Source organism: Metabacillus idriensis, assembly GCF_009674765.1.
In the GTDB taxonomy this organism is placed as follows: domain Bacteria; phylum Bacillota; class Bacilli; order Bacillales; family Bacillaceae; genus Bacillus_P; species Bacillus_P idriensis.
In genome coordinates, this window is the sequence record NZ_WKKF01000015.1 from 1 (window position 1) to 57671 (window position 57671).

At 39.3% G+C, this 57671-nt stretch carries 64 protein-coding genes, 4 pseudogenes and 1 other annotated feature (1 of these 69 running past the window's edge); of the genes and pseudogenes, 57 read left to right on the plus strand and 11 right to left on the minus strand.

Annotation, left to right across the window (positions count from 1 at the left end):
- Positions 1-368: pseudogene (locus tag GJU41_RS22070) on the minus strand (STAS domain-containing protein); the annotation flags it as partial.
- Between the two features lie 946 nt (positions 369-1314).
- Between GJU41_RS22070 and GJU41_RS22075 the strand changes: the two are divergent.
- The 4 genes and pseudogenes from GJU41_RS22075 (at position 1315) to GJU41_RS22090 (ending at position 7505) form a co-directional block, all read left to right on the plus strand.
- Positions 1315-2271: an alpha/beta fold hydrolase gene (locus GJU41_RS22075; protein ID WP_224771454.1), complete on the plus strand. Its 957-nt coding sequence runs from the start codon at positions 1315-1317 to the stop codon at positions 2269-2271.
- 206 nt (positions 2272-2477) lie between these two features.
- Positions 2478-5696 (plus strand): DEAD/DEAH box helicase, encoded by a 3219-nt coding sequence (locus tag GJU41_RS22080; protein ID WP_154319613.1) that lies wholly within the window; start codon positions 2478-2480, stop codon positions 5694-5696.
- 371 nt (positions 5697-6067) lie between these two features.
- Positions 6068-6835, plus strand: a complete 768-nt coding sequence (locus GJU41_RS22085; RefSeq protein ID WP_318185826.1) for a cupin domain-containing protein — start codon at positions 6068-6070, stop codon at positions 6833-6835.
- A 199-nt stretch (positions 6836-7034) separates the two neighbouring features.
- Positions 7035-7505 (plus strand): annotated as a pseudogene (locus GJU41_RS22090) (DinB family protein).
- 155 nt (positions 7506-7660) lie between these two features.
- On the opposite strand, the gene GJU41_RS22095 reads toward GJU41_RS22090, so the two are convergent.
- A complete protein-coding gene (locus GJU41_RS22095) occupies positions 7661-7942 on the minus strand; it encodes a hypothetical protein (RefSeq protein WP_070877691.1) in 282 nt (93 codons plus the stop codon).
- A gap of 161 nt (positions 7943-8103) precedes the next feature.
- Between GJU41_RS22095 and gvpO the strand changes: the two genes are divergently transcribed.
- The 10 genes from gvpO (at position 8104) to GJU41_RS22145 (ending at position 12119) form a co-directional block, all read left to right on the plus strand.
- Positions 8104-8361 carry a gas vesicle protein GvpO gene (gene gvpO, locus GJU41_RS22100; protein WP_070877690.1) on the plus strand — a complete coding sequence of 86 codons (258 nt, stop codon included), beginning with the start codon at positions 8104-8106 and terminating at the stop codon, positions 8359-8361.
- Positions 8352-9095: a GvpL/GvpF family gas vesicle protein gene (locus tag GJU41_RS22105; protein WP_070877689.1), complete on the plus strand. Its 744-nt coding sequence runs from the start codon at positions 8352-8354 to the stop codon at positions 9093-9095. Before gvpO ends, GJU41_RS22105 begins: the two co-directional genes overlap by 10 nt.
- Complete coding sequence (locus GJU41_RS22110) at positions 9092-9349, plus strand: gas vesicle protein GvpG (protein ID WP_070877688.1); 258 nt, start codon at positions 9092-9094, stop codon at positions 9347-9349. The genes GJU41_RS22105 and GJU41_RS22110 overlap by 4 nt, the downstream gene beginning before the upstream one ends.
- A 62-nt stretch (positions 9350-9411) precedes the next feature.
- A complete protein-coding gene (locus GJU41_RS22115; RefSeq protein ID WP_154319615.1) occupies positions 9412-10227 on the plus strand; it encodes a GvpL/GvpF family gas vesicle protein in 816 nt (271 codons plus the stop codon).
- A 12-nt stretch (positions 10228-10239) separates the two neighbouring features.
- The gene (locus GJU41_RS22120) at positions 10240-10527 is read left to right on the plus strand and encodes a gas vesicle protein (protein ID WP_154319616.1); all 288 of its coding nucleotides are present in this window, start codon (positions 10240-10242) and stop codon (positions 10525-10527) included.
- Positions 10481-10765 carry a gas vesicle protein K gene (locus GJU41_RS22125; RefSeq protein ID WP_070877686.1) on the plus strand — a complete coding sequence of 95 codons (285 nt, stop codon included), beginning with the start codon at positions 10481-10483 and terminating at the stop codon, positions 10763-10765. The genes GJU41_RS22120 and GJU41_RS22125 overlap by 47 nt, the downstream gene beginning before the upstream one ends.
- 33 nt (positions 10766-10798) lie before the next feature.
- Positions 10799-11089 carry a gas vesicle protein gene (locus tag GJU41_RS22130; RefSeq protein ID WP_070877685.1) on the plus strand — a complete coding sequence of 97 codons (291 nt, stop codon included), beginning with the start codon at positions 10799-10801 and terminating at the stop codon, positions 11087-11089.
- 18 nt (positions 11090-11107) lie between these two features.
- Complete coding sequence (gvpU, locus tag GJU41_RS22135; RefSeq protein WP_154319617.1) at positions 11108-11461, plus strand: gas vesicle accessory protein GvpU; 354 nt, start codon at positions 11108-11110, stop codon at positions 11459-11461.
- 26 nt (positions 11462-11487) lie between these two features.
- Positions 11488-11751 carry a gas vesicle structural protein GvpA gene (gene gvpA / locus GJU41_RS22140; protein ID WP_070877683.1) on the plus strand — a complete coding sequence of 88 codons (264 nt, stop codon included), beginning with the start codon at positions 11488-11490 and terminating at the stop codon, positions 11749-11751.
- A gap of 140 nt (positions 11752-11891) precedes the next feature.
- On the plus strand, positions 11892-12119 hold the full coding sequence (locus GJU41_RS22145) for a helix-turn-helix domain-containing protein (RefSeq protein ID WP_070877682.1): 228 nt from the start codon (positions 11892-11894) through the stop codon (positions 12117-12119).
- 47 nt (positions 12120-12166) lie between these two features.
- Here GJU41_RS22145 and GJU41_RS22150 read toward each other — a convergent pair whose 3' ends face one another.
- Complete coding sequence (locus GJU41_RS22150) at positions 12167-12448, minus strand: hypothetical protein (RefSeq protein WP_154319618.1); 282 nt, start codon at positions 12446-12448, stop codon at positions 12167-12169.
- A gap of 187 nt (positions 12449-12635) precedes the next feature.
- On the opposite strand from GJU41_RS22150, the gene GJU41_RS22155 reads away from it, so the two are divergent.
- Positions 12636-14069 carry a PstS family phosphate ABC transporter substrate-binding protein gene (locus GJU41_RS22155; RefSeq protein ID WP_154319619.1) on the plus strand — a complete coding sequence of 478 codons (1434 nt, stop codon included), beginning with the start codon at positions 12636-12638 and terminating at the stop codon, positions 14067-14069.
- Positions 14070-14150: 81 nt separating this feature from the next.
- Here GJU41_RS22155 and GJU41_RS25520 read toward each other — a convergent pair.
- Together GJU41_RS25520 and GJU41_RS25525 are read right to left on the minus strand one after the other, a co-directional pair.
- Positions 14151-14258: pseudogene (locus tag GJU41_RS25520) on the minus strand (KGG domain-containing protein); the annotation flags it as partial.
- Between the two features lie 279 nt (positions 14259-14537).
- A pseudogene (locus tag GJU41_RS25525) lies at positions 14538-14642 on the minus strand (hypothetical protein); the annotation flags it as partial.
- A gap of 519 nt (positions 14643-15161) precedes the next feature.
- Between GJU41_RS25525 and GJU41_RS22165 the strand changes: the two are divergent.
- The 7 genes from GJU41_RS22165 to GJU41_RS22195 all read left to right on the plus strand — a co-directional run bounded on the left by GJU41_RS22165 (position 15162) and on the right by GJU41_RS22195 (position 21192).
- Positions 15162-16199: a serine hydrolase domain-containing protein gene (locus GJU41_RS22165; protein WP_396653227.1), complete on the plus strand. Its 1038-nt coding sequence runs from the start codon at positions 15162-15164 to the stop codon at positions 16197-16199.
- A gap of 388 nt (positions 16200-16587) precedes the next feature.
- Positions 16588-16832: a binding site (T-box leader), on the plus strand.
- A 118-nt stretch (positions 16833-16950) separates the two neighbouring features.
- Complete coding sequence (locus tag GJU41_RS22170; RefSeq protein WP_154319622.1) at positions 16951-18204, plus strand: MFS transporter; 1254 nt, start codon at positions 16951-16953, stop codon at positions 18202-18204.
- Between the two features lie 266 nt (positions 18205-18470).
- Entirely contained in the window at positions 18471-18926 is a 456-nt protein-coding gene (locus GJU41_RS22175; RefSeq protein ID WP_154319623.1) for a hypothetical protein, read from the plus strand.
- A 41-nt stretch (positions 18927-18967) separates the two neighbouring features.
- Positions 18968-19369: a YciI family protein gene (locus GJU41_RS22180; protein WP_070875553.1), complete on the plus strand. Its 402-nt coding sequence runs from the start codon at positions 18968-18970 to the stop codon at positions 19367-19369.
- A 141-nt stretch (positions 19370-19510) separates the two neighbouring features.
- Positions 19511-19744: a hypothetical protein gene (locus GJU41_RS22185; protein WP_154319624.1), complete on the plus strand. Its 234-nt coding sequence runs from the start codon at positions 19511-19513 to the stop codon at positions 19742-19744.
- Between the two features lie 140 nt (positions 19745-19884).
- Positions 19885-20295 carry a GNAT family N-acetyltransferase gene (locus tag GJU41_RS22190; RefSeq protein ID WP_070875555.1) on the plus strand — a complete coding sequence of 137 codons (411 nt, stop codon included), beginning with the start codon at positions 19885-19887 and terminating at the stop codon, positions 20293-20295.
- 105 nt (positions 20296-20400) lie between these two features.
- Entirely contained in the window at positions 20401-21192 is a 792-nt protein-coding gene (locus GJU41_RS22195) for a phosphotransferase enzyme family protein (RefSeq protein ID WP_070875556.1), read from the plus strand.
- Positions 21193-21424: 232 nt separating this feature from the next.
- On the opposite strand, the gene GJU41_RS22200 is transcribed toward GJU41_RS22195, so the two are convergent.
- Positions 21425-22387 (minus strand): DMT family transporter, encoded by a 963-nt coding sequence (locus GJU41_RS22200; RefSeq protein ID WP_070875557.1) that lies wholly within the window; start codon positions 22385-22387, stop codon positions 21425-21427.
- Positions 22388-22535: 148 nt separating this feature from the next.
- Here GJU41_RS22200 and GJU41_RS22205 point away from each other — a divergent pair, with 148 nt between their 5' ends.
- From GJU41_RS22205 to GJU41_RS22225, 5 genes are all read left to right on the plus strand, one after another.
- On the plus strand, positions 22536-22877 hold the full coding sequence (locus GJU41_RS22205) for an avidin-fold protein (protein ID WP_154319625.1): 342 nt from the start codon (positions 22536-22538) through the stop codon (positions 22875-22877).
- Between the two features lie 108 nt (positions 22878-22985).
- Positions 22986-23231: a DUF2164 domain-containing protein gene (locus GJU41_RS22210; RefSeq protein ID WP_070875558.1), complete on the plus strand. Its 246-nt coding sequence runs from the start codon at positions 22986-22988 to the stop codon at positions 23229-23231.
- A 107-nt stretch (positions 23232-23338) separates the two neighbouring features.
- Positions 23339-24184 carry a transporter substrate-binding domain-containing protein gene (locus GJU41_RS22215; RefSeq protein WP_070875559.1) on the plus strand — a complete coding sequence of 282 codons (846 nt, stop codon included), beginning with the start codon at positions 23339-23341 and terminating at the stop codon, positions 24182-24184.
- Between the two features lie 29 nt (positions 24185-24213).
- Positions 24214-24891: an amino acid ABC transporter permease gene (locus GJU41_RS22220; RefSeq protein WP_070875560.1), complete on the plus strand. Its 678-nt coding sequence runs from the start codon at positions 24214-24216 to the stop codon at positions 24889-24891.
- Positions 24892-25526: 635 nt separating this feature from the next.
- A complete protein-coding gene (locus GJU41_RS22225) occupies positions 25527-26249 on the plus strand; it encodes an STAS domain-containing protein (RefSeq protein WP_224771455.1) in 723 nt (240 codons plus the stop codon).
- 150 nt (positions 26250-26399) lie between these two features.
- Here the strand turns inward: GJU41_RS22225 and GJU41_RS22230 are convergent, their stop codons facing one another.
- The gene (locus GJU41_RS22230) at positions 26400-26579 is read right to left on the minus strand and encodes a small acid-soluble spore protein H (protein ID WP_070875561.1); all 180 of its coding nucleotides are present in this window, start codon (positions 26577-26579) and stop codon (positions 26400-26402) included.
- Between the two features lie 294 nt (positions 26580-26873).
- Here GJU41_RS22230 and GJU41_RS22235 point away from each other — a divergent pair, with 294 nt between their 5' ends.
- From GJU41_RS22235 to GJU41_RS22250, 4 genes are all read left to right on the plus strand, one after another.
- On the plus strand, positions 26874-27569 hold the full coding sequence (locus GJU41_RS22235) for a polysaccharide deacetylase family protein (RefSeq protein WP_154319652.1): 696 nt from the start codon (positions 26874-26876) through the stop codon (positions 27567-27569).
- 496 nt (positions 27570-28065) lie between these two features.
- The gene (locus GJU41_RS22240) at positions 28066-29628 is read left to right on the plus strand and encodes a spore germination protein (RefSeq protein ID WP_154319626.1); all 1563 of its coding nucleotides are present in this window, start codon (positions 28066-28068) and stop codon (positions 29626-29628) included.
- A 44-nt stretch (positions 29629-29672) separates the two neighbouring features.
- Positions 29673-30773: a spore germination protein gene (locus tag GJU41_RS22245; protein WP_070875563.1), complete on the plus strand. Its 1101-nt coding sequence runs from the start codon at positions 29673-29675 to the stop codon at positions 30771-30773.
- Positions 30760-31905 (plus strand): Ger(x)C family spore germination protein, encoded by a 1146-nt coding sequence (locus tag GJU41_RS22250; RefSeq protein WP_154319627.1) that lies wholly within the window; start codon positions 30760-30762, stop codon positions 31903-31905. The genes GJU41_RS22245 and GJU41_RS22250 overlap by 14 nt, the downstream gene beginning before the upstream one ends.
- Before the next feature lie 104 nt (positions 31906-32009).
- Here GJU41_RS22250 and GJU41_RS22255 read toward each other — a convergent pair whose 3' ends face one another.
- Entirely contained in the window at positions 32010-33584 is a 1575-nt protein-coding gene (locus GJU41_RS22255) for an alkaline phosphatase family protein (RefSeq protein ID WP_154319628.1), read from the minus strand.
- Between the two features lie 161 nt (positions 33585-33745).
- On the opposite strand from GJU41_RS22255, the gene GJU41_RS22260 reads away from it, so the two are divergent.
- The 5 genes from GJU41_RS22260 (at position 33746) to GJU41_RS22280 (ending at position 37158) form a co-directional block, all read left to right on the plus strand.
- Positions 33746-34525: an alpha/beta fold hydrolase gene (locus GJU41_RS22260; RefSeq protein WP_154319629.1), complete on the plus strand. Its 780-nt coding sequence runs from the start codon at positions 33746-33748 to the stop codon at positions 34523-34525.
- A 128-nt stretch (positions 34526-34653) separates the two neighbouring features.
- The gene (locus tag GJU41_RS22265) at positions 34654-35031 is read left to right on the plus strand and encodes a VOC family protein (protein WP_154319630.1); all 378 of its coding nucleotides are present in this window, start codon (positions 34654-34656) and stop codon (positions 35029-35031) included.
- A gap of 260 nt (positions 35032-35291) precedes the next feature.
- Positions 35292-35846, plus strand: coding sequence for a hypothetical protein (locus GJU41_RS22270; protein ID WP_154319631.1), 555 nt, complete (start codon positions 35292-35294; stop codon positions 35844-35846).
- A 69-nt stretch (positions 35847-35915) separates the two neighbouring features.
- The gene (locus GJU41_RS22275) at positions 35916-36221 is read left to right on the plus strand and encodes an antibiotic biosynthesis monooxygenase family protein (protein WP_154319632.1); all 306 of its coding nucleotides are present in this window, start codon (positions 35916-35918) and stop codon (positions 36219-36221) included.
- 472 nt (positions 36222-36693) lie between these two features.
- Positions 36694-37158, plus strand: coding sequence for a GNAT family N-acetyltransferase (locus GJU41_RS22280; protein ID WP_154319633.1), 465 nt, complete (start codon positions 36694-36696; stop codon positions 37156-37158).
- A gap of 174 nt (positions 37159-37332) precedes the next feature.
- On the opposite strand, the gene GJU41_RS22285 is transcribed toward GJU41_RS22280, so the two are convergent.
- A complete protein-coding gene (locus GJU41_RS22285) occupies positions 37333-37716 on the minus strand; it encodes a VOC family protein (RefSeq protein WP_154319634.1) in 384 nt (127 codons plus the stop codon).
- A 193-nt stretch (positions 37717-37909) separates the two neighbouring features.
- Here GJU41_RS22285 and GJU41_RS22290 point away from each other — a divergent pair, with 193 nt between their 5' ends.
- The 7 genes from GJU41_RS22290 (at position 37910) to GJU41_RS22320 (ending at position 43206) form a co-directional block, all read left to right on the plus strand.
- Positions 37910-38698 (plus strand): SRPBCC domain-containing protein, encoded by a 789-nt coding sequence (locus GJU41_RS22290; protein ID WP_154319635.1) that lies wholly within the window; start codon positions 37910-37912, stop codon positions 38696-38698.
- Between the two features lie 24 nt (positions 38699-38722).
- On the plus strand, positions 38723-39160 hold the full coding sequence (locus GJU41_RS22295; RefSeq protein WP_154319636.1) for an SRPBCC family protein: 438 nt from the start codon (positions 38723-38725) through the stop codon (positions 39158-39160).
- 158 nt (positions 39161-39318) lie between these two features.
- A complete protein-coding gene (locus tag GJU41_RS22300; RefSeq protein WP_170292888.1) occupies positions 39319-40809 on the plus strand; it encodes an amidase in 1491 nt (496 codons plus the stop codon).
- A 101-nt stretch (positions 40810-40910) separates the two neighbouring features.
- Positions 40911-41063: a hypothetical protein gene (locus tag GJU41_RS22305; protein ID WP_154319637.1), complete on the plus strand. Its 153-nt coding sequence runs from the start codon at positions 40911-40913 to the stop codon at positions 41061-41063.
- A gap of 511 nt (positions 41064-41574) precedes the next feature.
- Entirely contained in the window at positions 41575-41982 is a 408-nt protein-coding gene (gene spxA, locus GJU41_RS22310) for a transcriptional regulator SpxA (protein ID WP_070875574.1), read from the plus strand.
- A 52-nt stretch (positions 41983-42034) separates the two neighbouring features.
- Entirely contained in the window at positions 42035-42751 is a 717-nt protein-coding gene (locus GJU41_RS22315; protein ID WP_070875596.1) for a GTP pyrophosphokinase, read from the plus strand.
- Between the two features lie 26 nt (positions 42752-42777).
- Complete coding sequence (locus GJU41_RS22320) at positions 42778-43206, plus strand: MarR family winged helix-turn-helix transcriptional regulator (RefSeq protein WP_070875575.1); 429 nt, start codon at positions 42778-42780, stop codon at positions 43204-43206.
- A 509-nt stretch (positions 43207-43715) separates the two neighbouring features.
- Here the strand turns inward: GJU41_RS22320 and GJU41_RS22325 are convergent.
- Positions 43716-44402 (minus strand): phosphatase PAP2 family protein, encoded by a 687-nt coding sequence (locus tag GJU41_RS22325; RefSeq protein ID WP_154319638.1) that lies wholly within the window; start codon positions 44400-44402, stop codon positions 43716-43718.
- A 482-nt stretch (positions 44403-44884) separates the two neighbouring features.
- On the opposite strand from GJU41_RS22325, the gene GJU41_RS22330 reads away from it, so the two are divergent.
- Genes GJU41_RS22330 through GJU41_RS22340 form a run of 3 tightly spaced genes read left to right on the plus strand, consistent with a single transcriptional unit; the run spans position 44885 to position 46572 of the window.
- Positions 44885-45385: an ankyrin repeat domain-containing protein gene (locus tag GJU41_RS22330; protein WP_170292889.1), complete on the plus strand. Its 501-nt coding sequence runs from the start codon at positions 44885-44887 to the stop codon at positions 45383-45385.
- A gap of 22 nt (positions 45386-45407) precedes the next feature.
- Entirely contained in the window at positions 45408-46112 is a 705-nt protein-coding gene (locus GJU41_RS22335; protein WP_154319653.1) for a nucleotidyltransferase domain-containing protein, read from the plus strand.
- A 10-nt stretch (positions 46113-46122) separates the two neighbouring features.
- Positions 46123-46572 (plus strand): GNAT family N-acetyltransferase, encoded by a 450-nt coding sequence (locus GJU41_RS22340; RefSeq protein ID WP_154319640.1) that lies wholly within the window; start codon positions 46123-46125, stop codon positions 46570-46572.
- A gap of 125 nt (positions 46573-46697) precedes the next feature.
- Here the strand turns inward: GJU41_RS22340 and GJU41_RS22345 are convergent, their stop codons facing one another.
- A complete protein-coding gene (locus GJU41_RS22345) occupies positions 46698-46883 on the minus strand; it encodes a DUF6954 family protein (RefSeq protein ID WP_070875579.1) in 186 nt (61 codons plus the stop codon).
- Positions 46884-47090: 207 nt separating this feature from the next.
- Between GJU41_RS22345 and GJU41_RS22350 the strand changes: the two genes are divergently transcribed.
- The 11 genes from GJU41_RS22350 to GJU41_RS22400 all read left to right on the plus strand — a co-directional run.
- Positions 47091-48434 carry an aspartate aminotransferase family protein gene (locus GJU41_RS22350; protein WP_154319641.1) on the plus strand — a complete coding sequence of 448 codons (1344 nt, stop codon included), beginning with the start codon at positions 47091-47093 and terminating at the stop codon, positions 48432-48434.
- A gap of 17 nt (positions 48435-48451) precedes the next feature.
- Positions 48452-49150 (plus strand): CoA transferase subunit A, encoded by a 699-nt coding sequence (locus GJU41_RS22355; RefSeq protein ID WP_070875598.1) that lies wholly within the window; start codon positions 48452-48454, stop codon positions 49148-49150.
- Positions 49129-49779 carry a 3-oxoacid CoA-transferase subunit B gene (locus GJU41_RS22360; RefSeq protein ID WP_070875581.1) on the plus strand — a complete coding sequence of 217 codons (651 nt, stop codon included), beginning with the start codon at positions 49129-49131 and terminating at the stop codon, positions 49777-49779. The genes GJU41_RS22355 and GJU41_RS22360 overlap by 22 nt, the downstream gene beginning before the upstream one ends.
- A gap of 12 nt (positions 49780-49791) precedes the next feature.
- On the plus strand, positions 49792-51093 hold the full coding sequence (locus GJU41_RS22365) for a peptidase (RefSeq protein WP_154319643.1): 1302 nt from the start codon (positions 49792-49794) through the stop codon (positions 51091-51093).
- A 36-nt stretch (positions 51094-51129) separates the two neighbouring features.
- Positions 51130-52560 carry an aldehyde dehydrogenase family protein gene (locus GJU41_RS22370; RefSeq protein ID WP_154319644.1) on the plus strand — a complete coding sequence of 477 codons (1431 nt, stop codon included), beginning with the start codon at positions 51130-51132 and terminating at the stop codon, positions 52558-52560.
- A 71-nt stretch (positions 52561-52631) separates the two neighbouring features.
- Positions 52632-53486 (plus strand): putative beta-lysine N-acetyltransferase, encoded by an 855-nt coding sequence (gene ablB / locus GJU41_RS22375; RefSeq protein ID WP_318185828.1) that lies wholly within the window; start codon positions 52632-52634, stop codon positions 53484-53486.
- 48 nt (positions 53487-53534) lie between these two features.
- Positions 53535-54935 (plus strand): sigma-54 interaction domain-containing protein, encoded by a 1401-nt coding sequence (locus GJU41_RS22380; protein WP_070875584.1) that lies wholly within the window; start codon positions 53535-53537, stop codon positions 54933-54935.
- 87 nt (positions 54936-55022) lie between these two features.
- Positions 55023-56435 carry a lysine 2,3-aminomutase gene (gene kamA / locus GJU41_RS22385; RefSeq protein ID WP_154319645.1) on the plus strand — a complete coding sequence of 471 codons (1413 nt, stop codon included), beginning with the start codon at positions 55023-55025 and terminating at the stop codon, positions 56433-56435.
- Complete coding sequence (locus GJU41_RS22390; RefSeq protein WP_154319646.1) at positions 56428-56709, plus strand: YokU family protein; 282 nt, start codon at positions 56428-56430, stop codon at positions 56707-56709. The genes kamA and GJU41_RS22390 overlap by 8 nt, the downstream gene beginning before the upstream one ends.
- Positions 56710-56788: 79 nt before the next feature.
- On the plus strand, positions 56789-57022 hold the full coding sequence (locus tag GJU41_RS22395; protein WP_154319647.1) for a YozE family protein: 234 nt from the start codon (positions 56789-56791) through the stop codon (positions 57020-57022).
- A gap of 319 nt (positions 57023-57341) precedes the next feature.
- Positions 57342-57671, plus strand: partial view of a MarR family winged helix-turn-helix transcriptional regulator gene (locus tag GJU41_RS22400; RefSeq protein WP_070875588.1) — the 5' portion only. The gene runs 93 nt beyond the window's last position; 330 of the gene's 423 nt are visible here — the first part of the coding sequence; the start codon lies at positions 57342-57344; its stop codon lies beyond the right edge, outside the window.

The window sequence follows — 57671 nt, forward strand, 5'->3', positions numbered from 1 at the left end:
TGTTTTTCTACCGAAAAAAATTCTTCAGTTAAAACCTTGTTCGTTACCTCGTTATATTTTTGCAGGAACTTCCACAAAGTTCTTCGAATGGATTGCACCCACTCTAATTTGAAAGATAATGGAATTGCATGTGTGGCCCAAGCTATACCTTCTTGTATAGCAAATGATTGAAGTTCTTGTTCTTTACCCTCAATAATGTATTGAATCAGCAGATGGGCATTATTTATCAGGTCAATATTACCGACCGTTAAAATTTCTTCAATTTTTTCTTTCACATTAAACGCTTCGTTTAATAATGAATCTTCAAAATTCTCTTTATTCTCTTGGATGAATTCCAGTAATTTATATGATTCTAGTGAACCCTTCATAATTTTAATCCCCCTTTTAATATGCCTAAATTACCCTGTTTGTATTATTCTAATACTATAAGCTTCTAATTTAAAGGTAAATTGGAAGTGTCTACATTGGAAATAATTACCGAAAAAGAAATGAGTTTGAGAAAGTTATTAAATTTAATAGGTGTATTCATTTTTTGAGGTTCAGCTTTAATAAGCGTAACAAATCCAATTCCTTCGAATGAATACAAAGTATTTGTTTAAAAATGCGGGATAAATAAAGCATTATCTATTACTTAATTAATTTGAATTAAGGATCTTCAACAAACTGGCGCTTTTCTTCGATAAGACAACATAAATGATATTCAACAACCGGAGGCGATTATTGAAGAACTGAGGGAACTCCATATCAAGCTGGAGTTCCTTTTCTAGTGTGTTGTAATACACCGGGTAATAAATGGTGTTAAAAATATCACCTCAATTAGCAGGACTTTGTTGAGCAGTAAAGTCCTGCTAATTCCCATGCGATTTGATATGTTAAATATGCACATGAATTACTAGTAAGCCCTTATATATCAACAAAAAAGCATACCAATTCCTTTGCGGATGAGTATGCTAATTGATATGTTATTCACTGTGTTATTTAGCGGTTTGCACCTATCAGCCGAACCAGTTAGTCTTTTTTATCGCTGCTCTTTTTCCCCTTAATCTGAATGATTATAAAATTTATTAGATATGGAATCTATGAATTTACAATTAACTAAGTATTAAACAAGGATAGAAAGCGCTGTACTTAAACATTTTTTAAATAAAATTTAACCTTTGATAGAACCTGATTTTAACCTTCATTCCGTAAGATAAACTTAAACATGAAAAAGTATAAGGAGGATGAATCATTAAACTATCAGAATAGAAAAGAAATCCTGCATTAAGTACGGAATTTTTATCCATAGACCTAATAAAGAAAGCAGGGAAAAATATGAAAATAAAAAAGATAACGGGAAATATTCTATTAATCATAGCAGCAGTTCTCTTTCTTTGGTTTATTTACCATCATGTTATGACTAGATTTGAGCAGAAAAAGTACCAAGCATTAGGAGAATTGGTTGAAGTGGATGGAATGAACATGCATGTCTATACAAAGGGTGAAGGTGAAAATACAATTGTCTTATTAAGCGGTCTGGGGACGGCAGCACCAGTGCTGGATTTTGAACCTTTGATTAATGAGATGGCTAAGAACAACAAAATTGTAGTTGTAGAACCTTTTGGATATGGCTGGAGTGATTTAACAAATAAGAAGCGGACAGTGGAGAACATAGTGGAAGAATTAAGAACAGCTTTAAAGAATGCTAATATAGAAGGGCCCTATATATTAATGCCCCACTCCGTTTCCGGAATTTATACGATGTATTACGCCAATAAATATCCAGACGAAATTAAAGGTATAATAGGGATCGATTTAACTTTGCCGAAAGCCTTGGAGTATTTTAATGAATCTGCGCAAGCTTTCCCCAAGTATATGAGCTTTGCTGCCCGGACTGGGATAGCAAGACTGGCATTATTTATTAATCCTAATGATTTCCTCCCAATAGCACACGCAGGAACTTATTCTGAAGAGAATTTAAAGATGACCAAAACCATATCTGCTTGGAAAAGCTATAATCAAAATGTCGTGAATGAAGCAAATGAATTAAAGAATAACATAAAAAAAACAAATGATATGTCATTTCCTGCAACTATTCCTGTCATGATCTTCACTCCGGATAAAAAGGAAGCAAATGAAAAAGGCCGATCCAATAAAACTTTTTATCAAACGCAATTAAGAAACGTTGCTGAAAATAAACTCGTTATTTTAGAAGGGCACCACTACCTCCATTGGACGCGGTATAAGGAAATATCCGATTACGTGAATGAATTCATTTATCATTTTGAATAAAGGAAGGTTCTCGTTAATAACAGGCAGCTTAATTGTTTTTTTAAATGAGAGCATTTTTCCTTACAGTCTGACTTGGCAGGATAACACTCCAACAAAATGATACAATTATGATAATTGATTTTTAAAAGGGGTAATTAACACACACCACTTAAAATAAACATTCCTTGATAGTTAATGAGAATTACCTTCAAGAAGGAGTTAAGCATTTGAATATTAAATTAAATGAAAAAATCATTAAAGATAGATGTGGAACTGTCTCCTTCAAAAAAGGAGACTCTTTTTATCGGGGGAATCATGTGACATTTGATCATTATGGTCCGGATGGTTGTGAAGCCACGGTTACAGGTAAGGAAGATTTTCATGTCGTGATTGAAAAGGATGAGAGCGGAGGCTTTCGGACGAAATGCAGCTGTCCAGCGCTTGCTTCCTATCAAAAGGATTGTCAGCATATTGCCGCTGTTTTACTGTCGATTTATGAGCTTCAGCGACAAGGAACAAGTCCTGCTGATTCAAGCGTCAGGCACTCTGACTCTTCAACAAATCAAGCACTGACAGAGGGCTTGCTGACCATTTTTAATGATAAACCTATCCGATCAAGCAGACATCAGCTTCATTTTGAAAAAAGACAAGTACTGGGTGCGGAGTTTGTTTGTAAACCCATTAACATAGCTAAAAACGAAAACTTGTTTGGCATACAACTTAAGATTGGTTCTACACAAGTGCAAAATATCCGTCCATTTCTTCGGCAAGTGAAAGAAAGTTTGCCTAACCTTCTTTCCAATTCATTCACGTATGATCCAAATCTTCATTGCTTTCAAAAGGATACAGATGCTGTGATTCAGCAGCTCATACAAGTTAGTTATGATGAAAAGGTATATACGGACGAGCTGCCCGGAAAATCAGATTATGAGAGCAATAAGAATATTTTGCTGATTCCTCCATCTTCATGGGACAGGCTTCGTCCATTACTGGAGAAAGCGCCTAAAGTGAAGCTTGAGTATGACGGGAATATATATAAGGGCCTTAGCTTAATGAACGAACCACTTTCATTACAGTTTGACTTTTCTGAAGCGGGGGGCAAAGGCTTTCAATTGAAGATCAATGGGCTAAAACAAATGGTTGTACTGAATTCATATAGGTATGTTCTATATGAAGGAAAGCTAGTACAGATGAAAAGTGAGGACTGTAAACGTCTTTCAGACCTAAAACAGATGCTGGAAGCTTCAGGAACGAATCAAGTTCCGATTCCGCTTGAGCAATTAGAGTTTTTCATGGAAAAAGTGGTGCCAGGTTTGAGAAGACTGGGTAATGTCCAGATCTCTGAAGCCGTTTCAAAGAAGTTTTTAAAAACACCGTTACTAGCAAAGCTATATTTGGATCGTGTGAAAAATCGCCTGCTGGCGGGACTTGAGTTTCATTATGAAAACTTTGTTATTAATCCTTTGGAAAGGCGTGAACTTCCTGCAGGCTCTATGCTTATAAGGGATGTGGAGAAAGAGGAAGAGATCCTTGCGCTAATGGAGGATAGCTTATTTGCCAAGACGGACGGCGGGTATTTTCTGCATAATGAGGAGCTTGAGTATGAGTTTTTGTACCATGCCGTACCCAAATTTCAAAAGCTTGTCCAACTATATGCAACTACCGCTGTGAGAAATCGGATTTTCAGACAAAATGCCCGTCCGCAAATTAGGGTGAGGGTCAAAAAAGAGCGGACCAATTGGCTGGAGTTTAAATTTGAAATGGATGGCATTTCTGAAAAACAGATTCGTGAGGTTCTATTGGCTCTGGAGGAAAAACGCAAGTACTATCGTTTGCGGAATGGATCGCTCATGTCGCTTGAGACAAGAGAATTTGAAGAAATCAACCGGTTTCTGAATGCACTGCCGGTCCAAAATGAAAATCTGGAAAGCGGATTGAATTTACCTATTATCAATGGACTGCAGCTGCTTGATGCCGCCGATGACCATGCATTCAAGTTAGAAGAATCATTCCTTCAGTTCTTGGAAGACATCCGCAATCCGGGTGGTTTGGAGTTTGAGGTGCCAAAGGGTTTAGATTCAATCTTGCGGGACTACCAAAAGCAAGGCTATCAATGGATGAAAACACTTGCCGGTTATGGGTTTGGAGGGATTCTTGCGGATGATATGGGGCTTGGGAAAACGATCCAAAGCATCACTTACATTCTATCTGAGCTTCCTGACATTCGTAAAAAGAAGCTCCCAGTTCTTATTGTTTGTCCATCTTCTTTGACGTATAACTGGCTAAGTGAAATCATGAAATTTGCTCCGGTTTTAGAAGCTGTTGTCATCGATGGCAATAAAACAGAGCGGTTCGAGATTCAAAAGCACGCAGCGGATATGGATGTTGTCATTACTTCCTATCCGCTGCTGCGCAGGGACATTAATATGTTTGAGAAACAAGCCTTTCACACAGTGTTTTTTGATGAGGCACAGGCATTCAAAAATCCTGTGACACAAACAGCGAGAGCGGTTAAGAAGATAAAGGCAGAAAATGGCTTCGCCCTGACTGGTACTCCGGTGGAGAATTCACTGGAGGAACTGTGGTCCATCTTTCACGTTGTCTTTCCTGAACTGTTCCTTGGATTAAAGGAGTACAGTAACCTCTCAAGGAAAAAGATTGCACGAAGGATCCGGCCATTTTTGCTTCGCAGAATAAAAGAGGATGTTCTCGCAGAGCTTCCTGAAAAAATCGAGATGATGGATTCAGTCGAGCTGACCCCTGAACAAAGGACACTGTACGCTGCTTATTTGGCGAAGCTGCGGCATGATACGCTTAAGCATCTGGACAAAGATAGTCTCAGGAAAAACCGGATCAAAATTCTGGCTGGTTTGACACGGCTGCGGCAGATTTGCTGTCACCCCGCTTTATTTGTGGATGGCTATAAAGGAAGCTCAGCGAAATTTGAACAGCTGAAGCAGATTGTAGAGGAATCCAGACTTTCTGGAAGGAGGGTGCTGATTTTCTCCCAGTTTACGAAAATGCTTGAACTTATAGGGAGAGATTTAGCAGCTCAAGGGATTCCTTTTTTCTATCTGGATGGACAAACTCCATCAAAAGAACGTGTGGAGATCTGCAATCGATTTAATGCAGGCGAGCGTGATTTTTTCCTCATTTCCTTGAAGGCAGGCGGAACAGGTCTCAATTTGACTGGCGCTGATACCGTTATCCTCTATGACATTTGGTGGAATCCTGCAGTCGAGGAGCAAGCAGCAGACCGCGCCCACCGCATTGGCCAAAGGAATTCTGTACAGGTTATTAAGCTTGTCAGCAGAGGGACAATCGAGGAAAAAATGAATGAACTGCAAGAGAAAAAGAGACAGCTGATTGAAGAAATTATTGATTCTGAGGAGAAAGAGTCTACAGCACTTACCGAGGAGGACATTCGGGAAATATTAATGATATAGAAGAAGTTAAGTGCAGTTCAAATCAATCTGCCAGTTGCTGCTTTATAAAAGGCTCTTTTCATAAATATTGTTGCATTTAGACAAGGTGTCTATAACTATTAGTGGATTGCAGCGGAAAGGAACGGACAACATTTTAATAAAAAACAAAAATATATGCGAAAACAGCCTTATAAAATGTTGTAACTGTACCGATTCTCATTAGGCTAAAAATCGTTTTCTTCCATTATGTCATTTAGAATTTAAGTACATTCCCTTTACAAGTGCATAGGATATTTTTATAAACTGTGAAGGGATTGTGAAAAATGCACTATGCTCCTTATATGTATTCTTATCAGTATCCATATCAATACCCATATTATGTGAATGGGCCAATGAATAACTATGGGAGAAAATCTGTTTACTGGGCGTATCCTAATGAGATCATGCATGCAAACAGCTTTGATTCTATTCGCTCTTCAGGCGGAGCTGGAAATATTTTATTAACAGATTACGGACCAAATCCATTTACCGTAAATATCAATGAAGCAACGAAGCAAAACAATACTTATCGTACAGCTTTATGGACAGGAACCCATTTACAAGTGACTTTAATGAGTCTCAATGCTGGTGAAGATATCGGTTTGGAAATGCATCCTGACGTTGATCAATTTCTGCGGATTGAACAAGGCCAGGGAATCGTACAAATGGGCAAGAGTAAAAATGACTTAAATTTTAAAAGAAATGTTTATGATGATGATGCGATATTCATACCTGCGGGAACATGGCATAATCTAACCAATACAGGTAATGTTCCGCTGAAACTTTACTCGATCTATGCTCCTCCTAACCATCCATTTGGCACTGTTCATGTCACCAAAGCAGATGCAGTGGCTGCAGAAGAAGGAAGCGGTCATAGCAATGGAAATACAGCTGTTTTTGGCAGGACTCCAGATGAATGGGTACAGTACACGGAATTTTTGGTAAATGAAGGGTTAGAGGACGTTAAAAGAGGAATAAATGCTACACACATTCTTCAAGAATTTATTTTAATGGGAGTTCTTGTAGGGAAGGGGTATTCCCCTGAAAAAGCATATGAAACAGTTGAAGAATGGGAACGGACAGGAGAATCCAAACTTCTTCAGCAAAGCAAAAAGATGTAAAAGATTCTGTTAATAGAAATAAATGATTAAAAAATTGTAAAGGGTTTTGCCGAATCGGCAAACCCTTTTTATTTTTACACACAAAATGTTATATCTGCAATCATGGACACTTTATGGAGGAGAAATGCTCTTTATTATAGAAGTGATGGGTATAGAAAAAATCGGTTTTTACTAATGTGCTGTTTTTATAAATGATAACTTGAACCGAATTGAATTACTTTTAAAAGTGCTCGATTCAACGTTTGATAAGGAGAGCTGGTATGCTCCGCTTAAACATGCAATGGAAGGAATCACAGCAGAACAAGCAAGTTGGTGACCCCCTGAAGAGGCAGCTAAAACAATCTGGGAGAATGTTAATCATCTCATTTATTACAAAGAGAGGCTTGCCGCAAACATGGAAGGCCGTGACTGGACACTAAATCTCAGCGGGGACGAAAACTTCTATCTCACCGAACAATCAAATGACGAGAAGGATTGGAAAAAAGTCGTTGAACGAGCTGTAAACGCTCATCGCAATTTAAGAAAGATCCTAAGTGAAACTTCCGTTGAAGAACTTGACCAAAATGGTCTTGAAGGGAAACTGCTGGATATCTTTCTTCACGACGCATATCATACGGGTCAAATGATTCAAATCAGAAAAATGCAGGGGTCGTGGCCATCCCATCGCTGATTCGTATGTATAAACAGTTTGTTTTAGTGAATGAAATGATTATTTAACCACAATAAAATTGATTGAGGTACTTCCCCGACCTTTAATTTTGCCCATAAAAAAACTGCACCTCCAAATGTTAGATCATGTCTAACATTTGGGGTGCAGTTTTTTTATCAGTCATCTTTTCTGTCTGGATCATTCATATCTTCCGGATCTTCAATTGGATCCTCTGGGTCTGGATCTGAATCTTTTTCATCATCTTTATTCATTGTATCATTTTCATCTACACCTGGTGCTTCATCATTTCCATTCTCATTTTCATCCATGCCGGGTTCTTCCTCATTTTGTTCTTCTTCAGGCGGTGCCGGATCCTGATCATCATTCGTGGCACACCCAGCAAGAAGGAAAGCTGAGACCAATACACCCATAAGCAGTGATAACCATTTTTTATACATAATAAAACTCCTTTCTATTTACATTGTTTTTACTATTTCCAGATCCGATAGAACTTATGTAGACAAACCGCAAGAATAATGAAATCTGTCATTTATATTCATAAAAACCATAGATGAGGAAAATCTAACAAAAATAGGATGGAAAGAAAGGGACTGGAAATATGAAAGAAACACTGGAAACGATTGAGCATTTTTTTACTGAGCATCTTTCTGCGCCGCATAAAATTCCTTCAGTTGAACCTGATGATGACGGTTACAGGGCAGTGGTTGAAATTATTGAGGAAAAAGAATATATGAGAAAATACGCACGAGATGAAATGGTAGGCGTTTATGAGGTGAAGCTAAACCGCGAAAATGAAGTGATTTCTTATTCGCGCATCTATTTAAAGAACAGGGGGGAAACAGGACATTGGGAGTAAGTTCAGAAAAAAATGGATTGTATGTATTTTGCATCGCTGAGAATAAGAGCAGGAAATCAGAGAGCATTTATTTTGCAGGCAAGGAACGTGATTTGATTTTCCTGCCTTATCGGGAAATGGTTCTTGCAGCTGCAGTGGTTCCTCTCAATCTGCGTCCGTTAAAAGAAAACCTGCTTATGCACCAGAAGGTTATTGGCTCTCTTTTAGAAACAAGTGATACTGTCTTTCCGTTTAGCTTCGGACATGTGATCAGGTCAAATAAGGAAGCAGCCTCTCTGCTGCAGCGTCTATATCCTCAGCTTAAAAATATGTCCCCGCTAATCAGAGGGAAAATAGAAGTTGGACTGAAAGTGATCGGTAAAAAGGATTGGCTATTAAAAAAGCTGGGAGAAGCACAATCCGGGCTGAGCGGGGGGCCAACAAGCACCAAGGAGCGTATAAAACTAGGTGAAATGGCTGAACACTTTTTTCTGAAAGTAAGGAAACAGTTTGATCTGAATCTTCATCAAAAACTTTCATCTGCTGCTGATCAATCCAGACTGAACAGCATTTTAACCGAAACCATGCTGCTGAATGCTTCTTACTTAATCAAAAAAGAGGAGGAAGCAGCCTTCGATCGTCTAGTGGAAAGTCTGTGTGAACCTTTGAAGGATCAAGCTGACTTTATCTATACAGGGCCTTGGCCAGCATATAATTTTGTTGACATCAGGCTTAAGGAGGAAAAAAGCTCATGATTTCCATTCTTTTATTTCCATTAAAGCTTTTACTGATGACAGCTGAAAAAGTGAAGGAGGAGGCAGACCGGGAGCTTTATGATGTTGGGGTAATACAAAGGAAGCTTTTGATGCTTGAAGTTCGGCATGAAAACGGCGAGTTGGCTGATGACGAGTTTGAACAGCAATATTCACAATGGCTGTGCAGGTATGAAGAAGCCAGAGAAAAAGAACGTCATGCATGGACGGATTGGATAGAATGCACATCAGATTAAGATCATGCGCTTGAATAAATGACTAAATGATATTGAACTGACTGAATTTGAGGGGTAACACAATGGGCGATTTGATTTATTTATATGGATTGATACCAACGGAAGAAGAGGCATTACAACAATTGTTTCCATCTCTCACAGGCTTTGATGGAAAACGAAAGCTGTATACCATTCTAATCGACAATGTCACAGCCGTTGTGTGCGAACTGGATTCTGATGATTATTCAGAAGAAGCCATTAAAGACAAGATTGACAGTGATATGGAATGGCTGCAGGAAAAAGCTCTCCATCATCATGAAACGGTTGCTGCCCTTTATAAGTGCTTTACAATCATTCCGCTGAAGTTTTGCACCATATATAAAAATGAAGAAAGCCTGCAGCAAACGATTCAATCAAATGTCTCACAGATTGAAGAAACCCTTTCTATGCTTCAGGGAAATGAAGAATGGAATGTGAAAATCTATTCGGATGATAAAGAGCTGAAGAAGCAGATAAGTGAAAACAATTCTGCGATTGAAGCGAAAAAAAAGGAAATAAGCGAGCTGCCGCGCGGAAGACAATTTTTCGAAAAGAAAAAGATTGATAAGCTGACCCAGGATGAGCTTGAAAATGAGAAGAATCGAGTTTGTGAACAAGTGCATGAAAAGCTGAAGGAGCACTCGCTTCACGCAGCGATTAAGAAAAATTGGAGCAAAGATGTCACAGGTCTAAAAGAAAACATGGCATGGAACAGCGTGTTTCTTCTTCCGATTTCCAGTGTGGAAAACTTCCTGAAAGAAATAAAACGGTTTGAACAGGAATTAGGAGGCACCGGCTGGAGGTTCGAAGCCACAGGCCCATGGCCGGCATACCATTTCTCCAGTTTTTCATCGAAGTGAGGGATCTGCCAGATGTCTCTTAGAGAATCAATTGAAAACAAGGATATTGCACTCATTGATATTTTAGATGTCATTATCGATAAAGGTGTGGCAATCAAAGGCGATTTAATTATTTCAATCGCAGGTATAGATCTTGTGTACTTAGATTTACGAGTTTTAATTGCTTCCGTTGAAACACTTGTTCAATCAAAAGCAGGCAATCGGAAGCCCGTCACATCTGATCAATTTTATAAGCAGAGGGAGGAGTTAGCGGGTGCAGCAGGCGAACGGAACAAATGGCAGAATCCAGCTAGATCCTGACAATGCAGAGCAGGGACTTGCGCAGCTTGTCTTGACCATTATTGAGCTTCTAAGGCAAATTGTCGAGCGTCATGCGATGCGGCGGGTGGAGGGCGGAACACTTACGGATGAGCAAATTGAAAATCTGGGTGTTGCCTTGATGAATCTGGAAGACAAAATGGAAGAATTGAAAGAGATCTTTGGTCTCGATGCCGAAGATTTAAACATCGATCTCGGTCCTTTAGGAAATTTGCTCTAGCTTTCATATTGTATCCGATAAGGAGGAGAAAACATGCTGTCAGAACATTCTCTGCAGGCAGGTTCCATAGTAGATGTTTTAGAAAGAGTTTTGGACAAAGGTGTTGTGATTGCTGGAGATATCCGCATAAATCTTGCAGATGTTGAGTTATTAACGATAAAAATCAGATTAATCGTTGCATCGATTGATAAAGCAAAAGAAATTGGACTCGACTGGTGGGAAACAGATCCATATTTTAGTTCAAGAGCTTCGCAGCCAGAGCGAAAACAGGTGGATGGCAGAGACTATCCGTTAGATATCCTAGATTTAGAAAGGTTAGTTTAAGGAAGGGAGTGACTGGATGTGCGTCATGAAAATCGTCAGGATCCCGTTCTCGAAACCCTCGTAATCACAGCAAATCATCATGATATTAAAGTGAATCTTCTATTGACCGTGAATGGGGTGCTAGTATCAGGAACAATGATTTCAGCAAAGGAATACTTAATGGAATGCGGGAAGCGATTTGAGAAAAATGAAGACGATGAAACAAAATTACTGAGTCAGAAATTTTATGAGGCAAGTAAAGGCACAGGAGACCACAAATCTGCTGCTTATGTTCATTTGAAAAATGTGCAAATTAAAGGCAACCAGGTTCCTTCTTCTTCCTATTGGAGATGCAGGATCGACGATGTGAGCGGGTTTGTTATAGGCAATTGAAAATAGTGATGAGAGAAGGGATTAGGATGCATGTCAAAAAAAGCAATGATGGATCAAGCCTTGTCGAAGTCATTGACAGAATTTTGGATAAGGGCATTGTCATTGATGTCTATGCCAGGATATCGGTTCTTGGATTAGAAGTGATTACTGTAGAAGCACGAATCGTGGTATCAAGTATTGAAACGTGGCTGAGATATGCAGATGCGGTGGATCTCCTTAAAAATGGAGAAGACGAGCCTGATCAGGGGGGACCAAAGGAGCTCCTGGATCGACTGTTATTTCCGATTTAATGATCAACTTACATATAGAAGAGATTCATGAATATAATTTTAATAATCATTAACATAATGTTCACGTTTACAATGATGCAATAAGCTGATGAAGTGATAAACTAAAAGTATAAATTGGATGATTTTAGGGAGGAATCAGCATGTCACATTTTGGTGAACATTTAAAACATTATCGTGAGCTGAAAAACATGAGTCAGGAAGAACTTGCTTTTAAAGCGCGTCTTGGACGCCAAACCATCGAAAAGTATGAATCCGGTGAAAAAGTGCCTGACACCCAAACCATCTTAAAACTCTCTACGGTCCTTGATGTGCCTGCATCAGAACTTGTTGATAAGGAGAATTTTCAAAAGAAAAACAAAATAAATTAATCATTTAATTAAAAAAGCGTTTCCCTCATTTCAAGGGATACGCTTTTTTAGCGTAACAACTGATTAGTAATCAATCCAACAAAGACAGCTGCTGACAGGAAAGCAGGAATCGAAATTAAGATTTTACTCAGTAAACGGATTTTGCTGAAGCGTTTATATCCTTTTTCAATCAGCTTATAACCGAAATAAAACAATGCTCCAGAAATAACGATAACGATAAAATCTATTAAAGTAAATGGTTTGCCTAAATAAGGGTCAATACATAGATTAAAGGTAATAACTGCACTGAATAAGATGAATTGATAGGTGAAAAAACGAACTAGACTCATAAGATTTTTCTCCAGTACAAGGATGATTAATATACAAATTATAAACTTGATTTGCAAAAATGTAACCTGCAGAAATGTTTTTTGCAGGAAAATAATCCTTTTATTGTAATAAATTCCACAAATATATTGTGAAAATAAGGATAAAGGTGTAATATTACACTATGCAATGAGTTCAAGGAGTGTTGAGATGTTTTTTAAACTGTTTTTATATTTCGGATTAGTTCCATTTACTCTATCCATTTTATCTGTTGTTTTTTTAAGTGCTGGGCTAAATAGTATATTCATAGCTTCACTTATAGTCTTTATCGCAGGTGGTTTTGCGGCAGGATGGCTGAAATCCAGAAAGCCGAATGAAAATGATTTATTGATCGTTTCCCTGCCGGTTGCGTATACAGCGCTGCTATGGGCAGTGTGTATGCTTGTAAGCGGAGGATTTACAGGGGACGGCGCGTGGCTTTATTACGGAATTTTTCACATGGCCTATGCACCGGTTTTTTTCTTTTCATCTTTTGAAGGAGAAGGAAGAACCTTTTTATGGGCACCTCTTGCTTATGAAATGGCCTTACTAGTGCCGGTGCTGATTTCCCTGTTAGTAAATAAGCGTGTGTTCGCTTTTTCCCTTAAAAAAGGGATCGCTATTCTTTCCATTATAATAATAGGAATCGGCACTGGAGCTGCTGTTCAAATGAATCGGAATAAAACAGTGCTCCCTTCATATGGCTTTGAATATGGCGGCGGGTTTTCAAGTACGGATCTGACACCTTATGAAGTGACAAATCCTGATAACAAGCTGCCAAAACTGAAAAACAGTTCAGATTTTACGATTGAAAATTCGAGTGAAATGCCTGTTCTTGACGGGGCGGAAGCCGCCTATCCAGTATATTCAGCATTTGCAGAAGCGACCTACAAAAATGTCCAGTCTGCCGTTTCGATGGAAAAGGAAGTTGTCAGCTTTACGAATACCATTTATGCCTATGAACGGCTGCTGTCTGGTGAGGTCGATCTTTACTTTGGGGCTGAACCGTCGAAAGAACAGAGATTGATGGCTGAGGAGGCAGGGGAAGAACTTGTCATGACTCCGATTGGAAAAGAGGCTTTTGTTTTCTTTGTCAATCCTGGCAATAAGATTGACAGTCTATCCGTATCTGACATTCAAGGCATTTATTCAGGTGAAATCAATAATTGGTCTCAGCTTGGGGGAAAGGATGAAAGGATAGTTGCTTTTCAAAGGCCTAAAAACTCTGGAAGCCAGACACTGCTTGAAAAGATTATGGGGAATACGCCGATTGAAAAACCATTAAAAGAGGAAGTGCCTCAAGGAATGGGCGGCATCATTGAGCAAGTCGCTGATTATCGGAATTATGAGAACGCCATCGGGTTTTCTTTCCGTTTTTTTGCAACGGGAATGAAGGAAAATCAAGACATTAAGCTTCTTGCAATTGATGGCGTCAAGCCGGACCCGGAGAATATTTCAAGCGGGGAGTATCCATTTACCGCCAATCTTTACGCCATCAGCTTAAAATCAAATCCCAATAAAAACATTGACCCGTTTTTGGAATGGATGAGAGGGCATCAGGGTCAGCAGATTGTTGAAGAGATTGGGTACATAAAATATGAATGAACTTAACTTAATAGCACTATAACAAATATGACGACAAACACCCCTTCCTAAAAAAGGAAGGGGTGCTTGTCGTTCATCTTAACGTCTGCTTTTTTCTCCGCCTTTTTGTCCGATCTCCTGGTAAAACTCCTTATCGTGTGAATCAGCGGTGGCTTGTCCGCCTTTGCGTCCAGCTTCCTCCCGGCTCATTTTCCCGTTATTGTCAGAACTGCTGCTGCTATTATTTGATTGATTTTGATTGGAGGAGCTTGCATGTCCGCCTTTGCGTCCAGCTTCCTCCCGGCTCATTTTTCCGTTATTGTCAGAACTGCTGCTGCTATTATTTGATTGATTTTGATTGGAGGAGCTTGCATGTCCGCCTTTGCGTCCAGCTTCCTCCCGGCTCATTTTGCCATTATTGTCAGAACTGCTGCTGTTATGATTCGATTGATTTTGCTGAGCGGCATTTGCCTGTCCGCCTTTTTGTCCGATTTCCTGGTAAAATTCCTTATCATGAGAGTCTGCTGTAGCCTGTCCGCCCTTCCGGCCTGCTTCTTCGGGGCTCATTTTGCCATTATTCTGGTTAGCCATCATACATTCCTCCTAAGATATTGTATTTTAACTACGTTGTTTACTTACCCGGCTCTGAAGGGATAAAACGGAATTTAAATAAAAAATTCCAAAAGAACTAGTTGGAAACTGTTAAATAGATCCAATGAACCAAGAGTAAAAAGAAAATTATAAATGAAGTCAAAGATGTCAAATCGGTCTTTTATATAGAAAAAGACTGCATCCAGTTAAGTATCTGGTAGGTTCAGAGGTGCAGAACAGTAAAGCGCACAGTAATTCGCATACTATATAACAGCTAAAATGGAAATAACAGTTATTCCATTAATGCTTTTTTTGATGTTCCGCAATCGGGCGCAATTCTGAAACAAGAATTGTGCTCTTTTTTACGTTAAGGACCATTTTCTAGAATAAGTAAAGGAAATATAAAAAGGTAAATCGAATCTATAGAGGATGTACAGTTGAAATTGCAATGTTTAAGCAATATACATTTGACCATTCATTAGAAGAGGGGGCTTCGAAGAAATATATTTCATCTAAAACGGGGTGTGTAACTTGGCTAATAAAGGTTTAAAGGTAAGTGAATCGCTAGAAAAAGTCATAAACAATGAGGGATTTTCAGGAGTTGTTTTTGTTAAGGATGACAATGAAGTCCTATTCGAAACAGCGTCTGGTTATTCCAATCGGGCTGAAGAACGGTTGAATACCGTACATACACGTTTTGGGATTGCTTCAGGCTGTAAGTTGTTCACTGCGATCGCGATTTGTCAACTCGCTGAGAACGGAATATTATCCTTTGATACGCGACTCAATGACTGTTTGGATGTAGTATTTCCGCATTTTGATGAAAATGTAACGATCCATCATTTATTAACCCATAGTTCTGGAGTTCCAGACTATTTTGACGAAGAGACAATGGATAACTTTGAAGATCTTTGGAAACGAACACCTATGTATCTGTTAAAGAATTTAAACGATTTTCTTCCATTGTTTAAAAATGAAAAAATGATGTTCAAACCTGGAGAGAGATTTCATTATAATAATGCTGCATTCCTTCTATTAGGATTGGTTGTTGAACAAAAAACAGGCCATTCTTTTACCAACTATATTGAAACAAATCTTTTTGAAAAATGCGGAATGAATGACTCAGGATACTTTTCATTTGATCGGCTCCCCAAAAATACAGCTTGCGGATACATCGACTATGAAGATGGGACATGGAAAACGAATATCTACTCGATTCCAATTAAAGGTGGTGCTGATGGAGGAGCCTATATCTCTGCACCGGATATGATCAAACTTTGGGAAGCATTATTGGATTATCGTCTATTAAGTGAAAGGTATACTGAACTGCTTATAACTCCACACATTCATGTAAAAGAGGGGGTCGATTACGGGTATGGGATTTGGATCAACAAACGGAACAATACCATATTAAAGTATCATGTAATGGGATACGATCCTGGGGTGAGCTTCAATTCAGCGGTATATCCTGAGTCCGGGATTAAACTTGCAATCCCTTCAAACAAAAGTACAGGACCATTTAAAATTATGAAAGCGATAGAGGAATATTTTGAGGTTTAACTCCCTTGGTGGTATTCCATCTAGCATGGGAACAACAGTGTCCATGATGGCAATTGGTTCACTTGACTCCAACTGTTTTCGGAATTATGTAAGCCTGGTGTTATAGGTTTTGAGGGATACTGAAGGCAGCGATTAATGAAGATACTCTTTGGCTTGAGTTCGCTGGATTATCCGGATGTATTTTTTGTAAAAACTATTAAGCTTTGTTCTTATATTATTGTTTAGTTTAGCATAAGATGGATCGCTCTATCTTTATGATAGACTTTGGCAGTTAAATGGAATAATGATGTTTGTTCACATATTGGTAAGAATACCTTACCTAATTAAATGTTGTTTTTAGAATTTCGTATTTACATATAATGTTAATCCGAGTATTATAGATTTAATAATAAATGCGATGATGAGAAGAGTAGATAAGATCCATTCTTTCTAGAGAGCTCCGTTTGGTGGGAAGGAGCAAGAATAATTTATTGAAACAAGCCTCTGAGTGTCATATTGGAACCATTTGGGGATGGTGTGACGGGAGCTCCCGTTATAGAGCTAAGGTATAGAATGATTGTACTTGATAAGATTAGTATGGCGACATATTAATAAACTGGGGTGGCACCACGATTATAAAATCTCGTCCCCAAGACTTAGATCTTGGGGGTGGGATTTTTTGTTTTGTGCTCAGTTTTATTAAATAAATTAAAGGAATCGTTCATTTCTGCATAGAGAGCTTTTGCTTGATTATGAGAGGAGATAGGAAAGAATGGTTTTGATTAAAAATCTTGCTTCTTGGAAATATCCATTCATTCTATTAATTGGAATCGGAGTTTCAAATGTTGGTGAATGGATTTATTTTATAGCACTTAATTTAATCGTTTTGGATATGACCGATTCACCCCTTGCCGTATCAGTCCTTTATATTATTAAACCGTTGGCTTCTCTAGTAACGAATTTTTGGGCGGGGAGTATGATTGATCGAATAAACAAACGAAAACTTATGGTTTTTCTTGATTTATTCCGTGCTGTATTTATAGCTTTTTTACCCTTTATGTCATCCATATCCCTAATTTATTTAGTTGTATTTATCATAAATATGGCGAGTTCTATGTTTGGTCCAACTTCAATGATTTATATAACAAAATTAATTCCTCAAGAAAAAAGAAAACAATTTAATTCCCTGCATAGTCTAGTTACATCAGGTGCATTTTTAATTGGACCAGCAATTGCAGGGTTATTATTTTTTATTGGTACGCCGATATTTGCCATTTATATAAACGCAATAGCATTATTTATATCAGGAATTATTACACTATTAATGCCTAATATAGAAAAACAAACAGTTGCTTCATCATCAAATAATAGGCTATCGATTGCAGTAATAAAAAATGATTGGATTTCTGTCGTTGAATTTAGCCGGCGATCTCGTTACATCATGCTGATTTATTTTTTGTTTAGTTGTGTAATGGTGGTAATGGCGAGTGCCGTAGATTCCCTTGAAGCAGCTTTTGCCAAAGAGGTACTATTTTTGTCGGACAGTGAGTATGGTTTTTTGGTCACAATTGCAGGAGCTGGTATTATAGTTGGATCTATCATTAATTCCTTAATAGTTAAAAAACTGGAAACATCACTATTAATTGGTTTGGGGACTGTTTTAGTCTCAACTGGATATATGATATATGCTTTTTCAAATTCTTTTATCGTTGCTGCAATAGGTTTTTTTATTCTAGCTTTTTTTATCGCTTATGCTAATACAGGTTTTCTTACATTTTATCAAAACAATATACCAGTTGATGTCATGGGGCGTATTGGGAGTGTCTATAGCTTAATACAAGCGATTTTAGTTATAACAATCACTAGCATTATGGGAGTGGCAGCTCAGATTACTTCAATTGAGACAGTTGTCATTTTAGGTGTATTAATCATGATGATATTATCCATAATCTTATGTGCTTTTACTTTAATACCTGCAAATAAACAATTCTATGAAGCTGAAGTGCTGAAACTAGGGCGGCTTTAATCCGAGACTAATGGGCTCTTTTCTAAAATAAGATGGCCTCTTATTCTGTAAAAATAGTCATTGTGCAACCGAGGATTATTTGAAATAATTGGTATTGAAAATGAGATTCTTTTTAAGGGGAAGATTCTAGGATTTTACATACTAAAGTTGTAGGTGAAGTCCTGGTGAAGGGTTTGATAGAGTTTAATCTTCGGCTAACTGGGGAGATTTCAAAAATGCGAAACTCTTTTTATATGGTTAGGGGCTTCTGAATTAAGGGGGATATTATGGGGAAATTATTGAAGATAATCACATGCATTTTTCTAATGTATTTATTGACAGGATGTATAGCGGAAGAATATGATTTTACTCCTCCTGCTGTTACACTTTCAACTTCTGATAGTATCCAATCAGAAGAGCTAAAAGAAGCGAATGTTCATTGGACAGGTGAAAATAGCAAGCTTCTTGAGAGAAAAACAGAGGATTTTCTCTCATTTGCCAGAGAACAAAAGCAGTTGTCCTTTACTGCAGGACAACGAATAGACCTTCTATTTGACAGTGAAGATTTTGTGGTGGAAGAGTTAGCTGTTTCAGTTTGGAAAAATGATGAAAAGGTTGATTTGGAATTAGATGAACAACGTTCCTTCTACTTCCCAAAAGAAAAAGGGAAATATGCAATTGTGGTGGAACTAGAGACTGATAGAGGATCAGCACAATATGTAGGGAATATTGCTATTAATTAATATCAAAAAGTAGGGGATTTACCAAGAAGGAGGGATTTTTTGTGCTGTTTATGATGATTGTCAAAGCTTCTAAGAATTCAGAAGCCGGAATGCTCCCGAGCTCTGAGCTCATTGAAGCCATGACGAAGTACAATGAGGAATTAGTTAAGGCAGGCGTGCGGGTTGCGGCTAAAGGACTTCATCCAAGTTCAAATGGGATTCGCCTTTCGTATCCGAAACCAGGGGAAAAGCCGGTGGTTACGGATGGCCCATTTACGGAATCGAAAGAATTGATTGCCGGGTTCATTCTGATTGATGTGAAGTCGAGGGAAGAAGCCATCGAGTGGGCCATGCGGATGCCGGACCCGCAAGGACATGGGGAAGGTCAGATTGAATTGCGTCAAGTATTTGAAGCGCCGGAGCTGACCGAGGATCCTGAAATGTTGGCCAAAGAAGCGGAATGACGCGAGAAATCTGATAAGGGAAGGCGAGCGTGACCCCCTCTAGAACAAAGCTTACCATTGAAGGAATTTGGACGTTCGAATCGGCTAAAATCATTGCAAAGTGTTGCTAGTATCGATCAAGATGACAGTCTTGCGGAGGATTTGGCTCAAAATGCACTGGTTATCGCGCTTGAAAATGACGGAGTCAGGTATTCCGGACAACCCGGGAGCCTGGCTCATGACTGTTACCGTCGAAACAACTTACGTGATCAAAAATATGAGGAAATTGGTAGCAACATGGAATTCAAAATGAAAACGGACTATGATTCAATTGACGAGGAGATCATTGACAATCTCCTGCGTCTCATCGGAGGTGTTTATCCAAGAATGGATTGACGCTCTTTTTATTAAATTCTATTTAAAACTTCTAATTATGGCTTTAAATAACAGCAGAAATTTGTTGAAGTGATATAAGTGGGGAAGTTTCGAAAAAATGTCTCCTGCAGACAGGGAAATTGAAGGAGGCTTTAGTTAATGTGACAATCACATTTGAAGAAACTGCCCAACTAGAAGTTAAAGCAGTCAAAGCATTGTATGATGATGTAAAATGGTCAGCCTACACTAGCAATATGCCTATGCTGATGGAAGGAATTAAAAGTTCTCTGATGGTAATTACTGCTTGGGATCATGGAAAGTTAGTAGGGTTAATTAGAGTGGTGGGAGATGGAAAGACAATCATATATATACAAGATATATTGGTGTTAAAGGCATATCATAATAAAGGAATTGGCTCTCAACTTCTTAAATTAATGTTATCAAAGTATACAGACGTTAGACAAAAAGTATTATTGACCAATGATGCAGCAGATGTAAGAGCTTTTTATGAAAAACACGGATTTTCCTCCTGTGATAAAGGAGATTTAGTATCATTTTCAAAAATTGATTAAATTAAGCTTATTCCTCAATTGGGTGCGTTTGTTTACAGTAAAGTGTGGAATAAGCCTAACATATTAAGGGCTTGGGCAGGATTGCGGAAAAAAGGAGGTGCATATATGCCTAATCGTTCAAAGGAGGAATTATTACCTGGTGGCAACGTCACAAAAGTTTATCGCTCAGGTAAGACAGTTAGACGGGAAGTAAAGTCAAATAGCAAACAAATTCATGCACTGTTAAACCATCTTGAAGACAAAGGGTACGATTATGCTCCTAGATACCTTGGTATCGATAATAAAGGAAGGGAGATCCTATCATTTATTGAAGGAGAAGCTGGTAATTATCCTTTAAAAGAATACATGTGGTCTGATGATGTCTTAATAGACATAGCGAAAATGCTCCGTCTCTATCATGATTCTGTAAGCGACTTTTCATTTGATGATAGTTGGCAATCATTAGATAATACCCCGCAACAGGCGGAGGTATTATGCCATAACGACTTTGCAGTATACAACATTATTTTTCGCAATGAAAGACCAATAGGTATTATTGATTTTGATGTAGCTGGACCTGGTCCAAGAATTTGGGACATAGCTTATAGTCTATACACTTGTGTTCCATTAAGTAGATTTTATCTTTCTGAAAAAGGCGGGAAAGTTTATTATGATTCATTTCAAGATGCTGACCGTATTAAAAACAGAGTTAAATTGTTTTTTGATTCTTACGGTGAAGGATTTGCAGAAAATTATATTGAAATGGTACTGCTGCGTTTAGAAGGATTATGTAAAACAATTACAAGAAGAGCGGGTAAAGGTGACCTTGCTTTTCAAAAGATGATAGATGAAGGTCATCTTAAACATTATCAAAATGATATTAACTTCATTTCTGAGCATAGGAATGACTGGACTTAAATCTTTCTTTCATTAAAAAGCTGCTATAATTGAAGAAAAAAAGGAAATCCCAATCAAGCTGGAGTTCCTTTTTTTACAGTGTTGTAATACCTGGTAATAAATGACGGTAAAAATAGTCCATCAATTAGCGGGAATTGTGGACCAGCAAAGTCCAGTTAATTCCTATGCTAATTGATAGGTTATTTTCCATGTCATTAATCGGTTTGCACCTTTCAGCCGAACCCGTTGCCAGTTAAGGTGCAGTCTTCGATTTGCCCAATACTTTCACACGGCTCTGAGCAGAGAAAAAGCTGTGCAGCAGCATGCCAAGCATAATTAGGAAAATACCAATCAGTGTTATTCCATCCGGAAGCGGAGCCGAGAGAAGAAGCACTTCACCAAAAAGAACAAACAGCACTTGAGTGGATTGGGTGGCTTCAACTGAAGCTAATTTTCCTTCATCATTTCTTACTCGATCTGTCGCGATGAAAAATAGTGTAGTGGCAATCACACCCGAGGAAACAGCGACGATAAACGACTGTGTGATTTGTTCAGCAGATGGAGGACCAACTTTTATTAATCCATAGGCTGCAAGAATAAGCCAGAAGGGAAGACTTGCAAACGTCATCCCAAGCACCCGCTGGAAGGTATCGAGTCTGCCTCCGCACACTTCCATCATTTTTCGGTTTCCTAAAGGATAGGCAAAAGCTGCAATAACGACTGGAAGGACCCCTGCAAGCAGCTGATTAACACTGATATCTGTCCCATTTTTTACTTGAATCAGGACAACACCTGCTAAAATAATCATTGAAAAGCAGAGAGCCTGCACTGGAATCCGTCTTCTCGTTTTAATAGAATGACTATTTTCATAGAATAAGGGAGTCAGCAGGATTCCGGCAACAATCGTCAGCTGCCATGTACCGGCGACAAGCCATCCTGGACCATAGGCAGCAGCGTATGTAATTGGCCCGTAAAACAAGACGAATCCTGAAAAGCTCCAAATAAGCCATTGAAGCGGATGGGTACGCATTTCTGCAAGCAGCTGTTTGATGTTTTTGCGGTAAATGACGATCACCAGTAAAAAGGGGACCATAAAAAAGAATCTGAGAGACGAGCTCCATAGCCAGCTTCCTCCAGAAAGTTCCATTGACCGGTTTAAAATAAAAGTCACAGCAAAAAACATGGATGCTATAATTCCAATCACGATTTCTCTCATAAAAACCTCTCCTTATGCAGCAGACGTGCAATATGTTATACATGCGGTACTGTTTATTATACGTAATTTTTGAAAAATGAAAATAAACAATTGGAAACATTTTTTCGATATGGTAAGATGACATAAATTTTTACAAAGGAGAATCCGTATGATAAATTACCATAACCGCCGCTTTGTCTCAGTAGAAAATACTGCAAATGGGGAGGTCTCCTCAAAAACTGTTTTCACGTATAAGCAAGATGGACATTTACTTACAGCAGCCTATGGCGGCGGAGAAATCGTTAAAGGAACTTTAATTGGACTTGTAAAAGATGATGGAACATTAGAATTTAAGTATAATCATGTCAATGTAAACAATGAAATCAGGGGAGGGCATTGCTTTTCGAAGCCAGAGGTATTGCCTGACGGCAGAATCAGACTGCATGAAAAATGGCAATGGTTTGACCAGGATCAGACAGAGGGAGAGTCTATTATAGAGGAAATCGTTTAGCAGGTGCCGTCTCTCTTTGTACACACAATTTTTCAAAATACCAGTCTGCCTTTCTGATTTTTTTCTTGTTATGATCATTAAAGAATTGAACAAGAAAGGCTGATGAAAATGTTTATTAAATTTACAAAAGAAGAAAAAATGATGATGATTGAAGATATTCAGCGCTATTATTACCGGGAAAATGGCGATGAAATTGGCGAGCTTGCTGCTGAAAATCTATTAGAGTTTATTAAAGAATCCATCGGACCGCACTTTTATAATCAGGCGATCAAAGATGCAAAAAGTTTAGTTGAACAAAGAATGCAGACGATGGAAGAAGATCTTTATGCTCTTGAAAGATCGATCAAAAGATAATTTATACTTAAGCTTACAGCTGCTGTAAGCTTTTTTGAACAAAAAAATTGCGAATTCCCTGCTGTAATGCTATCTTTTATAGGATTATAGAAAAAAGGTGGATTCGTATGACAAAATTATTTACTTCAAACAAGCTGAGTGCCATGCTGATGATGATGGCATTTGCATTAGTTATGGCCGGATGCAGCAGTTCTTCTGAGAAAAAAGAAGAAAAAACGGCATGGGATACAATCAAAGAAGAAGGCAAGCTGACGGTTGCGACTTCTGGCACTCTTTATCCGACGTCTTACCACGATTCAGAAACAAATGACCTGACTGGATATGAGGTAGAGGTCGTCCGTGAAATGGCGAAACGCATGGATCTGGAAGTGGAATTTTCAGAGATGGCATTTGACGGCATGCTGACGTCTATTCAAAGCGGAAAAGTGGATATCGCCGCAAACGATATTATGATTAATGATGAACGAAAAGAAAAATTCGATTTTGCAGATCCCTATAAATTCTCATACGGAACAGCGATGGTCCGGAAAGATGATCTGTCAGGCATCCAATCATTGGAAGATTTAAAAGGGAAGAAAGCAGCCGGAGAAGCAACGACTACATACATGGCGGTTGCACGTAAGTACGGAGCAGAAGAAGTCATTTATGACAATGCTACAAATGATCAGTACTTAAGAGATGTTTCAACTGGAAGAACAGATGTTATTTTAAATGACTACTACCTTCAGCGCCTTGCGGTTGCAGCGTTTCCTGACCTGAACATTACGATTCATCCTGATATTAAGTTCAACCCAAACACTCAGGGCATCATTATGAAAAAAGGGAATACCGAGCTGAAAAAGAATATTGATGCAACAATTAAAGAAATGCTTGAGGATGGAACGATTTCCGAGATTTCAAAGAAATTCTTTGATGGAGCGGATGTATCTAAAAAACCGGATGTTGATTCCTGAGTAACTGGTAACTAAAGAAGGTGAGTGCGATGGGAGATATTCAGTGGGAATACGTCTTTAATTATGAACTTGCTGTGGATTCTTTTCCATATGTGATCCAGGGGATCTGGAACACGCTGCTCATTTCCTTAGTCAGCATGGCAATCGGCTTAGTGCTCGGTTTTTTTCTTGCACTCGGCCGAACTTCTGGATACTCTTTCCTCAGGTGGCCTGCAAGAATTTATATTTCGTTTATGCGGGGTGTTCCGATTCTTGTTATTCTTTTCATTCTGTATTTCGGGTTTCCGATCATCGGCATCGAGTTTACAGCCATCACAGCTGCTTTAATTGGCTTCAGTCTAAACAGTGCAGCTTACATGGCAGAAATTAACCGTTCCGCATTGGCATCTGTCGACCGGGGACAGTGGGAGGCGTCCAAATCGCTTGGACTTTCCTACTGGCAGACGATGAGAGGGATTATTTTGCCGCAGGCATTCAGAATTGCGCTGCCTCCGCTCTCTAACGTGCTCCTTGATCTGACGAAAGCATCCTCGCTCGCTGCCATGATCACGGTGCCTGAACTTTTTCAGCAGGCTAAAATTGTCGGCGGCAGGGAGCTTGATTACATGACAATGTATATTCTCGTAGCCCTCATTTATTGGGGAATATGTTCTCTTTTGACCGTTGTCCAAAATTACCTAGAGAAAAGGTATGAATATCTTTTATAAATGTAATGATATTTTTGAAGAGGCTGGGACAAAAGGTTTTCAGCCAAAGAAAAATCCGAACTATTATGTGAAATTCCACTTGAATTTCATTTTAGTTTGGATTTTTTTCTTTGGCTCTTTTCATAAATATTGTTGCTGCAGTACTTATTGTAGAAACCTTAAGTGGATTGCAGCGGAAGGAACGGACATTAATTATCATGAAAAACAACAATATATGCGAAAATAGCCCTTTCTTTTAATGGTTTTCGCACTATTCTATGTTCGGCTTTCATTCAGGAGATAATCGTTACGTCCCAGTCTCTTCTTTTTTACTTGTCTATGCTTCTATTTTAAAAAATAGTTGAATTTCATACAGGTACCATGCAACGCAGATTAGCTGACAGGAGATAAAATATTGAATTTTATGACAGAAAGAATGGAAATTCCGTACATCACAGCGTCACAAATGATATTATTAGAGTATGATATTTTAATATATGGCTTTCTATTTTTAGGAGGAATAATGTGAATAATGAGTATACAAATAAGATTCCTGCCTTTCATTCTTTGAGGTCAGTTTCCTTAAAACTTTTTCCTTAATAAGCGACCGGCTAAATGTGAGCACTGCATACGTAACTAGAAGAGGGGAAACGGCCATGACGGTTCTCAGCTCCTATAATAGAGAAGAAGAAATAATTCCTGAAGGATACAGTGTTGAATACGGCGGAACGTATTGCCGTCTGATCATCATGAAAGACGAAGGCATGATGCATACTGCAGATTTAACTAAGGATCTAATCACAAGAGAATTAGAAGTGACAAGCCAGTTAAATGTGAAAGGTTTCTTAGGTGTGACTTTAAAAGATCTGGAAGGGAATGTGTTCGGGACTCTCTGTGTAATGGACAGAGAAGAAAAACAGTTTACGGAAGACGATATAAACTATTTAAAGTCCATGGCAGACCTTTTGTCTCACATTATTGACCTTGATAAAACAAAGTATTATATGGGTTTTTTAAGTGTACCGATTATTCCGATTACAAGCGGGGTTTCTATTCTGTCTCTGCAGGGCATTGTTGACGAAAACCGTTCAGAACAAATCATGGGAGACGTTCTTCAAACTGCTGCTGAACAGGACATTCGATATTTTATCGTTGATTTGTCAAAGCTGGTTGTTCAAGATGATGTTTTTCCAAATGCACTCATCAATATGATTCAGGCTCTTCAGCTTATGGGAGTTGATGCAATCATCACGGGCGTCACGCCAGCCTTTGCTATGAGTCAGTTCAATCATATTAATCATGAAAACAGCAGCACGAAATTTGTGACGAATATTAAAATGGCCCTTGATTATATTGGATATTCATTAGTTGCAAAATAATACATATTCGTAAATCTTTATTTTAGCAAAAAAGAGACCCCTCCAATCGTTTAGGGGCCTTTTTATTTTTATTAGAAAATGTACAGACGATTCGAACAAAAACAATTTAGAATAGTGTGCTGTTATTAATGGATCGAGAAATCCTGCAAATTAATGTTCTTTTAAGCTGGATACAGATACACTTTGTTTATTATTTGGTTCATCAAGGGAATGGATTGTAGCTTTTTCATTTTGTTCATCCACGTGCTCAATGTAGATGCTTTCACCATTATAGCTAACATTAGTCATAATTGGTGAAGAAGCTATTTCCTGTGCCCGTTGTGCGTTCATCTCAACCACCTCCTTTAAATTTGAAGCAGTTATAATATTTGTTGCAAATTATTTAGATATACTGTTTGATTTAAAATGTTTCCATGTGTTGAAAATAAAGTTGATTGAATCGCTTATTACAAACTTTTATCTGATTTTATGAAGTGATAAATATATATTGATGTTGAAAATAAAGATTAGTTTTACAAAAAAGAAAAATTTCATCATTTCATTCAAGTGATAATTCTCTTAATAAGGACTAATTGGCATTAAATAAAAAAAATCTAATAAACCGTTCGGGAGTGAAGATTTATGATGAATAATAAAGCAGTAAAAACAATTATAGGAATCATTTCAATTATTTTTCTATTATTCTGTTCATATAAATTAGTGAATTCAAGAACCTTCCAATTGTTTGGAGGGTTAACTGACAGTGTGGAAACTAATCACAAAGAAATAGCATTGACATTTGATGACGGTCCCAATGAAAATGTTGAGGATATATTATCCTTATTGAAAAAGTATAACGTGAAAGCTACTTTTTTCTTAATCGGGAAAGAGCTTGAAAAGCATCCGAAAGAGGGCCAAAAAATAGCAGAAGCTGGTCATCAGATTGGAAACCATACGTATTCTCATAATCGCATGGTTTTTAAGACGCAGTCCTTTATCAAGCAGGAAATTGAAAAAACGAACAAACTAATCCGCAAAACAGGTTATGAGGGAGAAATTGATTTCCGGCCTCCTAATGGAAAGAAACTAGTTGGGCTGCCATATTATTTAAAGGTGAAGAAAATGGAGACGATTACATGGAGTCTTGAACCAGACACATACTATACTTCAGTTTCTGAGAAGGCTGGCTATGTTGTGGATCATGCAGAACCCGGGTCTATCATATTGCTTCATCCAATGTATGATAAAACGGGGAAAGAACTAAAAGTAGTGGAAAAAATCATAAAATCTTTAACACAAGAAGGCTATAAATTTGTAACGGTGAATGAATTACAGAAATGACTCTGGAATAGTTCATTACAGCCATTGTGAAGGATTTTTTAACTATTTAAAGGTTGAAAGATATTTATATGATTTCCTTATTTGAGAAGGATTTAAGTAGTATAATTTATTCATTTTAAGGCTATTTCGAGATTTCTTTATACACATTTGTGTAGGATTTCGAACATGCCTTTTTAGTTTGTGGATTAATAGATAAAGATAAAATAAAAAATAAAAGGGAAGAATTTTTTGTTGCTGCAATTAACTATTTAAGGCCTTTTCAACTTCTATATTGATAACGATTATTCGTTTAATATTTCCAGTACTGGAAAGAATAAAAAAAGATATATTCCGGGACGTAAAAGCAATAAATGGAGGGAATCTAAATCCTTAACAAAATTTTAGCTTTCTTACCTGATTTAATTGTATTTGTGCAAGGAATGATTTGTTTTTTGGTGCCTTTTGGCATTATGAAGTTTTTTGACTGGATTCATTCATTAGAGAAAGTGTGAGAAGCATGAAAAGGTGGATCTCAAAAAAACAGATACAACGACAAGGTTCAATGAATGAGTGGGCTAAAGAAGCTGATTCTCTATCAGAGGATCCCTTTACTGGGAATATTGCAGAGGACTTAGATCGAATCCGCAAAGAAATAGGCCATAACTCAGATATTCATTTTCGTGAATTTAAGATTGGAAAAACAAACATCAGAGCCTGTATTGTTTTTGTGAATGGTTTTGCAGATACAGAACTTATAAACGATAAAATTTTAGACGGCTTGATGTCGTTTGAACTTTTGCACAGTCATGCAGAGGAGGCAGTATCAAAACAATCTGTAAAAGAGTTTATTATGAAAAATTCCCTGCCCCTTAGCCATGTTTATGAAGTACAATCAGTAGCTGAACTAATTTCCGGAGTGATGTCCGGGTCCATTGGATTACTAATTGAAGGATCGCAGGAAGGTGTTCTATTAGGAGCTTCAAAAGAGAAAACAAGAAATATTGAAGAACCCCTTTCTGAAGCTTTAGTCAGAGGTCCAAGAGTCGGATTCATAGAAAATCTAACTGATAACACTGCCATATTGCGCAGACTTGCTAAAACGAAAAACCTTTCGATTGTTAACTTTAAAGTAGGAGACAGATTTAAAAAAGACTTAGTCATTACATATATCGACGACATTGTTGATCCTGAACTATTAAAAGAAGTCATAAGAAGGATAAAAAAGATTAATATAGATGACCTTCCAGAATCAGGTTATGTTGAGCAGCTAATTGAAGATAATTATTTGATTCCTTTCCCGCAAGTTCAAAATACAGAGCGTCCCGACCGTGTCATGAGCGCATTGCTAGAAGGCCGGGTAGCCATCCTGCTTGATGGAACACCTTTTGCATTAATTGTGCCGGTAACATTTAATATGTTATTGCAGTCTCCAGAGGATTATTATGAACGCTGGATACCAGGGACCTTAATTAGGATATTGCGTTATTTTTCAGCGTTTATTTCTTTATTTGCCCCTTCTTTATACATTGCTTTTATTTCATTTCATCAAGGGCTTATTCCTACCAAACTTGCGATTTCAATGGCTGCAAGCAGAGACGGGGTTCCGTTCCCTCCGCTAATAGAAGCCTTGATTATGGAAGTTTCAATTGAAATTTTACGTGAAGCAGGACTTCGTCTGCCAAAACCAGTAGGTCAATCCATTGGCATAGTAGGCGGATTAATAATTGGTGAGGCAGCTGTACAAGCAGGTATTGTCAGTCCGATTATGGTAATTGTTGTGGCAGTAACGGCCATTTCTTCTTTTGCATTGCCTCACTATAGTACTGGAATAGCGTTAAGAATGCTTCGTTTTATAGCTATGTTTTTTGCAGCTATTTATGGACTTTATGGCGTAGTGTTGTTTTTCTTGCTGCTTTGCAGTCATCTTGTGAAGCTGAAAAGTTTTGGGGTTCCATATTTAAGTCCTGCAGTACCATATCAGCTAAGTGATTGGAAAGATTTTATGATACGCGCACCATTCTCACTTATGAAACGCCGGCCGAAGCTAATGCAGACTCAAAATTCATTAAGAAAAAAATAAAAATAGCGGTGCATTTTTGAGTTCGTTCTGAAAGGAGAGTTTTCATGAGTCAAAGGCCAATTGATCAAATTACTACACCTCAAGCGGTCGTGATGATAACTAATTTTATTCTGGGCATTGGCATCCTGACCTTGCCTAGAACGGTTACCGAGAAAGTGAAAACCCCTGATGGATGGATCACGATTATTTTGGGCGGTATTATTGTCATGATCATGGCTATCATTATAGTTAAACTGGCTCAAAGGCATCCAGGAAAAAGTATTTATCAATTCAGCCAAGATATAGCAGGAAAGTGGATAGGATCGGTCCTTGGCTTATGCATTATTCTCTATTATCTTACGCTTTCTAGCTTTGAAATAAGGGCAATGGCGGAAACGACACGACTATTTTTACTTCAGGGAACACCCATTTGGGCCATTATTATGCCGTTTATATGGATCGGTATATATCTGATTGTCGGAGGAATTAATCCTATTGCCCGAATGTTTGAATTAATATTTCCTGTCACGGTCCTTTTTTTTATTCTTGTTATGTTTTTGGGGTTTAAAATATTTGAGATTGATAATTTAAGACCTGTACTTGGTATGGGAATGATGCCAAGTATGAAAGGACTCGCTACAACATCACTTTCATTTATTGGGTTTGAAGTAATCATGATTCTTTTAATGTTTATGAAAAAGCCGGAACACGCTGTTAAAGCCACTTTAATTGGAATTATCTTTCCTTTGCTCTTTTATGTCATTACATTTGTAATGGTGGTGGGTTCTTTATCAACAGATGGAGTAGTAACCCAGACATGGCCTGTTTTGACATTTATACGAAGTTTTGAATATCCCGGTCTTTTTGTTGAACGATTTGACTCTCTTCTGCTTGTCATATGGATCATGCAGCTGTTTGCAACCTTTACGGTCAGTTATTTTGCAGCTGCAATAGGCCTGTCGCAGCTTCTTAATAAAAAAATGAAAACGGTTATTTTTGGTTTGGCACCATTTATTTTTATCTTTTCTATGATACCTAAGAATAGCAATGAAATGTTTCAAATGGGTTCATTGCTTGGTAACTTTGCCCTTTATTTTTTTAGCGCGGTTCCAATCTTGCTGCTGTTCGGATCAATTGTGAAAGGAAAAAAACATGAAAAAACATAGAGTAATAAAAATGTTTTACTTATCCTTGGTGCAAACTCTTATTCTTTTTCTCCTTGCGGGCTGCTGGAGTTATAACACAATTGAAGACTTGAATTTTGTTGCAGGGGCATCATTAGATTCAGGGGAAGATGGAAAGATAAAATCGACTCTCCAGCTTATCCTTCCACAATCCAACAATAAAGGCCAAAACACTGGCGGGGGGTCACAAAAACCTTATATTAATGTCAGTGCGACAGGGGATTCCCTTGAACCGATAGGCTGGGATACCACGCTGACAAGGGAAGGCATAATATTTGGAGCCCATGAAAAAGTAGTCATTATTAGTGAGGATTTAGCTAGATATAACAGTATCAGGCAATTAATTGATCTTTATTACCGGGATATCGATATCCGGGGCAATACATTAATCTTTATCGCAAATGGGAGAGCGGATGAAACCCTTGACCTGCAAGAACCTAATATTATTCCAGCTTTTCGCATCTTAGAAATAGCCAATCAGCAGCTAACGACAAAAGTCCTGAAACCAACCTCATTAATTAATATATTGTCAAAAATGGAGGCTGATTCAAGCTTTCTCATTCAACGAATTGTCTCCGCAGAGGGGGATGTGAATTTTGATGGTGCAGCTGTCATTCATGGGAAAACGAATAAATTAATTGGTTACTTTAATAAAGAAGAGTTAGAAGGGTTTAATTGGTTAACGGGAGAAAGTAAAGGCGGGTCAGTAAAAGCCCAAACTAAAGAACCCGTACAATATCAAGTTGAGTCTATGGAAAGTAAAATTGAACCTATTGTAAAGGGTAATCAGATTTTATTTAAAGTAAAAATTGAAACAGAAGGAAGAATAGCTGAAAATTGGAAAAAATCGTATAGGTTATTTCAAAATAAAGATGTAAAGCAGCTGGAAAAAGAAATTGAAAAGGAAATCAAGGGCTTGGTCGGTAACACAATTAAGAAAATGCAAGAAGAGTATGAGGTTGATGTAGGGGGCTTTGGTAATCGATTAAGAATTAAATATCCAAAGGTATGGGCACGAATGAAAGATGACTGGGATGAGAAATTCAGCACAACTCCGATTCATTACAGTGTTAAAGTCGTGATTAAGGATTATGGAATGATAGGTTCAGATTAAAAAGTAAGTGAAAAATAAATCCAGTCTGCATTAAAAAACCAACTACCTAGGTTGAAAAAAAGCAGCCAAATTCTCTTTGAGACCTGGCTGCTTTTTTCAACGTATTAATCATGCATGTTTCCTTCATCTAAGATATCTAAAATCCACCTTTTCATATCTACAATCCGTAACTGGCCAATTGGATGCTCCGTTCCAGTAACGATTAGAGGAGCATATGCATCGACTTTATGCATAGAACCGTGGGCACCTCCTCCACTATGTTCCGGAGAACTTTCTCCTATAAATTCATAGCCGGGTTCAGCATCGGCGATGAGAAAATCTCCTTTTTGTGAATGAATGGCGCCATATAATCTTGTTAGACCATCAGGGTAATTCCCATAGCTAAGCTGTTTGCGGCTATCAGCTTTCACATCTAAAATATCCATGTTCCCTTTTATGGCCCAACTTCGATGATAACGATCTTTATAAGGACCTCCTGGTTTAAATTGGAGAATTCCTTTGCGGCTTTCTGAAATTACGTTCACCATATCGTCTTCTTTCCAGGCAATCCAGGCAATTCGAGGATCTGTCTGCAATTTATTGGCTATTTTTTTTATAGAAATACCCTTATTTATTTTATAAATATATGCCATTCGTTCATTTGCCGTAATAGCAATTTCATTGTTTTTTTGAGCAGAATCACCAAGCTTTACCTGTTTGTATTCTGATAGGGCATCTCTTAAATCAATCAAAGCCTTCTTTTTGTCCTTTATTACATCTGATTGATTACCGTCTCCCATAATTATCCATATTGTATTTTCTAGTGCATCATCCCACTTCGGATATGTATTTAATATTTCTTGAAGGTGTTTATCCAGCTTTTCTATCCCATCAATTGTTTCAGTTCCTTTTCGATGAACGGCATGATCATTCTCTGGCAAGTACAAAATTGTAAATTCAGGAAGCAGGTTGTTTTTTAGAAGATAGGTCAATTCTTGAGCAGCAAAAGCATCATTTAGCCCTAATCGATTGATCACATGTTTATTTTTCGGATCCTGATTAATAAAATCTCCTAAAGTTAATATCTTTGGTCCATTTGTTTTGTATTTGTCAGGAAGGGAAGTCGTTTTTGCTAAAATTTTGGGAACCATCAGGGTATGCAGATCATTTCCCCTGTAAATCAATGCATTAATAGAGGCAGTTTGTTTACCTCTATCATCCAGCTCTTCATGAATGGTTTTCACATCTTTACTTAGGTGCTTGTTATTAAATTGATAGAGGCTGTTGTCTGCAACATCCGTTACACCATACTTTAAGGTTTCTAAGAACCCATTCCCGTAGCTGATTACCCGCTTTTCATCTTCTTTATACCAAACAAGACCGGGTATTTTATGCTTATCTGGGTTTGTGCCTGTAAGTAAGGTGCTGTCGATTGTAACGGACATGGTTGGATACGAGCTTACGAGCTCTTTGCTGTACTGGCCATTTGTGAGAAAAAATTCGAGGGCAGGTGCCTTATGTTCCTTAATGGCTTTTTTTAATGGCTTATCCATTAATGAATCCACAACTAAAAGAATCACTTTGGGCGAAGAGGCGGCTTTTGTCTGAATTATTTTGGGTGAGGTTAGTGCATTATTCGTTGAACAGCCGGTAAAAAGGATTATTAAAAGAGCTGCTATAACTAGTGTACGATTCTTCATTCAGACTCCACCTTCAAATTTCAAGTTTTCCTTATTATTTACAAAATCTCTTCATTCATGTTGAAAAACGAAATTCCCTAAACGGAATAAAGTTGTTTTTATAAGGGGAAGGTAAGAAGAATAGTAAACGCTTAAAAGTTCTTTTGGAGTGAGACACAATTATGCCCTCAATTAAAATAAACAGCTGTATTTCATTCCATTATGAGGATATTGGTCAAGGCGTGCCGATTATTTTTATCCATCCTCCAGGAATGGGAAGTAAAGTGTTTTTTTATCAGCATGCTTTGTCAAAGCATATGAGAGTTATTTTTCCCGACTTAAGCGGCCACGGAGAAAGTAAGACTGCTTCACAAGAGATTTCGATTCCGTATTACGCCAGTGAGATTCTAAATTTGATGAATGCATTAAATTTGGAAAAAGCCGTTTTATGCGGATACTCTGCCGGGTGTCTGATTGCACAGCATCTTGCCATCGATCACCCTGAAAGAATTGAATTGCTTATTTTATCAGGGGCCTATCCAAGTGTTGAAGATGCATCAGGACAATTATTGCATCATGCAGGAATATTTATGGCAGAAAATCATTTGAATTTGTTAATTAATATTATTTCCAGGAGCCATACAAAAGATAAAAAGCTGAGAAAACTGCTCAGTAATCATATGAAAAAAGCAGATATAAAAGTTTGGAGGCAGTTTTATATTCAGTCTTTGCAATACAGCTGTCTCGACAAACTTCATCTCATCAAGATGCCTATGCTATTTATGTACGGAGAAGCAGGGGACTGGTCCAATCATTATTTAAAGCTTTACAGAAATAAATGCAAGCATGCAGAGTTTTTTCTATTTGCGAATCAAAACCATCAGCTTCCAACGAGAAAGTGGAACATATTTAATGAAATTGTTACAGGATTTGTGCTAAATAGAGCAGAAGCAGAAAAATAATCTTAGCTTAGGAAGACGTCTCTTCTAGGAAGGGGCGTCTTTTTGATCTTTTTTTTGTAAATACAAGGATTATTACAGGGAAAAAAAGAAGAAATACAAAGAATAGTGATATAGAAGGAGAGGAAATCATGACACAGCCATTATTAAAGGGCATAGAAGGAGTATTTATCCCTGTCAGTGATGTTAAGCGATCCGTACAATGGTATGAGGATAAGCTGGGTTTTAAACCCTTATATATTGAGAAAGAAGCTGCAGTAATGAAGATTGCCGATGAGTCACAGGCTGTTATATGTTTAGTGCTGACACCGAATCATCAGCCTATGATCTTTCCGGAAAATCACTTTGGTGTTGGTAAATACTTTAATTTTATTCCATCAAATATTGAAGAAATCCATAGGAAATTAATTGAGAGGGGTGTGGCAGTAAATCCTATGGATGGAGAAGGACAGACAAGATTTTTCACTTTTTTTGATCCGGACGGCAATCCTTTAGGTGCTTGCCAATAAGCTGTCAGGGATACATCATTCATTTCATTAGATTTATAATGAAAAATTCATTTTACCGTTTCTTAGATAGGTATTTGGATAATAAGGCACTTCTTCTTTAGATGAGCTGAAAGAGAACATCACTGCGGATAATTTTCAAGTGAATCTGATTTTATTTGATGAATACATTAGCGGATGGGACTGGCCATTTTAAAGCCAGCTTAAGATACATATAAATGTGCTATGCTTTAATAGATGATTTTTTATAGGAGATGGTGCATATGGACAAGGTAATCCAGACTTACTTTGAGCAATTGGATTCAAAAGACAAGGACGTTCAATACGAAGCTTATCAAAACATTCTCTCGGCAGCAGACGAAAAAGTGGACTGGGCTTATGAAGTGTGGGATGAACTGCTTAAAGGGCTGAAATCAAAAGACAATCACCAAAGATCACGTTCTGCTCAATTCCTATCAAGTCTTGCAATCAGTGATCCTGATAAGCGGATGCTGAAAGATTTTTCTGCTGTCTGGGAAGTGACAAAGGATCCTAAATTTGTTACCGCAAGGCACAGCTTGCAGTCCATTTGGAAAATCGGGCTTGCTGGATCTCAGCAAAAAAGGCTTGTTTTGGAGCACCTGGCTGATCGTTTTCAAACCTGTTCCAATGAAAAAAATAATACTTTGATTCGCTTTGATATTATTCAGGATTTAAAAAACTTATATGATCATTTAAATGAGGAAGAAATAAAAAAGAAAGCATTGGAATTAATTGAAATGGAAGAAGAGAACAAATATCGAAAGAAATATATGGCTGTATGGAGAAATAATATCTAACATTGGCTGTGTCATAAATGAATAAAAGGCGTAATTGAAAAAATACATATGCAAAAAGAGGAGAAGATTATGATACTAGAAGCTGTATTGCTCCAGGTCAAACAGGGGATGGAGAAAGAATATGAAGATGCTTTTCGCAGGGCTTCACCAATCATTTCATCTATGAAAGGCTATATTTCTCATGACTTACAGCGGTGTTTAGAGGTTAAAGGGAAGTATTTGCTTCTGGTTAAATGGGATAGCTTAGAAGATCATACAAATGGATTTAGACAATCACCTGAGTATCAAGAATGGAAAGAGCTGCTTCACCATTTTTATGATCCGTTTCCAACAGTTGAGCATTTTGAAAGCTCAGACCTGCCATCAAGAAAATAACTAATTTCATATTCTATTAAATTATGGAGCTGTTAATACAGCTCTTTTATTTATCCACTTTTTATGGATAGTGATACATATATTCAACCTCCATACCGCTTAAGATTGCATATTTTAGACATATAGGGGAAGCATTTAAACATTATAAGCTCAAGTAGACGGAGAATAGCTGAAAGATGACGAAGTGATTGGATTTTACATTTTGCTCCTAGTTGCAGGAAATGAATCGAACGCGTTTTATTGCTTTAATGAATATCCTGATACCTATCAATCTGTTAAAAGTAGAAGTGGTTCTTTTTTTTGAAAAAATCCAACCTCTGTCCATAATTTGATATTATTGGAAGGAATGAAAGTCAAACTTTGAAGGTGGACAGGAGAGTGGAAATACAGAAAGTCATATGGGAAACAATGGCCTTGTTACTGAATACCCTGGTTTATTTATGCGCAAATAGTAAATGGAGGGTTCTCGACAATGATGACCGAATTGCAGCTGTATAAACCTGAATATTTTAATTTAGTAAATGAATTTCATTTGCCTGCAGAACAGCTCCAATTTACAGCACAGCCGAGTGAGATGCTCGAGGTGACTGAAGAAAGACATCCTGTTGTCATTCTAAGTGAAAACGAACCAGTTGGTTTTTTTGTCCTCCATTCTAGTGATAGAGTGCAAGAATATACTGAAAACCCTGTAGCCATGCTGCTGACGGCATTTTCAATTAATCATGTTCATCAGGGAAAAGGATATGCTGTACAGGGATTGAATGAATTAAAAGTGTTCGTAAATCAATCCTTTCCGGCATGCAATGAAGTTGTACTGGCCGTCAATAAAAGAAATATTCCGGCTCAAAAGCTTTATCAAAAGGCCGGATTTACAGATACGGGAAGAAGAAAGAATGGGAGAAAAGGAGAACAATTGATTTTGAGTTTGAAAGTATAAATAAATGAATTAGGAATTCAGTTCTTTGTCGCTTTCTGCAATTAGGAGGATATTGAAAGATGGAGCATAAGTTACAAGTGAGCGCGGATAAATCCTGCCTGATCAAACAGCAATTAGACGAACCAATTTTTTATCTTTTTCCATACAGGCTGCCCGAACAGGCAGCCATCTTCCTCAGCAATTGCAGATCATCAGCACATTACCATCTAAATCTTCAAAATTAAAATAGGCAAATTCCCCAATCCGTTCAATATCTGTCACGATATTAACGTTGCGTTCCTTAAGAAAGGCATACGCTTCATCGATATTCTCCACATAGAGATTGAAGAGAACCTGTTTGGACGGGGCAAACTGAAATGCTGGATCAAAGGCATGATCATCCAATGACAGCCCGGTGTCACTTGTAACAGGAATGTTGTAAACAGGTGATTCCACATTGGCAGAATCAAACTGTAATCCAAGCAGCTCACTGTACCATTGTGCAGATTTTTTGAGATCTTTTACATGAATAAAGACATTATTGACCATTCTTTTAATGGGAGAAACGGCAGAACGCATTTTATAACCGCCTTTCATTTTTCTGTATCATTACTTCATCATGGACAAAAGGAAATCCTCTTTAATAAATTGTAAGAACGGCATTAACTTGATGTGTATCATTGTGCATGATAAAAAAAACATGTTACTATTAAGTCACACATTATATGTGACTATTTAGGCACTTAAGATTATGAACGAAAGGGCTGTTGAAATGGAAGATATGCTTTCCACATTGTTTAAAGCGCTGGGTCATCCAATCAGGAGACGGATTCTGGATATTCTTAAAGAATCTGCTAAAACAACCGGTGAATTAAATGATCTTTTTCCGGAAGTATCCAGATATGCAATCATGAAACATCTGACGGCCCTAGAGGAAGGGAACTTGGTTGTTGTAAGGCGGGAAGGAAAATACAGACTTAATTACTTAAACGCTGTTCCCCTGCAGGAAATGCATAACCGGTGGGTAGGAAAATACATGGAGACAGCGGCAAGTTCTTTACTTAATTTAAGAGCTGCAGCTGAACAAAAAGGAGAAGAAAAAATGAATTCAAAACAGCAATCAAAAGTATTTCGAATCGAACAAGAGGTTTTCATAGATGCACCAAGAGAAAAAGTATTTAAGGCATTAACGGAAAAGGCTGAAGATTGGTGGGAGTTTCGGTTAGCTCCATATGGTGTATCATCGAAGTTTACGTTTGATCCTGTACCGGGCGGTCAGTTTATCGAAAGGTGGGGCGAAACAGAAGGTGCAGTGTGGGGGAATGTTTATTATGTCAATGCTCCAGAAGAAATCCGCCTTCAGGGGCACTTGGGAATGCAGGGTGCAGTCAATAGTTCCTATACGTACCGTTTAGTTGAAAAAGAGAATGCAACCATTCTTCAGCTTTCCCATACAGCTTCAGGGCTGATTGAAGAAAACTGGGAGAAGGATCATACAGAAGGCTGGAATCATCTGCTTGGAACATTATTAAAAAAATATGCAGAACAAAATAAAGAATAGTTCCCTGTTGGAGGTATAAAGAGAATGGTCGACGTATTGACAGAAATAGAAATTCAGTGCACAGCAGACAGGGTTTCGCAGTATGCTTCAGACCCTGAAAATGCGCCTGAATGGTATGTAAATATTCATTCAGCAGAATGGCTGAACGAAAAATCATTAACAATTGGCTCTCGAATTGCATTTAAAGCAAAATTCCTTGGCCGGGAGCTCTCATATGTTTACGAAATTGCAGAATTCATTCCAGGTGCAAGAATGGTCATGAGAACGGCTGACGGACCTTTTCCAATGGAAACCATTTATACATGGCAGCCGTCGGATCAGCATACAACCAGAATGACATTGCAAAACAAAGGGAATCCGGCAGGCTTTTCAAAGGGGATCGCACCTTTTATGTCTATCATGATGAAAAGAGCGAATAACAAAGATTTAAAAAAACTGAAGAGTATTCTTGAAAAAAGATAACGCTGTATCTTAAGATGATCAAAGCTGTAAAATCTGACTCTTCCTCCAGATTATTTGATAGAGTTAAAACAAGTATAATAACGGGAGGAACCCCCTGTCAGATGATTATAAATAACTTAATGCAGCACAAATGACGAATCATAGAGTGAGGTAATATTGTGGATTTATATACATATGCAAAATACGATGGGACTGGACTTGCCGAATTAGTGAAAAAGAAAGAAGTAACACCGAAAGAACTGGCTGATGCAGCATTTAAGCAGATTGAACTAGTGAATCCGCTTTTAAATGGGGTGGTTCGCACGCGTCAGGAAAAAGTTTTAAAAGAGTTAAGCCAGCTGGATCTTCAAAAGCAGCCGTTTGCGGGAGTTCCCATTCTGCTGAAGGATATTTCACAGGCGATAGAAGGTGAACCTCTAACAGCAGGCTCAAAGCTTCTTAAAGATAACATTGCAGGAAGAGACTCGAATTTTGTTGCACGTTTAAGACAGGCGGGGTTTTCATTTATAGGTCATACGAACACCCCTGAATTTGGTTTGAAAAACATTACAGAGCCTGAGGTTCATGGTCAGACGAAAAATCCATGGAATACTAAGTACTCTGCAGGCGGGTCAAGCGGAGGATCAGCTGCAAGCGTAGCATCAGGGATTGTACCGATTGCAGGTGCAAGTGACGGGGGAGGCTCAATTCGAATTCCAGCTTCTTTTACGAGTCTGTTCGGATTAAAGCCTACTAGAGGCAGAACGCCTGTTGGTCCAAGTGTCGGCAGGCAATGGCAGGGAGCTTCAATTGATTTTGTTTTGTCAAAAACAGTCCGTGACAGTGCAGCTATGCTTGATCTTCTCCAAATCATTCAGCCGGAAGCAGCTTTTCATACACCATTGTTTGAAGGCAACTATACGGATGTTCTCAGAAAAGAGATAAAACGGCCTTTAAGAATCGCTTTTCAAACTCAGTCTCCTGTAGGAACTCCTGTCAGTGAAGAAGCGATGGATGCCGTTCATCGCATGGTGAAGTGGCTTGAAGAACAGGGGCATGAAGTAGAGGAGCGGGGAAACGGCATCGACGGTGTCAGGCTGATGGAAAATTACTATATTATGAACAATGGTGAAATGGCCGCAACGATTCTTAGCCTAGAAAAAATGCTCGGCAGACCAATCGCAGCAAATGATGTAGAAATTGTGACTTGGGTGTTAAGTGTGGCAGGACATTCCGTAACCGCTGCCGAATTTACTCAGAGTCTGGCTGAATGGGATATGGCAGCTGCTAAAATGGCTGCTTTTCATGAAACCTTCGACTTGTATTTAACCCCGGCAACCGCTTTTCCAGCTCCTAAAGCCGGAGAACTCACTCAGACTGAAGAAGAAATCCAGTCGCTTCTGAAGGTCAGTGAGCTGAAGAAAGAGGAACATTTATCATTCGTTTATGACATGTTCTTAAAAAGCTTAACCGTTACACCTTTTACGCAGCTTGCAAATCTGACAGGACAGCCTGCAATGAGTGTGCCTACTCATATCACGGCTGAAGGATTGCCGCTCGGCGTTCAGTTTGTGGCACCTAAAGGGAAAGAAGACATGCTGCTTGCCCTTGCAGGACAGCTTGAGCAATCTGACCTGTGGATTGGCATGGAAGGGAATCCATTTTTCTAAGTTATATAACGCTTTATCCATGAAATGCAGGGTCCGTGTTAAAGTTATTGAAAATTGGCCGATATAGAAGGAAAGTATTTATTCAGGCTGGAGGATGACTGATGGAAGAAGAAGTAAAGAATTGCCCTAAATGCAGAATGCTTCAAAAGCATACAGACAGCAAGTGCCAGGTGTGCGGACATACAGTCATGGATTCCATATTGGCTTTATATCCTTCAAGGACCCCCGGGAAACGCTTAGTTAAAAAGAAGTAACGAACATAGGATCATAGCTGCATAATGAAGGGATTATCCAATAAGTCTCTAAAATGAAGCAGGCAGGAAAAACAAATGTATTTCCTGTCTGCTTTTTTATGTAAGCTCTTTTCATAAAATTTGTTGTTTTTAGACTCCATGTTACAAACTATAAGTGGATTGTGGCGGATAAACTTGACTCCTGCGGGAATAAGAGGGAAATGGGAGACCCCGCAGGCAGGCGGAGGAGGCTCCCAGCCGGACCGCGGAAAGCAAGTTCCTGGAGCGGAAAGGAACGGACAACATTAATAATCAAAACAATAATTATGCGAAAACAGACTTTCTGGACAGCCCCTTTCATAGGTAATAAAACACCAATCAAACAGGAAAGCTATAAAAAAATGGTTCCTTCTCAAAGGTTATTATTTGATTTATATATATCTTACTTGTAAGATATATATATAATATTTCATTATCTAAATTCACGAACCATTGAATGTGAAATCATTCATTAAAGGAGAGGAATTCATAAATGGCCATTACTATGTTTACGTCTTGCAGCTGCACATCTTGCAGAAAGTCTAAAATGTGGATGGAAGAGCATGATATTTCCTATACAGAAAGAAACATTCTTACTCAGCCTTTAACAATGAAAGAACTAAAACAGATTCTCCGCATGACAGAAGAGGGGACAGATGAAATTCTATCGACCCGGTCAAAGCAATTTCAGGAACTGGATATGAATGTAGATGCTCTGCATCTGCAGGAATTACTGGCGATCATTCAAGAGAAGCCGGGTATCATGCGCTGTCCGATCATACTTGATGAAAAACGGTTTTTAGTAGGATTTAACGAAGATGAGATCCGAAAATTTCTTCCGCGCAACATTCGGGCCTATCTATTAAAGCTTCTTGAAGCGAAAACAATGCTGCCTAATTAACGGCTGTAGGGATAAAGGAGTAGTAGAAGTGGAAGAATTGCCGATACCCAACATGAATTTTGACCAGCTTAAGAAAATAAAAAAAGAATTAACGCGGTTTATGATGTCTTATAAATTTGCGTTAGAAGAAATGAATACGAAAATTAATATCCTTGAACAGGAATTTCAATATATTCATGAGTATAATCCAATTGAACATGTCAGCTCGCGGCTGAAGTCTCCTGAGAGCATCGTAAACAAAATTTACAGGAAGAACTACGACCTTTCATTGAGTGATATAAAAAAGAATATTAAAGACATAGCAGGTATTCGCATCACCTGTTCTTTTTTGTCGGACATTTATCAAATCAGCGAGATGATTCAAAATCAAAAGGATATCAATGTCGTTGAATGCAAGGATTATATAAAAGATCCAAAGCCGAACGGCTATCAAAGCCTGCATTTAATCGTGAGTATTCCCGTTTTTATGTCAGACCGTCAGGAAGACATCCTTGTTGAGATTCAAATTCGAACAATTGCGATGGACTTTTGGGCAAGCCTTGAACACAAAATTTATTATAAATATAATAAAGAAATTCCTGAGCGGCTCACAAAGGAACTTAAAGAAGCCGCAGTCTCTGCTGCGGAACTGGACCTCAAAATGGAAAAGCTCCATAATGAAATGACAGACTTAAAAGAAGCAGAAGAACCTGCAGGAGAGCTGTCTCAGCTTCTGTTCAACAAGGAACAATTTAAGCTTCCCATTGATTTAATAAACTCATTAAAATAAGGAACTGTTTGTGGAGATGAATGCGAATGAGTAAAAAAAGAAGTGAAAATATCGTCTCCTTATTTGAGATTTTTGTTTCACTTGAACGTAAATGGATGAATGACTGGAATCATCTGAATGAGGTAGGTCTTTCGAAAACACATATTTTAATCCTGCAAATTCTTGAAACAGAAGGGCTGAAGCGTCCGTCCATCCTTGCAGAGCAATTGCAGATTACAACCGGCGGTGTGACTGTTCTTACAAGCAAGCTGATCAAAGACGGGTTTGTCCAGAAATGTCAAAACGAGCGTGACAGGAGAGCATACAACCTTGAAATCACGGATTCTGGAAAAGATCTTCTTCATTCTGCCAGAAGCCAAATCAATCAGCAGATCCAGAAGATGTTCGGCATGCTGTCTGATGATGAAATTCAAAACCTGCGTGATATCTTTTATAAATGCTTGATGGGGCAATAACTTTCATATACATAAGAAAAGCGCAAGCGCCCGTTTAGCGCAGGCATGTCAGATAAGGATCCGACAGAAAAGGCGCTTTTTGCCAATACTTTCGGAGCCTTTCTGGCCGAGGAGCCTGAGCGATTCCACTCGCCATCGAAGCGCAAAATATTATACTTTCAAATACATAACAAAAGAAAGCCAGTTTCCTGGCCTTCTTTTGTTTAACTTTCTTCATTTGAGCAAGTATCGCATAACCATAAATTTTCCGCTTCAGAGAATGTCAATTTCTTATGAAATGAACATTCGTCGCACAGATCTTCTTTTTCTTCAAATTCTCTCATTTTCGCAGCCTCCTTTTATCGGTGTTAGTTCCTCATCCATAAGAAGCTCTCAATATTATATGTATGATTATGATTCTAGATATACCCCTCTAGAAATAAAAGGAAACATTTCCTATTATTGCGTTAGAAAGAATGTATTTGATCTTTGCTTTACCTGCAAGAAAATATTCGTAGAAAAGCGGCTGATCAATAGGGGAGATCCTTTGATAAGCCGCTTTTTTTTGCTGTATTTTTTCTTGTATTTTTAATGTTTGCCAGTTTCCAAGCAACAGCTTTTCGTTCAAATAGGATCATCCAAATCCCTGATGCAAGAAACACGGAGGAGATGACATCATAAATGACATGCTGTTTGACAAATAAGGTAGAGAGAATGATGAGGATTCCTGTGATTTGTGTGAAAACATTCATCCTTTTCCCAGTATCCTTTATTTGAGTAAAAGAGAGCATAATAATTATCGTCGTCAAAACGTGAATGCTTGGAAAACAGTTTAATGGCGCATCTGCCTTGTAAATCATGGAAACAAGCTGCAAGAGAAAGCTGTCACCTGTAATCTGTGGCCGCGGAACAGTAGTTTGAAAGAAAAAATAAGTGACAAAGCAGATGATTTCTCCGATCACGATGGCGATGATCGTTTTCCAATAAACGCCCGGATTTTTCCACCAAAAATAAAGCAGAAATCCAAACATAAAAACATACCAGAAGATGTAGGGAAGGATGAAGACTGGCACGAATGGAATGAAGGAGTCAAATACCGTTCCAATATTCTCAGCTCCCTGCTTGCTGGCATTTAATAATTCATAGATCATCCCAAGAACAGGGAAGATCAGCAGTCCTGATAAATCTCTTATTTTAGTTAGTGCTTCCTTTGACATAAATAACGCCTCTTTTGCTGGATTTTAATCTATGCTGATGCTGATAAAATTCTGTTGTATATATACCCCTTATAGGGGAACTTAATCTTTTTTAAGGCTCTTTTCGTAAACATTGTTGCTTTTAGACTAAATGTTTAAAATTCTAAGTGGATTGTGGCGGATAAACTTGACTCCTGCGGGATAATAGAGGGAAATGGGAGACCCCACAGGCAAAGCCGAGGAGGCTCCCACCCGGACCGCGGAATGCAAGTGACTGGAGCGGAGAGGAACGGACAACATTTAACATCAAAAAACAATATAAGAGAAAACAGCCTTTTTTAATGATAAATAATAGGAATCTTGCAATCTTACAATTATTGAAAAAATTGGTATAATCAACTTAGGGCTAAGAGCCGCAAAATCTACTATACCTTCTCGGGAACGAAATTGGAATATTTCAAATCGCGATGTAAAAAAAAAATTCAAACAAACAGGTGATGAATATGATTGGATTAAAGAAAACCGAAATATTTGAAGCGCTTGAAAAAAAGAATTTGGCCAGATTCAATGAATTGTTGAATGAAGATGCCAGTTTAGCAGATTCAGAAAATGACAATGGACTCACGCTGCTCGGGTTAGCCTGTCACTACGGTGAAGCAGAATTCGTAAAAGTACTCTTGAATAAAGGTGCTGACATCAATGCTTCTTCACATTCTAAGCTATCATTTATCCCATCAAATACCGCTTTGCATGCAGCCGTTGCCGGAAAACAGTCTCCAAAGCTTATTCAGCTGCTTCTTCGGAACGGTGCAGATGTAAACGCAATCGACAGTGATGGGCATGCTCCGATTCAAACTGCAGCATTTGAAGGAAATGCCGAGGTTGCAAATCTATTAATACATAACGGAGCAGACGTTACCTTAAATGGAGGACAGGGCAGTGCTGCAGAAATAGCAGAACGCAGACGTCACTCAGATTTTATCAATGTGCTGAAAACACCATAAAACGAGGGTGATAAACATGAGAATGGAGCCAGTAGAAGCAGCAAAAAAAATCATCGAAAAACACTACCCAACATGCAGCTCTGCTGTTTTATCCGGCAGTGTAGTCAGAGGCGAAGGCACAATTACGTCGGATCTTGATCTTGTTATATTTGATGAATCCCTCCCATCATCTTACAGGGAATCATTTATTGACTTTGGATGGCCAGTTGAAGCATTCGTCCATAATTTCGAGTCCTATTGCCAGTTTTTCCAAAGCGACAGGAAAAGCGGGACGCCTTCCATGCCAAGGATGGTCTTTGAAGGCCATATTTTAAAAGGAGAAGATCTGCTGCAGCCAATTAAAAGGGAGGCACAGGAGCTCTTAGAAAAAGGTCCGGATCCCCTTTCAAATAAAGAAATTGAAATGAGGCGCTATTTCATAACAGATGCACTTGATGATTTTATTGGCAGCAGTAAACGCTCTGAAGAAATTTTTATTGCCGGATTACTCGCTCGGCTGATCCATGAATTTGTCCTGCTGACAAATGGAAGATACATAGGTAAATCAAAATGGATCCCGCGGGCGCTCATGCAATTTGATCCTGAATTTGCAGGTGAATTCACTTCCACTTTTGACGAGTATTTCCGTACGGGCCGCAAAGATAAAGTTATTACTTTGACGGATTCAATCTTAAAGCCGCACGGCGGCAGATTTTTTGCAGGGTTTTCACTGGGGAAAAAAGAATAGAATAGGAGAGATGAATTTGTCTTTTATCATACGTCACCCGAAAGAATTGGATCTAGAACCTTTGACAGAACTTATGTATGAATACATCGTCGATTTTTATCAATGTCCAAAACCTCCAGAACAAAAAATTCATCAGCTGATTAAGACACTTCAGCAAAAAGAAAAAGGCATTCAATTTTTGGCTGAGGAGAACGGCAAGGCTGCAGGATTTGCGACTCTTTATTTCACGTACAGTACAACAAGAGCCGAACCTATAACGATTATGAATGATCTTTATGTACGTGAAGCATACAGGGGAACTGGAGCTGCTGAAAAACTTTTCAAAAGCTGCCACACTTACAGCAGGGAGCACCAATACGCCGCCATGACCTGGGAAACAGCGAACGATAATGCAAGAGCACAGCGATTTTATGAAAAAATGGGGGGCAAAAAAGGAGATTTTCTGACCTACTCCATTTAAAATTAAACTTTTGGAAAAGAGCACGAAGGAGAACTTCATGCGGGAGGAAGATCTATACGCAAAGCAACAATCATTCCAAACACAGCAAAGAGCAAAGAATAAACGCTTGGAAGGCTTCCAAGCGTTTATTTAAAGAAATTTCTTAAAAAAGAATGATACACAACTCCAAGAAAACTTGCCGTCATAATGACAAAAAATGCTGTGACAATCCGTTCATCCAAAGCTCCGTCAGAAAACAGCACAGGGCCGATTCCAAAGAAAGCAAGCAGCATGAATAAAAGCAGGAAGACCCCATTTACAATCCACTTCAATGAATATCACCTTTTACCTTTTTCATACATCCTATGTTTCAAGACAAACTGGCGGTACAGATGTCCTTAATAAAAATGATAACGCTTTCAAAATGGGTGGATCATCTAATTTCATGCTTCCTTCATCAATAGATATAACCTGTTTATCCTTCACATAGAATGAAAGAAGCACGATATTCTGATTGCAAGTGAGGTGTGGGTTTCCGGATGGAGAGGGAGTACTTAATCAAACCGATGCTTGATGAAAGCTATAAAAAAGTCAGTCATGGACAAGGTGTTTATTTATATGATACGGCTGGCAAGAAATACTTGGATGGATCATCTGGTGCTGTAACCTGTTCGATCGGACATGGGGTTGGTGAAATAGTAGAGGCCATGATGGAGCAGGCGCGGGAGGTATCCTTTGTCTACCGGTCTCAATTTTCAAGCTATGCTGCAGAGGGTCTGGCAAAGAAGCTTGCAGAGATGACGCCGGGTGACCTTAACTGGACTTTTCTGGTCAACAGCGGATCTGAAGCCATTGAAACGGCCATGAAGACCGCGATTCAGTATTTTCAGGAAAAAAACATGCCGAAAAAAACAAAAATCATTTCCAGGTGGATGAGCTATCACGGGATTACAATCGGGGCGCTGTCTCTATCGGGCTATCCAGAGCGCCGTTTCCGGTTTCAGCAGCTGCTGGAAGCAAATCCGGTTGTTTCTCCGGCGTACTGTTATCGCTGTCCATACGGATTAAAACCCTCTTCTTGCAAAGCGAAATGTACAGGGGAACTTGAAACCGCGATAAGAAGGGTCGGTGCTGATCACGTTGCAGCATTTGTGGCAGAGCCGGTTGTCGGTGCGGCGGGAGCAGCGATTACCCCTCCGGAAGGATATTACGAAAAAATCCGTGATATTTGTGATCGAAACGACATTCTGTTCATCGCGGATGAAGTAATGACAGGCATAGGAAGAACAGGAAAAACACTGGCGATGGAGCATTGGGGAGCCCTTCCTGACATCGTTGCACTCGGAAAAGGCTTAAGTGCGGGATATGCACCGGTAGCGGCAACCTTGATCAGCGACAGGGTGATGCGGCCCATTCAGCAGGGATCAAAATTAATCATGAGCGGGCATACATACAGCGCAAATCCTCAATCTGCAGCTGTAAGTCTTGCAGTCTTGCATTATATTGAAAAAAATCAGTTGAACGATGCTGCTTCTGAAAAAGGAAAGACGCTGATCAAACAGCTCCAGAAATTGCAGAAAAAAACAGAAATCATCGGAGATGTCAGGGGAAAAGGGTTATTAATAGGCATCGAGTTTGTTATGAACCAAACGTCAAAACAACCTTTTCCTAAATCTTATAATCTTACGAGCCGTGTCATTAAAAAAGCACAGCAGAACGGACTCCTTGTTTATCCATCTGCCGCAGGAATTGAAGGCGGAGACGGCGATGCGATTCTAATTGCCCCGCCGCTGACCATAAATGACGAGGAGCTAAGCGAACTAGTCCAGCTATTTTCAAAAACGATTGCAGAAATAGAAGCAGAAGTGCTGCCGATGTCATAAAAAGGAGAATCTGTATGATTGCAAATTCATTTCAGAAAATCAGGCAAATTGATGAGGTTATAGGCAAAATCAATGACGGCTGCACATTAATGGCAGGAGGCTTTGGCGGTGTTGGAACGCCTCCGTCTTTAATTGACGCGATTTTGGAAAAAGAAGTACGAGAGCTCGAAATTATCTGCAACGACACCGGTTTTCCGCATATCGGAATTGGAAAATTGATTTCTGCCGGGCGTGTCCGCAAAGTAATTGCTTCGCATATTGGCTCAAATCCGATTGCCGGCACCTTGATGTCAGAAGGCAAAATGGAGGTGGAATTTTCACCGCAGGGAACTCTTGGCGAGAGAATCCGTGCAGGCGGGATGGGCCTTGGCGGCATTCTATCGGATGTCGGAATAGGAAGCGAGATTGCAGAAAAAGGAAAAGAGCTTGTGCATGTGGATGGGCGGACTTATTTTATTGAAACAGCCCTGACGGCAGATGTGGCTATCATATGCGGCAGGGCCGCAGATGAATTTGGAAACATCATCTATAAAAAAAGTGCACGGAATATGAATCCGCTGATGGCTATGGCAGGAGAATACACCATTGCAGAAGTAGAGGAAATCGTAAGCTTGGGGGAGCTTGACCCGGAAGCTATTATCACCCCGGGTGTCTTTGTTCAGGCCGTCGTACAAAGTGAAGGGGTGAACTGGAAGTGGGTATGGGAGCCGAAATAAGAGGGAAAATTGCAGAACGTGCAGCACAGGAAATTGAAAACGGCATGATTGTGAATCTTGGCATAGGGATTCCTTCTCTCGTGCCGAATTATTTAAAAAATAAACCGCAAGTGATGATACAGGCAGAAAACGGCATTCTCGGCATTGGGCCAACACCCGTGCAAGGCGAAGAAGAGGAGACACTGTGCAATGCTGCGGGCTACCCTGTCACCCTGGAAAAAGGTGCTTCTTATTTCGACACAACAACTGCGTTTGGCATGATTCGAAGGGGATGCATCGATTTGACGATACTCGGTTCTCTCCAGGTAAGCGAAAAAGGAGATCTTGCCAATTGGATCGTACCAGGTAAGCGGGTCCCTGGAATGGGCGGAGCCATGGAACTTGCCGGGAAAGCAAAAAAAGTCATTGTCGTCATGAATCATGTGAATAAAAACGGCGATCCGAAAATTCTCACAGACTGCACCCTGCCGCTCACATCCAAACAATGTGTCGATTTGATTATTACGGATATGGCAGTGATAGAAGTGAGAGAGTCAGGACTTATTTTAAAAGAAATCATGTCTCCTTTTACCGTTCAGGATGTCATAAAAAGCACAGGAGCAAACCTTGAAATCGTCATGAATCTTTGAAGGGGTGATACGATGAAAAACTTGCAGGAGCAAGTTTGCATATGGATAGACGAAAATCGAAACCGGTCGATTAAATTACTGAAAAAGATGGTCGAACAGAGAAGTGTACAGGGTCAGGAGGCTTCAGCCCAAGCGGTCGTCCTCGAAAAGTGCCGTCAGCTGAGGCTTGATATAGATCTGTGGGAGCCTGGCGGGAAAGTTCTCAAACAGCACCCGCATTTTGTCTCAACGAGAACGTCCTTTAAAGACAGCCCTAATATTGTCGGTGTTCTAAAAGGGACAGGTGGCGGAAAATCTGTCATTTTTAATGGTCACATCGATGTTGTTCCGGAAGGAGATTTAAAGCAATGGGATGTTGACCCTTTTCAGGCTGAGGTAACAGAAAACCGTCTTTACGGCCGGGGATCGACGGATATGAAAGGCGGGAATGTCTGTCTGCTGATGGCAATGGAGGCCATTAAGGCAGCTGGCATTTCCTTAAAAGGAGACGTTATTTTTCAAAGTGTCATTGAAGAAGAAAGCGGCGGAGCGGGAACTCTCGCTGCCATATTGCGCGGATACAAAGCAGATGCAGCCATCATTCCGGAGCCTACTAAAATGAAAATTTTTCAAAAACAGCAGGGATCCATGTGGTTTAAGCTGAAAATAAAGGGGCGTTCTGCACACGGCGGAACGAGATATGAAGGAATCAGCGCCATTGAAAAAAGTACGCTCGTTGTAAAGCATATCCTTGAGCTTGAAAAAAAGCGCAACGAAAAAATAACCGATCCTCTCTATAAAAGCATTCCAATTCCAGTCCCTATTAATATTGGAAAAATAGAAGGAGGCACATGGCCATCATCTGTGGCAGATCTTGTTACCCTTGAAGGAAGGTGCGGGATTGCCCCGAATGAAACAATAGAAGAGGTGCAGACAGAATTTCAGGATTGGATTTCTGATCTTTCTGCCAAGGATGAATGGTTCAAAGAATATCCGGTTGAACTGGAGTGGTTTGGGGCAAGATGGCTTCCAAATGAAATCGGAAGCGATCATCCATTGACTGCCGCATTGATAGATTCCTATAAAGAGATCATGAAAAAAGAACCGATCATTGAAGCCTCTCCTTGGGGTACAGATGCAGGCCTCCTATCTCATGCAGGCGATATTCCTTCCATTGTATTTGGTCCAGGGGAAACAGAGGTGGCTCATTTTCCAAATGAATATATCGAAATTGATAAAATCATCGACTGCACAAAAATTCTGGCTGTTTTCTTAATGGAATGGTGCGGAGTGTCAGGGGAGATGTTTTTACAGACTGACGGAGAGGGTAAATAACAGATGGAAACGACTAAATAATAGAGGTGTTCGCAAATGAAGCAGCATTTATGGATCAATGGACAGCATATGGAAGCAAGCAAGTATCAGGAATTAAAGTCTCCTTACACGGATGAACTGCTCGCAGAGGTTGCCATTGCAGGTCAGGATCAAGTAAAAGCGGCAGTTGACGCTGCAAGTGGAGCGATCAGGAAGATGAACGCTCTGCCTGCCCATAAGCGTGCAGATATATTACTGAAAACAGCCCAGCTCCTTGCTGAACGAAAAGAAGAAGCGGCAGCGATTATTGCAAAAGAGGCCGCTAAACCAATTAAAACGGCAAGAGCAGAAGTAGACCGTACCGTTATGACGTATACATTTGCAGCTGAGGAAGCAAGACGGCTGAACGGTGAGACCATTTCACTGGATGCTGCCCCAGGCGGAGAAAACCGCACAGCCTACACAGTGAGGGAGCCAATCGGTGTCATTGGAGCGATCACGCCTTTCAATTTTCCAATGAATCTCGTCGCACACAAGCTTGGACCGGCGTTTGCGGCAGGCAATACAGTTGTGTTGAAACCAGCGACTCAAACACCATTAAGCGCATACTTCATCGGAAAGCTTTTTCATGAAGCGGGTCTGCCTGAAGGTGCACTGAACATTGTAACAGGTAAAGGCAGCGAGATCGGAAAACATTTCACATCCGATGAACGAATAAAGGCACTCACGTTTACAGGAAGTCCTGATGTAGGGAAAAAGCTTAAACAAGAAGCCGGCATGAGAAAAACACTGCTTGAATTAGGTTCAAATTCTGCCGTCATTGTAGATGATGATACGGACGTATCCAAGATTGCTCCAAGATGTGTGACAGGAGCATTTGCTTATGCGGGCCAGGTCTGCATCTCCGTACAGCGTATTTATGTTCATGAAAGTGTGTTTGAGGAATTTGTCCAAAAAGCAGTGGAGGCAACGAAAAAACTCAAGCTCGGAAACCCGCTTGATGAAGAGACAGATGTATCCTCTTTAATTTCAGGTGATGACGTTGATCGTGCGGTTTCCTGGATCGAGGAAGCGGAGAGAGCGGGAGCACAAATCGTGTGCGGCGGCAAAAACGGTGATAATCAGACGGTTCAGCCGACGATTTTAGTGAAAGTCCCGTCTGACGTAAACCTCTCCTGCCAGGAAGCATTTGCTCCAATTGTCATCATCAACTCCTTCAAAACCTTTGACGAAGCAATTGATGAAGTAAATAACTCAAAATATGGACTCCAGGCCGGCGTATTTACAAATAAAGTTGACCTGGCGTTCCAAGCGGCAAAAGCCCTTCATGTGGGCGGTGTCATGATCAACGACATTCCAACCTTCCGTGTTGATCATATGCCATATGGCGGAGTGAAGGACAGCGGATTCGGCAGAGAAGGCATTAAATATGCGATCGAAGAACTGACTGAACTTAAGCTGATTTCCTTTAATCATGCCAAGTTCTAAGCTTAAAAAATAGAGTGTGCACACCGCACTCTATTTTTTAAGGTGATTTTTATCTAAAGGGGGACCCGTTCTTGAAAAAAACGTACTCTGAAATAAAAATGCTGTCTAAAAAGGATTATCGCGCTGAAGCCGTACTCGATTATTTTAACAAAAGGCTCAGAATCGATGATTATCGCGGAAAGACAGATTCCTTGCTGAAAGATGCTTCCAAATTAGCATCAGATAATCGCTTCACAAAAGTGATTGTTAAAGGGAAAGCATGTGACATCACTAATCTATTAAAGGAGCAATTTCAGCTTGAAGCCATCATTAAGAATTATTTTCACGGTGAAGATGCCTATTTTTTCACGAAATATTTAAGTGAAGAAAGAAGAAAGACAGACAGCTGGACAAAGCAGGACAGCATCATCACGTCAATCAATGAAAAAAAGAAAACCGTTCACTTGCAGTCAGGCGAATTTGGATTTCGTGCAGCTGATGAACATGATGCAGAAAAGCTTGCAGAATTATACAAAGCCGTATTTGATGTGTATCCAACACCGCTTCATTCAAGTGATTATATACAAAAAACGATGAGGGATGGCACCATTTATTTTCTTGCTGAAAAAGAAAACACGATCGTAAGCGCTGCTTCTGCTGAAATTAATGCGGCATACAACAATGCTGAAATTACAGACTGTGCAACGCTGCCTGAGGTCAGAAAGCATAAATTAATGAGAAGCCTGATCCTATTACTTGAGCAAAAGCTTTGTGATCAAGGTGTTTTTTGTGTTTATTCCATTGCAAGAGCAGAATCATTCGGCATGAATGCCGTTTTGCATCAGCTGGATTACGAATATACCGGCAGGCTCACAAATAATTGTGTCATCAGCACAGATCTTGAAAACATGAATGTATGGTGCAAAGATCTGTCTGCCGGAAATTGAGCAATCGATGCCGAAAATCCGGCAGTTTACGTTAAAGGAGGGGAACTTTTGACAAATCAAAATCGGGAGCAAATCATTCATCATATTTTAGAAACAATTGATGAAGGGATTCATGCGGTTGACGAGAATGGAATCACTGTTTTTTACAACGAGATTGCTGCCTATCATGATGGCCTGAAAGTCGATGAGGTTGTAGGCAAGCATTTATTTGATGTTTTTCCGTCCCTTTCGGAGGAAACGAGCACGCTCTTGAAAGCCATTAAAACAAAAAAGCCGATTTATCACCATTCCCAAACGTACATAAATATAAAGGGCGAAAAAATTGAAACTGTGAACACGAGCCTGCCGATTTTATCAGAGGACAAAGTGATCGGCGCGGTTGAAATTGCAAAAGATTACTCGGCGATCAAGCGGCTGACAGAGCGTCTGGCCGATCTTCAAAAGCAAGTGCATTCGCCTCCAAAAGCGGAGAGATCCAGTGGCACAAAGTATGTTCTTGATGACATTATTACAGCAAGCAAGAACCTTCTCATCATTAAAACACTTGTTAAACAAGCCGCAAAAACCTCTTCAAATGTTCTCGTATACGGGGAAACAGGAACAGGCAAGGAATTAATTGTCCAGGCTATCCATAATGAATCACAGCGGAGGGATGCTCCTTTTATCGCCCAAAACTGTGCAGCTCTGCCTGAAGCCTTGCTTGAAAGTTTATTATTTGGCACAGCAAAAGGGAGTTATACAGGTGCGGTTGACAGAGCTGGTTTATTTGAGCTATCACATGGAGGCACGCTTTTTCTGGATGAGCTGCAATCGATGCCTCTGAATCTGCAGGCAAAGCTGCTTAGAGTCATTGATGATGGCACGATCAGGAGAATCGGAAGCAGTCATTCAATCAATGTCGATGTCAGAGTGATTGCCGCCATGAACACCAGTCCTGAACAATGCCTGGCGCAGCAAAAAATGCGGGAAGATCTATATTATCGTTTAAACGTCTTCGGAATCAATCTTCCGCCGCTCAGACAACGGCCGCTGGACCTTCCCTTACTGATTTTTTCTTTCATAAAAATGTACAATCACGAATTTCAGAAGCGTGTTGGAGGTATAACAGATGAAGTGCATGCTCTGTTAAAGCGCCACCCCTGGCCGGGAAATGTCAGGGAGTTAAAGCATTGCATTGAGTATGCCATGAATATGTGTGATGGCAATCGTATTCACATGGGCCATTTACCGCCGTACTTGCTGAATGTGAAAGAGACGGCAAAAGAACCGCATTCTCTTCATGAAAAAATGTCCCTGATAGAAAAAGAAATCATCCAAGAAGCGCTTGCAGAATGTGATGGCAATATTTTGAAAACAGCAAAGCTGCTCCAAATTCCGAGACAAACCCTTCAGTATAAAGTGAAAAAGTATTTTCCTGACCAATTTTCGGCACCAAAACAGAACGTATAATTAACGGATGTGAATTTAACGGCTACCAGTCACATTGGCATGGTTTTTGCATGTAATAATGGTAAAGACCGAAATGGGGGAACTGCCATGAAATACGATCTATACAAGCCGAAGCGCGACTGGAAAGACATCGAACTCTGGAAAGATGTCACAGATGAACAGTGGAATGACTGGCTCTGGCAGCTGACAAATACAATCCGCACACTGGATGACCTTAAAAAAGTCATTAACTTGACTCCTGATGAAGAAGAAGGGGTTAAAATATCAACGAAAACCATCCCTTTAAATATAACTCCATATTATGCATGGCTAATGAATGAAGATGATCCGAGATGTCCGATCCGCATGCAGTCAGTTCCGATCTCACAGGAGCTTTATAAAACAAAATATGACCTTGAAGATCCGCTTCACGAAGATGAAGATTCGCCTGTTCCTGGATTGACTCACCGCTATCCGGACCGCGTGCTGTTTCTAGTAACCAATCAATGCTCGATGTACTGCAGATATTGCACTAGAAGGCGTTTTTCAGGTCAAATTGGCATGGGTGTGCCTAAAAAACAGCTTGATGATGCGATCAATTATATCGCTCAAACACCTGAAGTGCGGGATGTGCTGATTTCAGGCGGTGACGGATTGCTCATTAATGACACGATCCTTGAATATATTCTTAAAAATCTCCGCGCAATTGATCATGTCGAAATCATCAGGATCGGCACACGTGCGCCTGTCGTTTTCCCGCAGCGCATTACAGAAAATCTCTGCAATATCCTGAAGAAATATCATCCAGTCTGGCTGAATACTCACTTCAATACATCGATTGAAATTACCGAAGAATCTAAGAAAGCATGTGAAATGCTTGTGAACTCAGGCGTGCCGGTCGGAAATCAGGCCGTTATCCTTGCAGGCATCAATGACAGCGTGCAAATCATGAAAAAACTGATGCATGACCTCGTTAAAATCAGAGTGCGGCCATATTACATTTATCAATGTGACTTATCAGAAGGAATCGGGCATTTCCGCGCACCTGTTTCAAAGGGTCTAGAGATTATTGAGGGCCTCCGCGGACACACAAGCGGTTATTCGGTCCCAACATTTGTCGTTGACGCTCCCGGAGGCGGCGGAAAAATTGCCCTGCAGCCAAACTATTTAATTTCTCAAAGTCCTGACAAAGTTGTGCTCCGTAACTTTGAAGGCGTCATCACGACCTATCCGGAGCCGGAAAATTATATACCGGGTCTTGCAGATGATTACTTTAATGAAGTATATCCTGATTCAGCATCTAAAAAATCACTATCCGGAATTGCAGGTTTATATGAGGATGCCCAGTTCAACCTGACCCCTGAAGGTATTGGCAGAATCAATAGAAGAAAAACGTTTGAAACAAACCCGGCACACTCCACATTAAAAGATAAGCGGGGAAAACGCGACGAATTAAAAGATAAAAAATACCGCGCCCAGCTATTAAAATCTGAAGAAAAGAAGGCAGCAGAAAATGAGTGAGCGCTGCGAATGGTGTGAATCGCAACATGCAAAGCACTCAACCAACCTTGTCCATTGGGAGCTGCCTGACGGATCTCGCGCCATCGAGATTTCAGACACACCTTGCATCTCTTGTCCGGACTGCGGCATCAGCTATCAAAGTGAACAGACCATCAATGAAATCGAAAATCAGCTCCTTCTAATTGCCGTAAAAGAGCTGCCAAACCGCATAGCTTACGAAGAACTGATGAAGTGGAAGCGTCACCTGAAGCGCAACTACTTTGATTTCACCTGACCTCTAAGGTTTTCTTCTTGTCCAATAAACGTTATAATAGGGTCACTTTCCATACGTAATTGTGACAGGGGGATTTACCTTGAAATCTTTTTACCATTATTTAATGAAATACCGACATCCAAAACCAGCCGATGATATAAGCCAATTTGCAAACGACGCATATGATGACCACAGCTTTCCAAAGGCTTCAGATGACTACCATGAAATCAGCTCCTACCTCGAATTGAACGGATCATACCTCCGCAGCCTCGTCGTTTTCGATGAAGTCTGGGACCTGTATGAAAACGAAATTCTTAAAAAAGCAGCGTTTTAAAATCAACTTACTTTGTAGGTTGTTTTTTTTTTGCTCTTTCGTAATATTTTTTGCTTTTAGACTATTTGTTAAAACCATAAGTGGAGCGGAAAGGAACGGACAAGATTTATATTGGAAAACAACAATTTATGCGAAAACAGTTTTTTTGTGAGAAAACGTACAAAGTGTAACGTTGTAACTAATTGAAAAGGACCTGGAAGAAGAGAATTAGTTCCTATTTTTTTATTTCTTGACAACACCTTCGAATCATCTTATATTTAATAAAGTTAATAGTTAAGTAGGTTAAATATTAATTACATTAAGTGCACAGGAGGGGAAAATGGAAACAAGACAGGAACTTACGTATGAATTTCTCTCTAATTATCGGAAGTTAAATAAAATGACCCGAACCCATTTGAATGAACTACTGGATACTTTTCTTCCGTTCAATGAATTTATGGTCCTTCGCCTCATTGATGAGCAAAAACATATAAATATCAGCCAGATTGCTGAGAAATTAAGTGTGTCTGCGAGCCATATCACTTCTGTCAGTGAGAAACTGATCAAAAAGGGCTATTTAATCCGCATACGCGCACTTGATGACAGAAGAGTGGTCTATCTGGAGCTGACTGAAACGGGAGAAAAAGTAAAAACTGAAGTGGAAACGACC

Coding starts and splice junctions, on each gene's coding strand:
- GJU41_RS22075 (WP_224771454.1), top strand. CDS start 1,315: ATGAAAATAAAAAAGATAACGGGAAATATTCTATTAATCATAGCAGCA.
- GJU41_RS22085 (WP_318185826.1), top strand. CDS start 6,068: ATGAATAACTATGGGAGAAAATCTGTTTACTGGGCGTATCCTAATGAG.
- GJU41_RS22095 (WP_070877691.1), bottom strand. CDS start 7,942: ATGTATAAAAAATGGTTATCACTGCTTATGGGTGTATTGGTCTCAGCT.
- gvpO (WP_070877690.1), top strand. CDS start 8,104: ATGAAAGAAACACTGGAAACGATTGAGCATTTTTTTACTGAGCATCTT.
- GJU41_RS22110 (WP_070877688.1), top strand. CDS start 9,092: ATGATTTCCATTCTTTTATTTCCATTAAAGCTTTTACTGATGACAGCT.
- GJU41_RS22115 (WP_154319615.1), top strand. CDS start 9,412: ATGGGCGATTTGATTTATTTATATGGATTGATACCAACGGAAGAAGAG.
- GJU41_RS22120 (WP_154319616.1), top strand. CDS start 10,240: ATGTCTCTTAGAGAATCAATTGAAAACAAGGATATTGCACTCATTGAT.
- GJU41_RS22130 (WP_070877685.1), top strand. CDS start 10,799: ATGCTGTCAGAACATTCTCTGCAGGCAGGTTCCATAGTAGATGTTTTA.
- gvpA (WP_070877683.1), top strand. CDS start 11,488: ATGCATGTCAAAAAAAGCAATGATGGATCAAGCCTTGTCGAAGTCATT.
- GJU41_RS22145 (WP_070877682.1), top strand. CDS start 11,892: ATGTCACATTTTGGTGAACATTTAAAACATTATCGTGAGCTGAAAAAC.
- GJU41_RS22150 (WP_154319618.1), bottom strand. CDS start 12,448: ATGAGTCTAGTTCGTTTTTTCACCTATCAATTCATCTTATTCAGTGCA.
- GJU41_RS22155 (WP_154319619.1), top strand. CDS start 12,636: ATGTTTTTTAAACTGTTTTTATATTTCGGATTAGTTCCATTTACTCTA.
- GJU41_RS22170 (WP_154319622.1), top strand. CDS start 16,951: ATGGTTTTGATTAAAAATCTTGCTTCTTGGAAATATCCATTCATTCTA.
- GJU41_RS22175 (WP_154319623.1), top strand. CDS start 18,471: ATGGGGAAATTATTGAAGATAATCACATGCATTTTTCTAATGTATTTA.
- GJU41_RS22195 (WP_070875556.1), top strand. CDS start 20,401: ATGCCTAATCGTTCAAAGGAGGAATTATTACCTGGTGGCAACGTCACA.
- GJU41_RS22200 (WP_070875557.1), bottom strand. CDS start 22,387: ATGAGAGAAATCGTGATTGGAATTATAGCATCCATGTTTTTTGCTGTG.
- GJU41_RS22205 (WP_154319625.1), top strand. CDS start 22,536: ATGATAAATTACCATAACCGCCGCTTTGTCTCAGTAGAAAATACTGCA.
- GJU41_RS22210 (WP_070875558.1), top strand. CDS start 22,986: ATGTTTATTAAATTTACAAAAGAAGAAAAAATGATGATGATTGAAGAT.
- GJU41_RS22215 (WP_070875559.1), top strand. CDS start 23,339: ATGACAAAATTATTTACTTCAAACAAGCTGAGTGCCATGCTGATGATG.
- GJU41_RS22220 (WP_070875560.1), top strand. CDS start 24,214: ATGGGAGATATTCAGTGGGAATACGTCTTTAATTATGAACTTGCTGTG.
- GJU41_RS22225 (WP_224771455.1), top strand. CDS start 25,527: ATGACGGTTCTCAGCTCCTATAATAGAGAAGAAGAAATAATTCCTGAA.
- GJU41_RS22230 (WP_070875561.1), bottom strand. CDS start 26,579: ATGAACGCACAACGGGCACAGGAAATAGCTTCTTCACCAATTATGACT.
- GJU41_RS22235 (WP_154319652.1), top strand. CDS start 26,874: ATGAATAATAAAGCAGTAAAAACAATTATAGGAATCATTTCAATTATT.
- GJU41_RS22240 (WP_154319626.1), top strand. CDS start 28,066: ATGAAAAGGTGGATCTCAAAAAAACAGATACAACGACAAGGTTCAATG.
- GJU41_RS22245 (WP_070875563.1), top strand. CDS start 29,673: ATGAGTCAAAGGCCAATTGATCAAATTACTACACCTCAAGCGGTCGTG.
- GJU41_RS22250 (WP_154319627.1), top strand. CDS start 30,760: ATGAAAAAACATAGAGTAATAAAAATGTTTTACTTATCCTTGGTGCAA.
- GJU41_RS22255 (WP_154319628.1), bottom strand. CDS start 33,584: ATGAAGAATCGTACACTAGTTATAGCAGCTCTTTTAATAATCCTTTTT.
- GJU41_RS22260 (WP_154319629.1), top strand. CDS start 33,746: ATGCCCTCAATTAAAATAAACAGCTGTATTTCATTCCATTATGAGGAT.
- GJU41_RS22265 (WP_154319630.1), top strand. CDS start 34,654: ATGACACAGCCATTATTAAAGGGCATAGAAGGAGTATTTATCCCTGTC.
- GJU41_RS22270 (WP_154319631.1), top strand. CDS start 35,292: ATGGACAAGGTAATCCAGACTTACTTTGAGCAATTGGATTCAAAAGAC.
- GJU41_RS22275 (WP_154319632.1), top strand. CDS start 35,916: ATGATACTAGAAGCTGTATTGCTCCAGGTCAAACAGGGGATGGAGAAA.
- GJU41_RS22280 (WP_154319633.1), top strand. CDS start 36,694: ATGATGACCGAATTGCAGCTGTATAAACCTGAATATTTTAATTTAGTA.
- GJU41_RS22285 (WP_154319634.1), bottom strand. CDS start 37,716: ATGCGTTCTGCCGTTTCTCCCATTAAAAGAATGGTCAATAATGTCTTT.
- GJU41_RS22290 (WP_154319635.1), top strand. CDS start 37,910: ATGGAAGATATGCTTTCCACATTGTTTAAAGCGCTGGGTCATCCAATC.
- GJU41_RS22295 (WP_154319636.1), top strand. CDS start 38,723: ATGGTCGACGTATTGACAGAAATAGAAATTCAGTGCACAGCAGACAGG.
- GJU41_RS22305 (WP_154319637.1), top strand. CDS start 40,911: ATGGAAGAAGAAGTAAAGAATTGCCCTAAATGCAGAATGCTTCAAAAG.
- spxA (WP_070875574.1), top strand. CDS start 41,575: ATGGCCATTACTATGTTTACGTCTTGCAGCTGCACATCTTGCAGAAAG.
- GJU41_RS22315 (WP_070875596.1), top strand. CDS start 42,035: ATGAATTTTGACCAGCTTAAGAAAATAAAAAAAGAATTAACGCGGTTT.
- GJU41_RS22320 (WP_070875575.1), top strand. CDS start 42,778: ATGAGTAAAAAAAGAAGTGAAAATATCGTCTCCTTATTTGAGATTTTT.
- GJU41_RS22325 (WP_154319638.1), bottom strand. CDS start 44,402: ATGTCAAAGGAAGCACTAACTAAAATAAGAGATTTATCAGGACTGCTG.
- GJU41_RS22330 (WP_170292889.1), top strand. CDS start 44,885: ATGATTGGATTAAAGAAAACCGAAATATTTGAAGCGCTTGAAAAAAAG.
- GJU41_RS22335 (WP_154319653.1), top strand. CDS start 45,408: ATGGAGCCAGTAGAAGCAGCAAAAAAAATCATCGAAAAACACTACCCA.
- GJU41_RS22340 (WP_154319640.1), top strand. CDS start 46,123: ATGAATTTGTCTTTTATCATACGTCACCCGAAAGAATTGGATCTAGAA.
- GJU41_RS22350 (WP_154319641.1), top strand. CDS start 47,091: ATGGAGAGGGAGTACTTAATCAAACCGATGCTTGATGAAAGCTATAAA.
- GJU41_RS22365 (WP_154319643.1), top strand. CDS start 49,792: ATGAAAAACTTGCAGGAGCAAGTTTGCATATGGATAGACGAAAATCGA.
- GJU41_RS22370 (WP_154319644.1), top strand. CDS start 51,130: ATGAAGCAGCATTTATGGATCAATGGACAGCATATGGAAGCAAGCAAG.
- kamA (WP_154319645.1), top strand. CDS start 55,023: ATGAAATACGATCTATACAAGCCGAAGCGCGACTGGAAAGACATCGAA.
- GJU41_RS22390 (WP_154319646.1), top strand. CDS start 56,428: ATGAGTGAGCGCTGCGAATGGTGTGAATCGCAACATGCAAAGCACTCA.